This window comes from Parageobacillus galactosidasius, from assembly GCF_002217735.1.
GTDB lineage: Bacteria > Bacillota > Bacilli > Bacillales > Anoxybacillaceae > Parageobacillus_B > Parageobacillus_B toebii.
In genome coordinates this window covers 1,322,080-1,379,750 of the sequence record NZ_NDYL01000001.1, presented here as the reverse complement: position 1 = coordinate 1,379,750, position 57,671 = coordinate 1,322,080, and the positions used below count along the sequence as shown (strand labels likewise).

60 protein-coding genes, 4 pseudogenes and 1 riboswitch (2 of these 65 only partly in view) are annotated in these 57,671 nt (G+C 40.8%); of the genes and pseudogenes, 14 read left to right on the top strand and 50 right to left on the bottom strand.

Annotation, left to right across the window (positions count from 1 at the left end; translation table 11 throughout):
• A pseudogene (locus tag B9L23_RS07255) lies at positions 1-131 on the top strand (hotdog fold thioesterase) (it extends 285 nt beyond the left edge of the window).
• A 43-nt stretch (positions 132-174) separates the two neighbouring features.
• Here the strand turns inward: B9L23_RS07255 and B9L23_RS07250 are convergent.
• Positions 175-657 (bottom strand): PaaI family thioesterase, encoded by a 483-nt coding sequence (locus B9L23_RS07250; protein WP_062753616.1) that lies wholly within the window; start codon positions 655-657, stop codon positions 175-177.
• Positions 658-754: 97 nt separating this feature from the next.
• On the opposite strand from B9L23_RS07250, the gene B9L23_RS07245 reads away from it, so the two are divergent.
• A complete protein-coding gene (locus tag B9L23_RS07245; RefSeq protein WP_245842303.1) occupies positions 755-1,840 on the top strand; it encodes an AbrB family transcriptional regulator in 1,086 nt (361 codons plus the stop codon).
• Positions 1,841-1,857: 17 nt separating this feature from the next.
• Here the strand turns inward: B9L23_RS07245 and B9L23_RS07240 are convergent, their stop codons facing one another.
• Both B9L23_RS07240 and B9L23_RS07235 read right to left on the bottom strand, forming a co-directional pair.
• Positions 1,858-2,241, bottom strand: coding sequence for a VOC family protein (locus B9L23_RS07240; RefSeq protein ID WP_015863598.1), 384 nt, complete (start codon positions 2,239-2,241; stop codon positions 1,858-1,860).
• 27 nt (positions 2,242-2,268) lie between these two features.
• Entirely contained in the window at positions 2,269-2,601 is a 333-nt protein-coding gene (locus B9L23_RS07235) for a hypothetical protein (protein ID WP_015863597.1), read from the bottom strand.
• A 75-nt stretch (positions 2,602-2,676) separates the two neighbouring features.
• Positions 2,677-2,784: riboswitch (SAM riboswitch) on the bottom strand.
• Positions 2,785-3,079: 295 nt separating this feature from the next.
• On the opposite strand from B9L23_RS07235, the pseudogene B9L23_RS21650 reads away from it, so the two are divergent.
• Positions 3,080-3,181 (top strand): annotated as a pseudogene (locus B9L23_RS21650) (transposase); the annotation flags it as partial.
• Between the two features lie 313 nt (positions 3,182-3,494).
• On the opposite strand, the gene glpK reads toward B9L23_RS21650, so the two are convergent.
• From glpK to B9L23_RS07215, 4 genes are all read right to left on the bottom strand, one after another.
• Positions 3,495-4,985 (bottom strand): glycerol kinase GlpK, encoded by a 1,491-nt coding sequence (glpK, locus tag B9L23_RS07230; protein ID WP_081189014.1) that lies wholly within the window; start codon positions 4,983-4,985, stop codon positions 3,495-3,497.
• 18 nt (positions 4,986-5,003) lie between these two features.
• Positions 5,004-5,831 (bottom strand): MIP/aquaporin family protein, encoded by an 828-nt coding sequence (locus tag B9L23_RS07225; protein ID WP_089097124.1) that lies wholly within the window; start codon positions 5,829-5,831, stop codon positions 5,004-5,006.
• Between the two features lie 242 nt (positions 5,832-6,073).
• On the bottom strand, positions 6,074-6,472 hold the full coding sequence (locus tag B9L23_RS07220) for a sporulation protein (RefSeq protein ID WP_089097123.1): 399 nt from the start codon (positions 6,470-6,472) through the stop codon (positions 6,074-6,076).
• A gap of 368 nt (positions 6,473-6,840) precedes the next feature.
• Entirely contained in the window at positions 6,841-7,092 is a 252-nt protein-coding gene (locus tag B9L23_RS07215; RefSeq protein WP_015863588.1) for a hypothetical protein, read from the bottom strand.
• Between the two features lie 332 nt (positions 7,093-7,424).
• On the opposite strand from B9L23_RS07215, the gene cspD reads away from it, so the two are divergent.
• Both cspD and B9L23_RS07205 read left to right on the top strand, forming a co-directional pair.
• Positions 7,425-7,625 (top strand): cold-shock protein CspD, encoded by a 201-nt coding sequence (cspD, locus tag B9L23_RS07210; RefSeq protein ID WP_003251474.1) that lies wholly within the window; start codon positions 7,425-7,427, stop codon positions 7,623-7,625.
• Positions 7,626-7,755: 130 nt separating this feature from the next.
• Complete coding sequence (locus tag B9L23_RS07205; protein ID WP_015863586.1) at positions 7,756-8,016, top strand: DUF2564 family protein; 261 nt, start codon at positions 7,756-7,758, stop codon at positions 8,014-8,016.
• Between the two features lie 37 nt (positions 8,017-8,053).
• On the opposite strand, the gene B9L23_RS07200 is transcribed toward B9L23_RS07205, so the two are convergent.
• Positions 8,054-8,272: a zinc-finger domain-containing protein gene (locus B9L23_RS07200; protein ID WP_015863585.1), complete on the bottom strand. Its 219-nt coding sequence runs from the start codon at positions 8,270-8,272 to the stop codon at positions 8,054-8,056.
• Positions 8,273-8,280: 8 nt separating this feature from the next.
• Positions 8,281-8,946 carry a ribonuclease H family protein gene (locus B9L23_RS07195; RefSeq protein ID WP_089097122.1) on the bottom strand — a complete coding sequence of 222 codons (666 nt, stop codon included), beginning with the start codon at positions 8,944-8,946 and terminating at the stop codon, positions 8,281-8,283.
• Between the two features lie 269 nt (positions 8,947-9,215).
• Between B9L23_RS07195 and B9L23_RS07190 the strand changes: the two genes are divergently transcribed.
• On the top strand, positions 9,216-10,154 hold the full coding sequence (locus B9L23_RS07190) for a DMT family transporter (protein ID WP_081189030.1): 939 nt from the start codon (positions 9,216-9,218) through the stop codon (positions 10,152-10,154).
• 64 nt (positions 10,155-10,218) lie between these two features.
• Positions 10,219-10,356, top strand: coding sequence for a small, acid-soluble spore protein L (sspL, locus tag B9L23_RS07185; protein WP_015863582.1), 138 nt, complete (start codon positions 10,219-10,221; stop codon positions 10,354-10,356).
• 41 nt (positions 10,357-10,397) lie between these two features.
• Here the strand turns inward: sspL and acnA are convergent, their stop codons facing one another.
• Together acnA and B9L23_RS19930 are read right to left on the bottom strand one after the other, a co-directional pair.
• A complete protein-coding gene (gene acnA, locus B9L23_RS07180; RefSeq protein WP_089097121.1) occupies positions 10,398-13,124 on the bottom strand; it encodes an aconitate hydratase AcnA in 2,727 nt (908 codons plus the stop codon).
• A 392-nt stretch (positions 13,125-13,516) separates the two neighbouring features.
• Positions 13,517-13,669, bottom strand: a pseudogene (locus B9L23_RS19930) (RNA-guided endonuclease TnpB family protein); the annotation flags it as partial.
• A gap of 133 nt (positions 13,670-13,802) precedes the next feature.
• Here B9L23_RS19930 and sspO point away from each other — a divergent pair.
• On the top strand, positions 13,803-13,952 hold the full coding sequence (sspO, locus tag B9L23_RS07175) for a small acid-soluble spore protein O (protein ID WP_062677517.1): 150 nt from the start codon (positions 13,803-13,805) through the stop codon (positions 13,950-13,952).
• An 83-nt stretch (positions 13,953-14,035) separates the two neighbouring features.
• Here the strand turns inward: sspO and B9L23_RS07170 are convergent, their stop codons facing one another.
• A complete protein-coding gene (locus B9L23_RS07170) occupies positions 14,036-14,296 on the bottom strand; it encodes a hypothetical protein (protein ID WP_015863579.1) in 261 nt (86 codons plus the stop codon).
• Between the two features lie 125 nt (positions 14,297-14,421).
• Between B9L23_RS07170 and B9L23_RS07165 the strand changes: the two genes are divergently transcribed.
• Both B9L23_RS07165 and B9L23_RS07160 read left to right on the top strand, forming a co-directional pair.
• The gene (locus B9L23_RS07165; protein WP_015863578.1) at positions 14,422-14,568 is read left to right on the top strand and encodes a small acid-soluble spore protein P; all 147 of its coding nucleotides are present in this window, start codon (positions 14,422-14,424) and stop codon (positions 14,566-14,568) included.
• Between the two features lie 91 nt (positions 14,569-14,659).
• The gene (locus B9L23_RS07160) at positions 14,660-15,046 is read left to right on the top strand and encodes an Hsp20/alpha crystallin family protein (protein ID WP_062753261.1); all 387 of its coding nucleotides are present in this window, start codon (positions 14,660-14,662) and stop codon (positions 15,044-15,046) included.
• A 171-nt stretch (positions 15,047-15,217) separates the two neighbouring features.
• On the opposite strand, the gene B9L23_RS07155 is transcribed toward B9L23_RS07160, so the two are convergent.
• Positions 15,218-15,886: a cell wall hydrolase gene (locus B9L23_RS07155; RefSeq protein ID WP_081189011.1), complete on the bottom strand. Its 669-nt coding sequence runs from the start codon at positions 15,884-15,886 to the stop codon at positions 15,218-15,220.
• A 261-nt stretch (positions 15,887-16,147) separates the two neighbouring features.
• On the opposite strand from B9L23_RS07155, the gene B9L23_RS07150 reads away from it, so the two are divergent.
• Positions 16,148-16,582 (top strand): DUF2621 domain-containing protein, encoded by a 435-nt coding sequence (locus B9L23_RS07150; protein WP_015863575.1) that lies wholly within the window; start codon positions 16,148-16,150, stop codon positions 16,580-16,582.
• 50 nt (positions 16,583-16,632) lie between these two features.
• Here the strand turns inward: B9L23_RS07150 and B9L23_RS07145 are convergent, their stop codons facing one another.
• The 3 genes from B9L23_RS07145 to B9L23_RS07135 all read right to left on the bottom strand — a co-directional run bounded on the left by B9L23_RS07145 (position 16,633) and on the right by B9L23_RS07135 (position 18,288).
• Positions 16,633-17,121 (bottom strand): CcdC family protein, encoded by a 489-nt coding sequence (locus tag B9L23_RS07145; protein ID WP_375216588.1) that lies wholly within the window; start codon positions 17,119-17,121, stop codon positions 16,633-16,635.
• Between the two features lie 70 nt (positions 17,122-17,191).
• The gene (locus B9L23_RS07140) at positions 17,192-17,548 is read right to left on the bottom strand and encodes a response regulator (protein WP_015863573.1); all 357 of its coding nucleotides are present in this window, start codon (positions 17,546-17,548) and stop codon (positions 17,192-17,194) included.
• Between the two features lie 32 nt (positions 17,549-17,580).
• Positions 17,581-18,288: a cytochrome c biogenesis CcdA family protein gene (locus B9L23_RS07135; protein WP_015863572.1), complete on the bottom strand. Its 708-nt coding sequence runs from the start codon at positions 18,286-18,288 to the stop codon at positions 17,581-17,583.
• Positions 18,289-18,458: 170 nt separating this feature from the next.
• Here B9L23_RS07135 and B9L23_RS07130 point away from each other — a divergent pair, with 170 nt between their 5' ends.
• Positions 18,459-18,635 (top strand): aspartyl-phosphate phosphatase Spo0E family protein, encoded by a 177-nt coding sequence (locus B9L23_RS07130; protein WP_015863571.1) that lies wholly within the window; start codon positions 18,459-18,461, stop codon positions 18,633-18,635.
• 16 nt (positions 18,636-18,651) lie between these two features.
• On the opposite strand, the gene B9L23_RS07125 is transcribed toward B9L23_RS07130, so the two are convergent.
• The 20 genes and pseudogenes from B9L23_RS07125 to yneA form a co-directional block, all read right to left on the bottom strand.
• Complete coding sequence (locus B9L23_RS07125; RefSeq protein ID WP_081189008.1) at positions 18,652-20,436, bottom strand: ABC transporter ATP-binding protein; 1,785 nt, start codon at positions 20,434-20,436, stop codon at positions 18,652-18,654.
• Complete coding sequence (locus B9L23_RS07120) at positions 20,418-22,187, bottom strand: ABC transporter transmembrane domain-containing protein (protein WP_089097120.1); 1,770 nt, start codon at positions 22,185-22,187, stop codon at positions 20,418-20,420. Before B9L23_RS07120 ends, B9L23_RS07125 begins: the two co-directional genes overlap by 19 nt.
• A 113-nt stretch (positions 22,188-22,300) precedes the next feature.
• A pseudogene (locus B9L23_RS21500) lies at positions 22,301-22,375 on the bottom strand (YneF family protein); the annotation flags it as partial.
• 916 nt (positions 22,376-23,291) lie between these two features.
• Positions 23,292-23,825, bottom strand: a complete 534-nt coding sequence (locus tag B9L23_RS07110; protein ID WP_013400174.1) for a hypothetical protein — start codon at positions 23,823-23,825, stop codon at positions 23,292-23,294.
• 829 nt (positions 23,826-24,654) lie between these two features.
• The gene (locus tag B9L23_RS07105) at positions 24,655-24,837 is read right to left on the bottom strand and encodes a hypothetical protein (RefSeq protein WP_089097119.1); all 183 of its coding nucleotides are present in this window, start codon (positions 24,835-24,837) and stop codon (positions 24,655-24,657) included.
• 331 nt (positions 24,838-25,168) lie between these two features.
• Positions 25,169-26,338, bottom strand: a complete 1,170-nt coding sequence (locus B9L23_RS07100; protein ID WP_089097118.1) for an IS256 family transposase — start codon at positions 26,336-26,338, stop codon at positions 25,169-25,171.
• A gap of 186 nt (positions 26,339-26,524) precedes the next feature.
• A complete protein-coding gene (locus B9L23_RS07095; RefSeq protein ID WP_169712522.1) occupies positions 26,525-27,469 on the bottom strand; it encodes a site-specific integrase in 945 nt (314 codons plus the stop codon).
• Between the two features lie 560 nt (positions 27,470-28,029).
• Positions 28,030-30,015 (bottom strand): hypothetical protein, encoded by a 1,986-nt coding sequence (locus B9L23_RS07090; protein ID WP_089097116.1) that lies wholly within the window; start codon positions 30,013-30,015, stop codon positions 28,030-28,032.
• A gap of 48 nt (positions 30,016-30,063) precedes the next feature.
• Positions 30,064-30,225 carry a hypothetical protein gene (locus tag B9L23_RS20360; protein WP_169712521.1) on the bottom strand — a complete coding sequence of 54 codons (162 nt, stop codon included), beginning with the start codon at positions 30,223-30,225 and terminating at the stop codon, positions 30,064-30,066.
• Between the two features lie 115 nt (positions 30,226-30,340).
• Entirely contained in the window at positions 30,341-31,162 is an 822-nt protein-coding gene (locus B9L23_RS07085) for a hypothetical protein (RefSeq protein WP_089097115.1), read from the bottom strand.
• 511 nt (positions 31,163-31,673) lie between these two features.
• Positions 31,674-32,663: a hypothetical protein gene (locus B9L23_RS07080; RefSeq protein WP_089097114.1), complete on the bottom strand. Its 990-nt coding sequence runs from the start codon at positions 32,661-32,663 to the stop codon at positions 31,674-31,676.
• 41 nt (positions 32,664-32,704) lie between these two features.
• Complete coding sequence (locus tag B9L23_RS07075) at positions 32,705-33,595, bottom strand: DUF6414 family protein (RefSeq protein WP_042410826.1); 891 nt, start codon at positions 33,593-33,595, stop codon at positions 32,705-32,707.
• Between the two features lie 924 nt (positions 33,596-34,519).
• Positions 34,520-34,702, bottom strand: coding sequence for a hypothetical protein (locus B9L23_RS07065; RefSeq protein WP_042410822.1), 183 nt, complete (start codon positions 34,700-34,702; stop codon positions 34,520-34,522).
• A gap of 43 nt (positions 34,703-34,745) precedes the next feature.
• Positions 34,746-35,654 (bottom strand): tyrosine-type recombinase/integrase, encoded by a 909-nt coding sequence (locus tag B9L23_RS07060; protein ID WP_089097112.1) that lies wholly within the window; start codon positions 35,652-35,654, stop codon positions 34,746-34,748.
• A 181-nt stretch (positions 35,655-35,835) separates the two neighbouring features.
• Positions 35,836-36,048 carry a YneF family protein gene (locus tag B9L23_RS07055; RefSeq protein ID WP_015863568.1) on the bottom strand — a complete coding sequence of 71 codons (213 nt, stop codon included), beginning with the start codon at positions 36,046-36,048 and terminating at the stop codon, positions 35,836-35,838.
• An 87-nt stretch (positions 36,049-36,135) separates the two neighbouring features.
• Positions 36,136-36,573, bottom strand: a complete 438-nt coding sequence (sirA, locus tag B9L23_RS07050) for a sporulation inhibitor of replication protein SirA (RefSeq protein WP_015863567.1) — start codon at positions 36,571-36,573, stop codon at positions 36,136-36,138.
• 156 nt (positions 36,574-36,729) lie between these two features.
• Positions 36,730-38,736, bottom strand: coding sequence for a transketolase (tkt, locus tag B9L23_RS07045; RefSeq protein ID WP_089097111.1), 2,007 nt, complete (start codon positions 38,734-38,736; stop codon positions 36,730-36,732).
• Positions 38,737-38,863: 127 nt separating this feature from the next.
• Complete coding sequence (locus tag B9L23_RS07040) at positions 38,864-39,094, bottom strand: DUF896 domain-containing protein (RefSeq protein WP_089097110.1); 231 nt, start codon at positions 39,092-39,094, stop codon at positions 38,864-38,866.
• Positions 39,095-39,300: 206 nt separating this feature from the next.
• Positions 39,301-39,954, bottom strand: a complete 654-nt coding sequence (locus B9L23_RS07035; RefSeq protein ID WP_089097109.1) for a YneB family resolvase-like protein — start codon at positions 39,952-39,954, stop codon at positions 39,301-39,303.
• An 18-nt stretch (positions 39,955-39,972) separates the two neighbouring features.
• Positions 39,973-40,278, bottom strand: a complete 306-nt coding sequence (gene yneA / locus B9L23_RS07030; RefSeq protein ID WP_081189004.1) for a cell division suppressor protein YneA — start codon at positions 40,276-40,278, stop codon at positions 39,973-39,975.
• A 152-nt stretch (positions 40,279-40,430) separates the two neighbouring features.
• Between yneA and lexA the strand changes: the two genes are divergently transcribed.
• Positions 40,431-41,054 (top strand): transcriptional repressor LexA, encoded by a 624-nt coding sequence (lexA, locus tag B9L23_RS07025; protein ID WP_062753273.1) that lies wholly within the window; start codon positions 40,431-40,433, stop codon positions 41,052-41,054.
• A 53-nt stretch (positions 41,055-41,107) separates the two neighbouring features.
• Here the strand turns inward: lexA and glnA are convergent, their stop codons facing one another.
• From glnA to hflX, 4 genes are all read right to left on the bottom strand, one after another.
• The gene (glnA, locus tag B9L23_RS07020) at positions 41,108-42,442 is read right to left on the bottom strand and encodes a type I glutamate--ammonia ligase (RefSeq protein ID WP_081189003.1); all 1,335 of its coding nucleotides are present in this window, start codon (positions 42,440-42,442) and stop codon (positions 41,108-41,110) included.
• A gap of 43 nt (positions 42,443-42,485) precedes the next feature.
• A complete protein-coding gene (locus tag B9L23_RS07015; RefSeq protein WP_062753276.1) occupies positions 42,486-42,899 on the bottom strand; it encodes a MerR family transcriptional regulator in 414 nt (137 codons plus the stop codon).
• A gap of 74 nt (positions 42,900-42,973) precedes the next feature.
• Entirely contained in the window at positions 42,974-44,242 is a 1,269-nt protein-coding gene (locus tag B9L23_RS07010; RefSeq protein WP_081189002.1) for a methionine gamma-lyase family protein, read from the bottom strand.
• 16 nt (positions 44,243-44,258) lie between these two features.
• Entirely contained in the window at positions 44,259-45,506 is a 1,248-nt protein-coding gene (gene hflX / locus B9L23_RS07005; protein WP_089097108.1) for a GTPase HflX, read from the bottom strand.
• A gap of 181 nt (positions 45,507-45,687) precedes the next feature.
• On the opposite strand from hflX, the gene B9L23_RS07000 reads away from it, so the two are divergent.
• Entirely contained in the window at positions 45,688-46,308 is a 621-nt protein-coding gene (locus tag B9L23_RS07000) for a trimeric intracellular cation channel family protein (protein ID WP_089097107.1), read from the top strand.
• Positions 46,309-46,341: 33 nt separating this feature from the next.
• Here B9L23_RS07000 and B9L23_RS06995 read toward each other — a convergent pair whose 3' ends face one another.
• The 10 genes from B9L23_RS06995 to B9L23_RS06950 all read right to left on the bottom strand — a co-directional run.
• Positions 46,342-47,490, bottom strand: coding sequence for a thiolase family protein (locus tag B9L23_RS06995; protein WP_089097106.1), 1,149 nt, complete (start codon positions 47,488-47,490; stop codon positions 46,342-46,344).
• A gap of 18 nt (positions 47,491-47,508) precedes the next feature.
• Entirely contained in the window at positions 47,509-48,360 is an 852-nt protein-coding gene (locus B9L23_RS06990) for a 3-hydroxyacyl-CoA dehydrogenase family protein (RefSeq protein ID WP_089097105.1), read from the bottom strand.
• 55 nt (positions 48,361-48,415) lie between these two features.
• Positions 48,416-50,035, bottom strand: coding sequence for a long-chain fatty acid--CoA ligase (locus B9L23_RS06985; protein ID WP_081188997.1), 1,620 nt, complete (start codon positions 50,033-50,035; stop codon positions 48,416-48,418).
• A 6-nt stretch (positions 50,036-50,041) separates the two neighbouring features.
• On the bottom strand, positions 50,042-51,118 hold the full coding sequence (locus B9L23_RS06980; protein WP_089097104.1) for a CaiB/BaiF CoA transferase family protein: 1,077 nt from the start codon (positions 51,116-51,118) through the stop codon (positions 50,042-50,044).
• 15 nt (positions 51,119-51,133) lie between these two features.
• A complete protein-coding gene (locus tag B9L23_RS06975) occupies positions 51,134-52,279 on the bottom strand; it encodes an acyl-CoA dehydrogenase family protein (protein ID WP_081188995.1) in 1,146 nt (381 codons plus the stop codon).
• A gap of 15 nt (positions 52,280-52,294) precedes the next feature.
• Positions 52,295-53,854 (bottom strand): fatty acid--CoA ligase, encoded by a 1,560-nt coding sequence (locus B9L23_RS06970; protein WP_081188994.1) that lies wholly within the window; start codon positions 53,852-53,854, stop codon positions 52,295-52,297.
• A gap of 198 nt (positions 53,855-54,052) precedes the next feature.
• Positions 54,053-54,985, bottom strand: coding sequence for a stage V sporulation protein K (spoVK, locus tag B9L23_RS06965; RefSeq protein WP_015863549.1), 933 nt, complete (start codon positions 54,983-54,985; stop codon positions 54,053-54,055).
• A 279-nt stretch (positions 54,986-55,264) separates the two neighbouring features.
• The gene (gene hfq / locus B9L23_RS06960) at positions 55,265-55,489 is read right to left on the bottom strand and encodes an RNA chaperone Hfq (protein WP_062753294.1); all 225 of its coding nucleotides are present in this window, start codon (positions 55,487-55,489) and stop codon (positions 55,265-55,267) included.
• A 34-nt stretch (positions 55,490-55,523) separates the two neighbouring features.
• Positions 55,524-56,471, bottom strand: a complete 948-nt coding sequence (gene miaA, locus B9L23_RS06955) for a tRNA (adenosine(37)-N6)-dimethylallyltransferase MiaA (RefSeq protein WP_062678323.1) — start codon at positions 56,469-56,471, stop codon at positions 55,524-55,526.
• Positions 56,472-56,622: 151 nt separating this feature from the next.
• On the bottom strand, positions 56,623-57,671 hold the 3' portion of the coding sequence (locus B9L23_RS06950) for a methyl-accepting chemotaxis protein (RefSeq protein WP_089097103.1). 643 nt of this gene lie beyond the right edge of the window; only the last 1,049 of its 1,692 coding nucleotides appear in the window; the start codon falls outside the window, past its right edge; its stop codon occupies positions 56,623-56,625.

The following is a 57,671-nucleotide window of genomic DNA, read 5'->3' as shown; positions in this document are numbered from 1 at the left end:
GAGAAGTGGAAGTCGAAGCAAAGGTGGAAAAATTCAGGCGCACTGTTGCCTATCTGACCGCTGTCTTAACGCAAAACGGCAAAGAAGCGGCAAGCGCCGTTTCTTCGGTCATGATCATGCCAAAACGATAAAAAAGCAGGATGGCCTCCTGCTTTTTGTTTGTCAATGGGCGCGCTATTTTTGCCCAAACGTCTTCGGCATCACAACCGCCACGACTTCTCCGCGCGCGCAAAGTTCTCCATCGGCGAATACTTCCGTCTTTACTTTCCACTTTTTCGGATGAATTTCTTCGACCGTACCGATTGCCTTTAACGGAACTCCATGCTGCGTCGGTTTCAAGAACTCTACGTTCAAAGAAGCAGTTACAAACCGCGGTGGCACTTCTCCATCTCCTGGTTCGTGTCCGTTTTTGCGATGCAGCGCCAGCGCGGCGGAACCAGTTCCGTGGCAGTCGATTAATGACGCAATCAATCCGCCGTAAACAAAACCAGGAATAGCGATATGCTCGGGACGTGGCGTATAAATCGTGACCGTTTTCTCCCCTTGCCATCCGGTGCGGAAATGGTGGCCGTGCTCATTCAGCCGCCCGCATCCGTAGCACCAGGCAAATTCCTCTGGGTATTCGTCTTGAATGGCATGTTTTACTTGTTCTTCCATCATTTCTCCCTCCCCTTTCCTTTTCAGTATATCACAATGAGCACATTACTTCCTTTTTCTTTTATTTTTCTTTACAATAGTGATAGGTTTACAGAGAATGGAAAGGACTACAGCAATGAAAGTGTTAGAAACATATATCGTCGCAGGACTGACCGGTTTGCTGTTTTATCATCTCCATTCCCCAATTCCATGGATGCTCGGAGCCATTACTGGAATGCTTGTTTGGAAAACGGTCATCAAGCGCCCAGTAGCGGCGCCGAAAGCGTTGTCGAATAGTGGATTGATTGTGTTAGGCACTTATTTTGGACTGTCGTTTACAAAAGAAACGCTATTAACGATTGCGCCATATATTGTTCCGTTTCTCGTTGCCACCGTATTGCTAATTGCTATTAACATTATAAACAGCATCATGGTGACGAAATGGACACATATTGATAAAGTGACAAGTGTGTTTGCATCTGTTCCTGGCGGGCTGTCGGAAATGGTTGCCGCAAGTGAGTCGTTGAACGCGAATACTGCTTTAGTAACCATTTTCCAAACGATTCGTTTATTAACGGTCGTTTTTCTTGTGCCAACAGTCGTTGTCCATTGGTTGAACGGACACGCGTCGCCAGGAAACGCAACCGCTCAGGCGGCAGCTGTCTCTTCCGATGGTCATTACACTTGGTTTTTGTTAAGTATTTTCGGTGCGCTTCTTTTACGAAACATCATTCCGGCAGCATACGTCGTCGGGCCGCTTGCCGTAACGGCAGTTATGCATGCGGCTGGTGTGAACCTGCCGTTACTGCCTGTATGGTTGATTATTTTGGCGCAAATTAGTGTCGGAATAAACATGGGAGAACGCATTACCTTAGAAGATATTAAGCTTGGCGGAAAATTTAGCTGGGTATATTTCTTGCTTGCGTTAGTATTAATTGCTCTATCGTTCGGATTCGGCTACGTATTTGCGGAATTAACCGATCTTCCGCTGTCGACCGCGCTGTTGAGTCTTGCGCCAGGAGGACTTGTGGAAATGGTATTAACAGCGCAAACGGTCGGAGGAGATCCAGCGATTGTCAGCTCCTTGCAATTTGTACGTCTTCTTCTTGTCATTATCGTCGTGCCGAACGTGTTGAAATGGGTGTTTCGAAAATTCCCATATATCACCGAAACGCCATGGAAAAACCGCTCTGTTCGAAACTAAAACAGAGCGGTTTCGTTTTACTTAGCCGGTTCATAAAATTCGATCCATTCACCATCCGGTCCAAGGAAGAATAAATATTTCGCCCCGTTTGGCAGCGTCGTAATCTCTTCCCATACAAGCGGAACGCCGAGCGATTGAATCCGTTCTTTTTCTTGTTCAATTCCTTCAACGGTAAAGGCGACGTGATGCACTTTTCCTTCCGTCGGCAAATTCGGATTATACCCTTCGATCAATTCGACAATGACTGAGCCATCCAATCCTAAAAACGCCAATTTCATTGTACCGTTCGTATGCGTCATCTCGCTAAGTAGTTCCAATCCGACTACCTCTTGATAAAACTTTTTCGATGTTTCGATGTCTTTTACTTGAATGCCGACGTGTTCAAATTTTTTTACTGCCATTATGTTTCTCCCCTTTTTTCATTATTTTCAAGATTGTGAAAATACCGACCGCAAATATGGAGTCATATGTACGATCGAAATTCCTTTTTCCTCTAATTCACAGAAAATGCAGCGGTCAAGCGCATAAGGGCCAGCAGCTTTCCATTCTTCCACTTCCGCAAATGTCAGAAGAAGCGAAAACATCTTCCCTTGCGTATATCCGTATAGATGGAAAACATTTTGGCTGCTATCAAAATGAATCGCTGCCTGTCGGTCAAATTGCAAAAGCTGTTTTTGGACACAACGGGCGACATGGGAAGCAAACGATGCTACCGTTAAGTGCGCCGCCATATAGCTGCGAATCAAATCATTTTCGCGCAATCGACATTCCCACCTCCTTCTTTGCACATACATAAAAACCCCTTTCGCCATGAATGATGCGAAAGGGGGTAACCGTTCTTATCATCCAAAGCGAAAGACGCTTTGCGGGTTGGAGCACCTTGCGTAATACGCAGGTTGCTGTGGAGTCATAGAGCCCGATCTCTCGTCCACTCTTGATAAGACTGTATGCAGTTTGTTTTTATCTTATCATGGTGCCATTGTGATGACAATCATTTTTTTCACAAACGAGGAAGGGAGAGCAAAGGCGCTCTCCCATAGCCATCAAGTTAAGAATTTGATCTTTTTTCAGCGCCAAAAACATGGTATCCTTTCTAACGAAATCATCGTTGGAAAGGATTATTTTTTGATGGCAAAAAAGATGAAGGCATGGATAAAAACGATTCGTCAACTCTTCTCCTCTGAAGAACTGACCCGTCTGGCACGGAAAGTCGGATTCATTCAGCGGCAGCGTTCATTAACAGCGGAAAAAATAAAATTGATCAAAAGGCGAGGATATGGGTATCGAAATATCCAGCGTTTTACTTTGCGTGTCCGTCTAGAGACCTCTATCACATTTTAACGTAAAAATCAAGTACATCTTTTGGTGATGAACCTGATTTTTGTTATTTATGCATAATTTTTTCTTATTTCTAATTGATTATTTAGCACATAGTTTTATTTAATAAGAAAATGGATACATGACTTTTATCATAAAATAATAACATAATATTTCCAATAGAATATATTATTTGCCACTTGTCGTCATTATTCTATTTTTTCGACTTTTTTAGACGAAATTTTTGAAGCGTGATATATAATAAGATTGGAGTTGCTTTTGCATGCAGAAAAACAAAGAAAAAGGGGGCTCTTTTTCATCGGAGAGCCCCTTCTGTTTACTTAAACGCCATCGCGGCTTTCACTGCTTTTTTCCATCCTGCATAAAGCGCTTCTTGTTTCTCTTTTGCCATTTGCGGTTCGAATTGGCGTTCTAATTGCCATTGTGAGGCGATTTCTTTCCGGTCTTTCCAATAGCCGACGGCAAGCCCAGCTAAGTATGCCGCGCCTAGGGCTGTTGTTTCATTGATGACTGGACGCTCTACTGGCACGCCGAGCATATCGCTTTGGAACTGCATTAAAAAGTTGTTTTTCACCGCTCCGCCGTCGACGCGCAGCGTTTTCAAGCCAATGCCTGAATCCGCTTCCATTGCTGTTAATACATCTTTTGTTTGATATGCAAGCGACTCTAGTGTTGCGCGAATGAAATGTTCTTTTGTCGTACCGCGCGTCAAACCAAATACCGCACCGCGTACATCGCTATCCCAATACGGTGTTCCGAGACCGACAAATGCCGGTACAACATAAACGCCATCCGTTGAATCGACTTTTTCCGCATATGCTTCACTGTCTGACGCCTGCTTGATCATTCGAAGCCCATCACGAAGCCACTGAATCGCTGAGCCAGCAACGAAAATGCTTCCTTCCAACGCATATTCGACTTTTCCGTCGATTCCCCATGCGATCGTTGTTAACAAACCATGTTTCGATTGTACTGCTTTTTCCCCTGTATTCATCAACATAAAGCAGCCAGTGCCATATGTGTTTTTCGCCATTCCTTCCTCAAAGCACGCTTGGCCAAACAACGCTGCTTGTTGGTCGCCGGCCGCTCCAGCGATTGGCACTTCGACACCAAAGAAATGATGTGGTATCGTTTTAGCGTACACTTCCGAGGATGGGCGCACTTTTGGAAGCATTGATTTTGGAATGCCTAAAATATTTAGAATCTCATCATCCCATTGTAATGTATGAATATTAAATAAAAGCGTCCGTGAAGCGTTTGAATAATCCGTCACATGTGCGCGTCCGCCGGAAAGTTTCCAAATGAGCCATGTGTCGATCGTACCGAACAATAAATCTCCTTTTTCCGCTTTCTCTCTCGCTCCATCGACGTTGTCTAAAATCCATTTTACTTTTGTTCCGGAAAAATAAGGGTCAATTAATAACCCTGTTTTCTTGCGGAATAAGTCATCATATCCTTGTTGTTTGAGTTGTTCGCAAATATCGGCCGTTTGTCGAGATTGCCAAACAATGGCATTATAAATTGGCAGCCCCGTATGTTTATCCCATACGACTGTCGTTTCCCGCTGGTTCGTAATGCCGATGGCTGCTACTTGCTCCGGCTGCACCGATGCTTCTGACAAGACGGTAGCAATTACCGCCAAAATCGAGCCCCAAATCTCATTAGCGTTATGTTCGACCCATCCTGGCTTTGGAAAATATTGTTTAAATTCCCGTTGCGCGATATGAACAATTTCGCCATTTTTGTTAAACAAAATCGCCCGTGAGCTTGTTGTTCCTTGATCCAGTGACAAAATGTATCGTTCCATCACCAATTCCTCCCCTAATTACATGAATGCATTTTTTGCTTTATTATAGCTATTCGATGTTTTTCCTTGGCTGATGAATGTCAGTGCGAGTACTACTATTATAGCAATAAGCACATACCAAAATGCCGCTGTCATTTTTCCTAGAAAGACAGCTTTGTAAAATAAACCGCCAAACGAACCGCCAAGAATCGGTCCGACAACCGGAACCCATGCGTAAGGCCAATTGGATGATCCTTTTTTTGGTATCGGAAGCAAAAAGTGAACGATACGCGGCCCCAAATCCCGCGCCGGGTTAATGGCATATCCTGTCGTTCCGCCAAGGGAAAGACCAATGGCGACAATAAGAAACCCGACGATAAATGGATTTAGCCCATCGGCAAATTTATTGGCGCCAATGGCTAAAATGCCAAGCACTAATACAAACGTGCCAATTATTTCGCTGATTAAGTTTGCGAAATAGTTTGGAACAGCAGGACTTGTTGCAAATACGCCAAGTTTTGCGCCAGGGTCGTCCGTTTCTTTCCAATGAGGCAAATAATGAAGATATACAATGACAGCGCCAATCATTGCACCAAGCATTTGTGCGGCAATGTATTTTGGCACATCTGCCCATGGAAAATCCCCGTTAAACGCTAATGCAAGCGTTAGCGCTGGATTTAAATGAGCGCCGCTAAATTGTCCAACCGCATATGCCGCTACCGCTACAGCCAGCCCCCATCCCATTGTAATAACGATCCATCCGGAATTTTGCGCAAATGATTTTTTTAAGTTTACTCCTGCGCAGACCCCGCCGCCAAAAATAATAAGTAAGGCAGTTCCAACAAGTTCTGCAACAAACGCGGTCATTCTTCTTCCCCCTTGTCACATAACTTTTGTAACTGCTTCCCTGCTTTATCCCTCCGGAGGCAAAACACCATCTTTTTTGAAAGCAGTTACATTTTCCAGCGGAAAACACAAAAACCCACACATTTTCCCTCTGAAAAAAGGGAATATGTGTGGGTCTCCAACATCTCCGCCACCATTATTAACTTACTTATAAAGTTAATAGAAAATGTAAGCGTTGTCAATAGATTTTTTACAACTTTTATTTATCTCGGCAAAATTTGAATATAGTCAAAATCTAGCGTATCCACTCCATCCTCAATATCCAAGCGGGTGATAAACCGATACGAAATTCCAGGCTGTGAAGGAGGAAGCGAATCTGGTATCTGGTACGTAAACGGTATCTGCTTCCTTTGTCCTGCCTCGATCTGAAACGCTCCTGCAACCGGAATCGTCGCGATGACATTATCGATTTCTTTCCCATCGCGCAGCGTTTTTTGGATAAATTCTACATCCAGTTTTTCAATTTTTTGTTCCACCGTGCCGCCGAGAATATGAAGAACCCCCTCAATGCACTCTCCTGGCTGAAATGTGGTTTTATTTAAAATCAAATCGACATACGCCGATCCGACTCCGATTCTTGACATCATTTTACGCAATAACATATGCTACACCTCTTATCTCTTGTTCTTTTTGTTCATCCTATAGTACGATGCAGATTTGAATGTTGTTTCATCATTTGCCTATTATAAAGATAAACAGACCTATGCCTTATGGAAGCAAAGGTCTGTTACGTCTATCCCTGAACCTCTGCGCGACTAAAGTCGGCAGATTCTGACGTACTAAAGAGTTTTTCCAACACCTGCGTGCAGTCCGATAAGTATCCTGGGCAAACACCTTACTAGGGTTATGCGCCCTGTCGGCTCGGTTCAACACCATATCTGGACTTTCATGACTATATGCTTTTGCAGAGAAACCCTATTTTGATACCGCTTACAATTAAGTTATAGCATCGTGTCCTGTTTGTCAACTATTATTCATATACATTTTCGTTTTCAATGATATAGTCGATACGAATGACTGGAATATCGTTTCTTTCCACTTCTGCGACAATTAAGCCAATGCGGTCATTATAAATGCAAAACGTTTCTTGCCCTTTTTTAAACGCCGTTTCACCATAAGAAAGAACCATGTTGTAAATTTTGTTATCGGAAAAATAACGCCGACTGACCCGATTTCCTAAACGAACGATCACTTCTTTACCAGCGATTTTTCCGCGGTACATCCCATTCATCCCCCTTTACGCTCCTACTATTCCAATGTATGGTATATTTCTTCCATTCATTCTTACTTTTTTGCTTTCTAACCAAACTATTTCGAGACGCGAGCGGAAAATCCCTGTTTTTTTAACATTTTATAATTTTTTTCTGAATTTCGCCTTCTTTTTCTTGACGATGCCCTTACATTAGTGTATAGTAGAGTCATCATATAACAGAATATATTTCAAGCATTCATCATGTTTGCTCACCTTAGATTGCTGTGAAGTATATTCCGTTATTTGATAAAAAATCTTTAAGTTAGCCTAAGGGCTAAAGGTATTAGGAGGAATTCAGTATTATGCAACGCGGTAAAGTTAAATGGTTTAACAATGAGAAAGGTTACGGTTTTATCGAAGTAGAAGGCGGTTCTGACGTATTCGTTCACTTCACAGCGATCCAAGGTGAAGGGTTCAAAACTTTGGAAGAAGGTCAAGAAGTTTCTTTCGAAATCGTTCAAGGAAACCGTGGACCTCAAGCTGCTAACGTTGTGAAATTATAAGGCGTTCGTTGACATAAACGAAAGAACGTAAGTGAAACAAAAAAGGCCGGCAACACGCTGGTCTTTTTTGTTTTTTATGCGCATATTCCTTCCTATTTGACAAACACTATCCGCTAGGAGGTGTTTGCAAATGGAACGTGACATTCATTCTGGCTATAACGATTTAAAACAAGTAGAAATGTTTGTGGAAACAGCGGAAAAAATGGTAGGTCAAGCAACGATGAGCTTGGATAGAGACATGCTCGAAGGCGCCAAACAAGCGATTGCCAACGCCCACGATCAGCTTTCGCGCGCACGCCGGCAAGCAACTGGCGTTGATGAAGAATTTTTATCACATTATGAACAAAAACTTGCTAAGGCGGAACACCAATTAAATGAGGCATTACGATAAGGAGAAAAAAGGGCTTCCTGCTGTGTGAAGCCCTTTGTTATTTTGATGAACGAGGAGGAGTTGCCATCAACATGGCACCGTACTGCCGCATTTTCTCGCCGACCGTGCATTGGTTAATGCAAAATGATTGCGCATATGTTTTGCCGTATTCTTTTCGAAACGTGCTTTTTAAAAAACAGCCGTCACAATACATTTGCTGTAATTCATTTAGTTTATCTAATATTTCCTTTCGTTTGTTCACTTTTTTCTCTCTCATTTCATTGCCTACCCTTTCTCTGTAAGTTCCATCATGCTAGTAATCATTTGGCCTTCCATCGCTTGACGGGCAAGCTGGTCGGCCTCTTTATTTTGCTTGCGTGAAATCGGCTCGTAAATTGGCTGAATTCCTAATTCGTTGATCTTTTCTTCAATACGGTCCAGCCATGCGTTATGGTCATCTTCAAAACACGGCCAATCGCCGGACAATTGCTTCAAGACGACGTGTGAATCGCCTCGGAAAATAACCGGCAAATGATGAACACCGAGCTCCTCGAGCATTTGCATTAAAAACCAAAACGCGGCGTATTCCGCTTCGTTATTCGACTTCAGTTCATCAAGCTGGCGGTTGGCACGAAGACGATATTGTTCATTGTTTTGCTTATAATAAATCACCACTCCGGCTCCGCCCTGCAATGTTTCGTTATCAAAGCCGCCGTCAAAGTAAGCGATGACATCATGCGGTTCCGTTTCTACTTCTTTTAATAGCTTGTTCAGTTCTTTTTTCGACCATGTAACATGATTTTGGTCAATAAAGCATAATTCCTTTACACGACCTGTTTTTTCAAAATCCTCAGCTAATCGGAGTGCTTCCGCAGCAGGCAAAAAATCAGAAGTAAGCACCAATTCTTGTTTTTTCGGCGTAATATATGTCCATTGGATCATAACGTCCAAGCCCTCGTCACCCTTCCGTAATCGATTCCGTGTACAGTCCATATTTTTATTATACAATATAGCGAAAAAAACATGTGAAGCGATAACTTTTCTTATTACCTATTATTATGCAGCTTTTGTTATCACATCAACGTTTTCTGTACATGTTTCATTATTTTTATGCTGTTGTATATTTTTTCATTGATTTATGATACACTACCGTTCGACTATAATTTATTAAAAGTGAAGCGGAAATGATGCAACAAAATGAACAAAACGGGGGGATTGGATTGAAAAAACAGTGGATAGCGGATTTTAGCCTTCTTGCCGTCACGTTCGTCTGGGGGGCAACATTTGTCATCGTGCAAAACGCGATTTCTTTTCTTGAGCCTCTTTCTTTTAACGCGATTCGCTTTATTTTGGCGGGATTATTTTTATTTTTATGGCTCATCATTTTTCATCGTTCGCTTTTTCGTCATTATACCTTGCCGCTTGCCCGCGCCGGTATATGGATGGGGTTTTGGCTGTTTAGCGGCTATGCATTTCAAACGGTCGGCTTACTATACACAACCTCGTCAAAAGCGGGATTTATTACCGGACTTAGCGTCGTACTCGTGCCGTTATTTTCTTTTCTCTTTCTAAAACAAAAACCATCCGTCAATGCGTCCATTGGTGCGGTGTTGGCGGCAGTCGGCCTTTATTTTTTAACCATCGGCGATGGCAAATGGATGTTAAACCGCGGAGACGTATTTGTCTTTTTTTGCGCGATTTCGTTTGCGATGCACATCATTACTACAGGAAAATATTCGGCGCGTTATTCCACCATGTTATTAACAATGACGCAAATTTTCACCGTTGCGGTGATGTGTACGATTTTTGCCTTTCTTTTTGAAGACGAAACGCAAATGTGGAATGTGGCGATTTTACAAAAACGTGAAGTATGGACAGCCCTTCTCATTACGTCATTGCTTGCGACAACGGCAGCGTTTTTAATTCAAACCAACTTTCAAAAATATACGACAGCTACCCGCGTCGCTCTTATTTTTGCGATGGAGCCTGTATTTGCCGCGCTGACCGCATACATATGGGCGAAAGAACAGCTAACGGCTTCCGCAATTATCGGCTGCATCGGCATTTTGTGCGGAATGATTTTCGCGGAGCTTCCCATTACCGCTCGAAAAATGGCGGCGTGCAAAACGGAGGCTAACTCACTAAGACAAACGAAGTGATTTTCTTTTTTTGTTTCATATTTTTGTGCAATAAAGGTGATACTATGCCACGGAGGTGAGCGCGATGACAAAGAATGGCGGCAAAAACCGCGGGACAAAAGCTCCTGGCGTGAATCCACAAGGGTTCGGTCAAGATGCGGCATTTACTCCGGATCCAAAAAGCCAACTAGAAAATGCAGCAAAAAAATCGAATACAAAATAAAAAAAGCAGGCTCTTGGCAAGTAAGAGCCTGCTTCGTTATTTTATTTTACTTTTTTTGTTTTTGCGAGTTTTTCACGCAACACCATCGGTAAAATTCCGCCATGGCGATAGTAGTCGATTTCGACTTCACTATCAAAGCGAACGATTACTTCGAATTCTTTTGTTTCTCCTGTATCTGGATTTGTTGCCGTTACTTTGATCAAATCACGCGGTTTGACGTTTTCGTCAATATGCACTTCGAACACTTCTTTGCCCGTTAAACCTAGCGTTTCTGCGTTTTCCCCTTCTTTGAATTGAAGCGGCAATACGCCCATCAATACAAGGTTTGAACGGTGAATGCGCTCGAAGCTTTCCGCGATGACTGTCTTAATGCCAAGCAAGAATGTTCCTTTTGCTGCCCAGTCACGGGAGCTTCCCATTCCGTAATCTTTGCCGGCAATAACGACAAGCCCTGTGCCGTCTTGTTTGTATTTCATGCACGCATCATAAATCGTCATGACTTCGCCTGTCGGCCAGTAAGTCGTATAACCGCCTTCTGTGCCAGGAGCAATTTGGTTGCGAATGCGAATGTTCGCAAACGTACCGCGCATCATGACTTCATGGTTGCCACGGCGAGATCCGTAAGAGTTGAAATCTTTTGGTTCGACACCTTTAGAGATGAGATATTGGCCAGCTGGCGTGTTTTTACCGATCGCTCCGGCCGGCGAAATATGGTCGGTTGTGACAGAATCGCCGAATTTTCCGATGACGCGCAAGCCTTTAAGTGGTTCGACTTTGCGAACATCCGGAGATAATCCTTCAAAGAACGGCGGATTTTGAATGTAAGTCGAGTTTTCATCCCATTGATAAAGCGGTTCGTCTGTCGTTTCGATTTCATTCCAACGCGGATTTCCGTCGAACACGCGCTCATATTCTTTGCGGAACAATTCCGGTACGACCGTTTGCTTAACGATTTCTTTAATTTCTTCCGTCGAAGGCCAAATGTCGTTAAAGTAAACGTCATTGCCGTCTTTATCTTTGCCGATAGGATCTTTTAACAAGTCAATGTCTACCGTACCTGCTAGCGCATATGTGACAACAAGCGGCGGCGATGCCAAGTAGTTGCCTTTGACTAGCGGATGAATGCGGCCTTCAAAGTTACGGTTACCGGAAAGTACGCTTGTCACAAGCAAGTCGTTTTCCGCAATCGCTTTTTCAAGCTCTGGCGCAAGCGGTCCGGAGTTGCCAATACATGTCGTGCATCCGTAACCAACGATATTAAAGCCGATTTTTTCAAGGTATGGAAGCAATCCGGAATCCCGCAAGTAACCAGTTACGACTTTCGAACCTGGCGCAAGCGATGTTTTCACATATTTCGGAACTTGCAATCCTTTTTCCACCGCTTTTTTCGCTACTAAACCAGCAGCGATTAATACGTACGGGTTCGACGTATTCGTACAGCTTGTAATCGCTGCAATCACAACGGCGCCTGTTTTCATTTTTACTTCTTCGCCGTTTAACGTCACCGTAATTTCTTTATTGAGATCCGCTTCTGTTAAACCGAAGCCTTGGTTTCCTTGCGGAGCTTTTACCGCTTCACGGAACGCTTCTTTCATTTTCGAAAGCGGAATCAAGTCTTGCGGACGTTTCGGTCCAGAAAGATTTGCTTCGATTTCGGATAGGTTAATTTCTACAACATCCGTAAATATTGGCTCTGGAGCATCCGGTGTGTAGAATAAACCGTTTGCTTTACAGTATGCTTCAACCACTTGTACATGGTGCTCATCGCGGCCAGTTAAGCGCAAATAATCAAGCGCTTCCGCATCGACTGGGAAGAAACCGCATGTTGCACCGTATTCTGGAGCCATGTTTGCAATGGTTGCACGGTCTGCAAGCGGCAATGTTGCCACACCTGGTCCGAAGAATTCAACGAATTTGCCGACAACACCTTTTTTACGAAGCACTTGCGTTACTTTTAAAGCAAGGTCTGTTGCTGTTGTGCCATTTGGCAATTTTCCAGTCAAACGGACACCGATTACTTCTGGTACAGGGAAGTATGAAGGCTGTCCGAGCATGCCAGCTTCTGCTTCAATTCCGCCGACTCCCCAGCCGAGAACACCAAGACCGTTAATCATCGTTGTATGGGAGTCCGTACCAACTAGAGTGTCTGGAAATGCTTCGTATTCACCGTTTTCCCCTTCTACGGTATGAACGACATTCGCTAAGTACTCTAAGTTGACTTGATGGACAATTCCAGTTGCCGGAGGAACAACGCGATAATTATTAAACGCTTTCTGCGCCCATTTTAAAAATTTGTAGCGCTCTGCGTTGCGCTGGAATTCCAAGTTCATGTTATATTCAAGCGCATCGTCCGTTCCGGCCCTGTCAACTTGCACAGAGTGGTCGATAACGAGATCAACCGGAATTTCCGGATTGATTTCATATGGGTCTCCGCCCATATCCGCCATCGCTTTCCGCATCGATGCCAAGTCAACGACTGCTGGTACACCCGTAAAGTCTTGTAAAATGACGCGCGACGGCTTAAATGGGACATCGATGTCTTTCATCTCCGGTGTTCCCCATTTTGCAAGGTTTTCGACGTGCTCTTTTGTGATCACACGTCCGTCTACTTGTCGAAGTACCGATTCTAGCAATACTTTAATTGAATACGGTAAACGGGAGATGTTACCGATCCCAGCTTCTTCAAGTGCTTGTAAACGGTAATAATTATATTTTTTACCGTTCACTTCAAATGAAGAACGTGCGTTGAAAACGTCTTGTTTTGCCATATGTATTACCCCCTCAATTCAATACTATACTATTTTTTCGAAGCAAAGTCGAAAAAATAGCACGAATTCTCCCAACACCCGTAAAATTTGGTACGCTTTTATCTTATTATAAAGAAAGGTAAGTTGTAAATAGAATTTCGAAGGTTTCGTAATTTATGGCTGTTTTATGATGCCTCTTCTTAAAAACAAGAATAAACTTGTTGATCCGTTACAAACTAGTAGCGGAGGTCAACTACCCAACGGCTAAAGCCGTGGGCTTGCAGCTAGCCTAATTGGCTGCCGCGTTCGGCTGGTTGACAGCAGCCCTGCGGATGTTTTCCGCAGCCACGTTGTCGGCAGGGGCAGCGTACCCACAAGCTCGACAACAAAACTGATCCCTTGACGGTCTGTCAAAGCCGCTGGATTTTCGTTTTGGAAAAGGTTCTGGAGCGAAAAGCAATCTCGCTAATATAGTTGCATGCTTGGTTAAACCGTTTCATTGTTTCCAGCAGCGCATGAAACTGTTCAAGAGTTGGCACTAATTTAATCTTGAGAGTGCAGAGCATTCTTGATTCACCTACCTTTCTAAATCCAGTATACTTATATTGAACGAAAAATTCAATATATACTGAAAATATAAACCCCGCCTTCCTCCACAGCTAAAGCAGTGGGCTTCCGGCGGATGTTCTCGTGAATAAAATGGCAAAGCGGAAAGCGAACCATGTTATCCCTGGAATGAACGCGGCAAGCGCTCAAGGAAAAGGCGCCGGCTACAACGAAGAATTTTCGAATGAACCGCTAACAGAAGCACAGCGGCAAAACAATAAAAAACGAAAAAAGAATCAATAACAACGGTTCGTCCGTTTCGGCATCCCGGACTACCGTAAACGTTCGTAAAAATAAAATGGGAATGTCCTGTCGCGACATTCCCTTTATTGAATTTCATTCACTTCATCGACAATCGCTTGCAAATCGTTGCGAAACTTTTCCAATTGAACGCGCTGTTTTTCTGAAGCTACTTCCATCGCATTATTAATTTGTTCAAACGCTTCGTTTACTTCTTTCTTTAAATGACTTAATTGATGGCCATAATCGGCTTGGTCGCGCACTAAATGATCATACCATTCCTTCGCTTCCATTGTTCCTTTTTGTGCCGCTTGAAATGCTTCCTGTTTATTTTTATGATAAGCCATCGTTACTTCCTCCTTTTATAAATACGGCCATGCATTTATTATCTTTTCAAACATGCCATAAATTATACCGCGAATAAATGAAAGACAATGATGCATGCTAATGAACAAAAGGAGGATAACCAAACATGACAAATAAAAATACAAGCACAGATATGCGAAAAAACGCTCCAAAAGGAGACAATCCGGGGCAGCCAGAGCCGCTAAGCGGATCCAAAAAGGTTAAAAACCGCAACCATACGCGGCAAAAACATAATTCCAGCCATGATATGTAATTAACTATTTTCCGCTCCCACCGCGAACATTTCCCGCGATCATGCATACGATAAACAACAGTGATACTACGAATGCGGGGGAGCTATCCAAGTGCACAAAAATCAAAAGGAAGAGCAAAGCGAACTGCGGCAATGGCTGGAATTGTTATGCAACGACCCTTATGCATCCATATTAGATGAAACAATTTTTCACGTCGATGTGTTGGAGACGGCAGAAGACTATATTATCGAGGCCGAGCTTTCGCATTGTCAAAAAGAAAACATTGTCGTACTATGCGAAAACCATTCGCTGACGATTCAAATACAGAAAAATGGGGTAACGGAAAAACAGCGGAATATTTTACTGCCATTCTCGCTTCTGGACAAAAATATTTCCGCCCATTTTTCACCGCCAATCTTAGAAGTTCGGATTAGTAAAGTTGCTCTACAAAATCACTCACCTCAAAATCATATCACAGTAATAGATATAAATGAGTAGGCTCTTATAAGAAGGGCTTTTTTGTTTACATAATATTTTTATTGAATTGTCCATTCTTTTAATTTTCATAGATAAAATCGAGCCGTTCCGTTCCACACTCTCCTCTATGAAAGAGATAAGCTCGTTGTTACAAAAAAATGAGGATATTCCCAATCTAGGGAATATCCTCATTTATTTTGCAAATACATGATTTCCGATACGAATCGTTACCGGTCTTGATAACATCCATTTATCTTTCGTAATTTTAGGGTTATAGAAGTATAGCGAACCGCGGCGGTCGTTCGGGAATAGCGATAGTGCTTGATCGACCGCAGCATAATCTTGTTTCGTCGGCTGAATGCGCGTTAGTTTTCCTGTTTTTACAGGAACAAACGCATAACCCGATTTTGTTTTTTGGTAAATGACACCTTTAATGCTCTTTGGAAAAGCAGGATGTTTCACGCGATTTAAAATAACGAGCGCAACTTCCACTTTCCCGGCAAATGGCTCGCTAAAACCGGTTTCCGCATGGACAAGCTGTGCCATTAGTTTTCGTTCTTCTGCACAAATAGAAAATTTCGGCTTTTGGGAAGCAGGTTTCTCTGCTTGCTTCGCCGCTTGAGTTTTTACAAGCTGCGGCACTTTGATTGTTTCGCCGACAATAAGAACATCGCTTTTTCGATGATTTAATGATTTTAATGCAGAAGTGGTTGTTTTATATGTTTTCGCAATCTTGTAAAGCGAGTCGCCTTTCTTCACCTTATAGTATGTATAAGTTGTTGCCGCATCTGTTGAATAAGAGGTAAAGCCGACGACCATACAGCAAACTACCGCGAGTGTTGCAAGAGTTTTTTTCATCATTATTCTATCCTCCTCATAGTTGCCTTTTGGTTTGTCGTCTGCTTGTAATAGATTAGCATGTTTATAGATACATATCACTGGTTTCTATTTCCATTTGACTGCTATAACAATAGTCCAGCTATTGACACATAAAGGATTGCGGCATTTCTTTACATTTGCATTACATTTCCGTAACAATGTGATAAAAACATGCTTATCTTGCCAAAAACCGCTTTTTTCGCAATAATGGTTGATAGATTGGAATTCGTTGAGGTGGGAATGATGCTAAAAGGTTGGTTTCTTTGGTTTATATTGTTTTGGAGCGTTTTTTTGCTTGTCACCATGTCGATCGGTGGTTTTTTTATGTTTCGCAAATTTTTAAAACGGCTGCCAAAAGAAGATGGGAAATCGGAACTAGATTGGCAGGAATATTATATTGAGCAGACACGGCATTTATGGGGAGAAGAAGAAAAGGCGCTTTTAGAGGAATTAGTAAAACCGGTTCCTGAATTGTTTCGCGATGTCGCTCGGCAAAAAATTGCTGGAAAAATCGGGGAACTCGCGCTTCAAGAAAACGCTTCTCGAATTACAAAAGATTTAATTATTCGCGGTTACATTATAGCAACCCCAAAACGCGACCATAAATTTTTAATAAAAACATTAAAAGAAAAACAAATTAATATCGCTCCTTATGAACATTTGCTGCAAAGCAAATAAGCTGATTGCAAGAAAAAAGCGGGACGCATCTCCCGCTTTTTTCTCTTATTTTATGTTATTAAAATGGGCGGTTGGTGTTTTAAACGCCGTTCTAATTTTTTATACGTAGTATACATTGCAACACGCCACGGCACAATCATTGAAAAAGCAAGCAAATAAAACATCCCGCTTAATTGGCGATAGTCAATGGTTCTTCCTAAGTATGTTTTTAAGCCAAGACGAATGACAATCAAACCGACTAAAATGAAGATAAACGCTTTCGAGCGCTTTAAGTAAATTTTTCCATTTATGATTTCAAATTTCGACGTTTTTATTAAGAAGATGGAAAAAAATGCTCCTAAAACAACCGCCTCAATCAGTTCTCCTTTCGTTACGCGAAATACTGGGTCGATAAACATCAAAGCCCCTGTGCTCATAAATATTGGAGGTAAAATAATTTTTTTGGCGTTTGTCGGTTTATTCGATGCTTTCATCCTCACAAACAAAACGAGCAATGCCATGAATACTGCAACGATCGAACTTACGATAGCCAAACACATCATCCTCTTCATTCAAGTGTATGATAATGTATTATAACAAAAAGCAACAAATCTTGCATATGCATATTGCTTATAATAAACGCTCCACCGCTTCGATCACGCGGCTTTCTTCAAACGGCTTCACAATAAAATCAGCCGCTCCTGCTTCGATCGCCTCTACAACCATGCGCCGTTGCCCCATTGCTGAACACATAATAATTTTCGCATTTGCATCTTCTTGTTTGATCGCACGCACAGCTTCGATCCCATTCATCACAGGCATCGTAATATCCATCATGACGATATCCGGTTTTAATCTCTGATACAGTTCCACTGCCTCTTTCCCGTTTTCCGCTTCTCCAATAATTTCATGGTTCGCTTTTTTCAAAATGGTGGATAACGTCATTCTCATAAATTTTGCATCATCAACAATGAGAATTTTTGCCATGACTCCTTTACTCCCCTTAATAACAAACTAATTTAAAAGCCGGTGAATCCTCCAAAAATACTTGTCGTATACGTAATAATTTTTGTCATCCAGTCAAAAAAGAGAACAACACCCATTGCAATCATCACATAACCGCCGATTTTCATCATTTTTTCACTGTGGCGACGGATCCATTGCAGCTTTCCGATAAAAAACGAAAGAATAAAAAACGGAACGGCAAACCCCAACGAATAAGCAAGCATATATAGCATTCCAGAACTTGGGTTTGTCGCCGCCAGTGCAATGACCGACACTAAAATCGGGCCAGTGCACGGAGTCCAACCAGCCGCAAAAGCCATGCCAATGATGATCGAGCCGATGTAGCCAGAAGGCCGCTCTTGAAACGAAAAACGACGATCTTTCATTAAAAAAGCCGGGTTCCATATTCCAACAATCACAAGGCCAAAAATAATAATGAGAAGCGCACCGATTTGCCGTATAAAATCTTGGTATTCACTAAACCATTTCCCAATAAGCGACGTTCCGAATCCAATCGAAATGAATATAAGAGAAAAACCGAGCAAGAAAAATAATGTATGCAATAAACTTCGCCGCTGCATCAACGCGTTCTCCGTCTTCAGCTCACTCACCGATATGCCGGTGATATACGATAAAAACGCCGGGTATAAAGGCAGACAACACGGAGAAATAAACGATAAAAAGCCGGCACCAAATGCTAAAAATAGATTGACATCGGCCATTTTTTTCAACTCCTACTTGATTTTTTATTTTTATTGTAGCAAAAATATCATTATTAGTAACCTATGAACAACCATGCTTTTTTCTTTTTCAATTTTGCTCTTTTGAATTTATTGGTAAAATAGTATACAATACACCTGTAAAAATTTTAAAAGAAAGGACTTGTTCCTCTGTGCCGAACAAAGACATTTTAATTTTAATTGAAAAAAAGCGGATGGAATTGATTGAAGCAGTCGCAAAAAACGGATTGAACTCAACCGTGACGATTCAAGTGAGCCGGGAGCTTGATTCACTTTTAAACACGTATAACAAACAAAACTATAAGCAAAAAAGCGCTCCTCGTCCATAGCGTGAGAAGCGCTTTTTTACGCATATTCTTCGACATCTATTAGTCCGTTTTGCAATAAATACATTTTATAATATAACCCTTTTTGTGCTAGCAACTCTTGATGTGTTCCCCTCTCCACAATTTCCCCGCGATGAAGGACGAGAATTTGGTCAGCATCTTGAATCGTGGAAAGACGGTGGGCAATCGCAATCGTCGTTCGACCTTTCCGCATTTTTGCGAGCGCTTCTTGGATCGCTTCTTCTGTTTCTGTATCGATATTGGCAGTCGCTTCATCCAACACGAGTATTTTTGGATTTGCCGCAATGGTTCGGGCAAACGAAATTAACTGCCGCTGCCCACTAGAAAAAGTAGATCCTCTTTCTACTACTTGGTGATCGTATTTGTCCGGAAGTTTTTCAATAAACGAGTCCGCCTGCACGAAACGAGCAGCGCTTTTCACCTGTTCATCCGTTAAAGATTGGTTGTACATGCGAATGTTGTCTTTAATGGTTCCATAAAACAAAAATGGATCTTGTAGAACGAGGCCGATATTTTTACGGAGCTCTTCCTTCGTGTAATCGCGAATCGATACACCATCAATGAGAATATCACCGCGGTCAAATTCGTAAAACCGCATTAACAAATTAATAATCGAGCTTTTTCCGCTGCCGGTATGACCAACAAGCGCAACGGTCTCACCTGGTTTGGCGGCAAACGAAATATGCTTGAGCACATCCCGTTTTCCGTCATACGAAAAACTAACATCGCGAAACTCAATCTTACCTTCTGTAATCGATGCTTTCGATTTTTCCGCGTTCTTCGGCGCCAACTCTTCATGATCAAGAAGCGCAAATACGCGTGAAGCGGAAACGATTGCCTGCTGATATAGGGAAAGACGCATCATCATTTGCGTCACTGGTTCAAAAAAACGCTCCAAATAGTTGACAAACGCATACAACACCCCGATCTCCACCGGGCTTTCCATCGCGGAAATTCCAAAAAAGCTAAGAACAACCATAATCGATACGATGTAAACGAAATCGATCGCAGGACGCAATAACAAACCGTCGATTTTAATATTTTTCATGCCTGCGGCGTAATGTTTGTCGTTAATTTGCGAGAATTCTTCGCGAAGCCGTTTTTGCTGGCGAAACACTTGAATAACTGCCATCCCTTGCAACGATTCGTTTAGTTTCGCATTTAATTCGCTGAGACGTTCACGCATGTCTTTATAAAAAATCGAGCTGTAATGACGATATAATTTCATAATCCAAATAATAACCGGAAAGATAAATAAACAATATACGGCTAGTTGTACGTTTAACGCAAACATCGCAATAAATACGCCAATCACAAATACGCCATTTTGAATAAAAGCGGCAAGTACACTAACAAACATGTCTTTGATCGCTTCCGTATCGTTCGTCACGCGTGACACAATGCTTCCGCCTGGCGTCTGATCAAAATAGCGCATCCCGAGCTCGTGCACTTTCGTAAACACGTCCATCCTTAGCGCCTGGATAACCTTTAACGCCAGTTCTTGAAATTTAACGAGTTGAAAGTAGGAAATGATCGTTTTAAGGAGCAAAACACCGATATATGCTGCCGAAAGCCAAAATAGTGGCTCAAAATCAAGGCGCTGCGGTGTTAAATAATCGTCGATAAATATTTTCACTAAATACGGTCCGATGAGTTCTCCGGCCGTTGCCAGCACAAGCAATATAAAGGCAAGCATGGTATCTTGTTTGTATAATTTCATGTACGATAACAATCTCCATAAAACTTGCCGTTGTTCTTTTGGTGTTAACGATTTATTTTCCATACTTGCCCTCCCTGTTCCACTAATGACTCAAGCTGTTGCCGTTCATACATATTGCGGTACCAGCCGCCTTCTCTCATTAGTTCTTCGTGTGTTCCCATTTGCGCGATGCACCCTTCTTCTAACACAAGAATTAAATCAGCGTGCTGAATCGCGCTAAGCCGATGTGCGGTAATAATCGTCGTTTTTCCAGCGCGATTTTCTTTTAAAGCTGTCAAAATCCGCTCTTCTGTTTTAGCATCCACCGCTGATAACGAATCATCTAAAATAAGCACTTCCGGATTTAAAAGTAAAGCACGAGCGATCGAAATGCGCTGCTTTTGTCCGCCGGAAAGCGAAACTCCTCTTTCCCCAACAATCGTTTCATAGCCGTCGGCAAACTGTTCGATATCCTCGTGAATATTCGCTAATTTTGCCGCTTTTATCACATCTTCTTCACTCGCTTCCGGGCAGGCAAACGCAATATTTTCCCGCACCGTAGCAGAAAACAAAAAATGGTCTTGCGGTACATAGCCAATCGACGAACGAAGCGCATGTAATGTATATTCGCTAATTTCGTGATCTCCGAAACGAATTTCCCCATCGTATTGATCAAACTCGCGAATCAATAGCTTAAGCAGCGTCGTCTTTCCTGCCCCGGTCTTTCCGACGATGCCAAGCGTCTGACCACGCCGTAAGTGAAAGCGAATATTCCGTAAAACAGGTTTTTCTTCATTCGGATACGTAAATTGTTGAATATCGTAAACAATATCCCCTGTTGGAGGGGCAGCAATCGCATTTTCCGCCTCTTGAATTTCCTCTTTCTCGTCAAGCAGCGCTCGGACACGGTCATACGATGCCCGCCCGCGCTCGACAATGTTAAACAGCCAACCAAACGCCAACATCGGCCAAATTAACAAACCGAGATACGTCGTAAACGATACGAGCTTGCCGATGGTTAATTCACCGGCAAGGACCATTTTTGCGCCGAACGTAACGGCTAAGAAAAACGAAATGCCAACGATCAATGAAATCGTCGGGTCAAATAGAGCATCGATTCTCGCAACCGCCATGTTTTTCGAAACGACATCTTCCGACTGCTTGCGAAATGATTCAATGTCGTCCTGCTCATAGCCAAACGCTTTGATTACACGAATTCCACTTATGCTTTCTTGTACTTTATCGTTTAAGGAAGAAAATGCTTCCTGCGCCTTTAAAAACCGCTGATGCAGAAGCGTGCCATAGCGGCTTGTCGCAATCGCCATAATCGGCATCGGCAATAAACTAATGATCGTTAATTTCCAACTTATCGTAAATGCCATCGTCGCCAGCACGAAACTGCCTAACGCCAATGAATCGACAAGCGTCAATATCCCGATTCCAGCTGTTTGTTGAATTGCTTGTAAATCGTTTGTCGCATGTGCCATTAAATCACCGATACGTTTCCGTTGGTAAAAAGACGGCGACATTTTCGTAAAATGGGCATACAGCTCATTGCGAAGCTGCCGCGATAACTTCACAGCCGAACCAAAAATTAAAATGCGCCACCAATAACGCAATACATATAGGACGATGGCAACAACAAGCAAAGTAACCATCCAGCGAATGAGAATTGCTTTTGTAATCGTTCCTTCTTTTATATGATCAATCATAATTCCGATGACTTTCGGCGGAATCGTTTCGAAAAAAGCAACGATCAAAAGTACAATAATTCCTGTTATATATGCTTTTTTCTCCTGACGAAAAAACCAAAATAAATCACGAAATACCGTCATCGAACCTCTCCCATCGTCACGTAAAATGCGCTATATTATTGTAGCAAAAATAAAAAAATTTTGGAAGTTTATTTAAAATAAAAAGACACTCCGTTCCGAGTGCCTGTCCGTGTTTATTTTAGCTGATTGTTCATCATTTTCATCATTTGATTAATTTTTTTCTGGGATGGCGTCATCCCCATTGAAACAAAACGTTAATATATCAATGTTTTTAAGTATTTTTTAATCATCCTATTCGTTTAAGAAAAATATATCAAAATTCATTCGTTTTGTCTATGAGAATGTATTAAAACATTGAAAAATCCGGTTTCACATTCTCGCTATCGTATCGCAAAAATCAGTATCGTGTTTGCGGAATAGCTCCAACCGTATAGACAAGTAAAAAAATTTCTATATCCCCCACTATCTAAATAAAATCTCTGTTTTAAATAGTCGGCTTATATCATCAATTCTTCGCTGAATTTTGCTTTATTTTTAGGCTCTACCCTAAAATAACTGTGGATAACTTTTGCTGTTATTTCATTCATCGATGTGCCAATTTTTATTGGCATGGTTGTCTGTTAAAGATAAATGTTGATTTCTGAAGCCTTTCCAAAATATTGTTATAATGAGGCTTTTTCTAAAAGATTGTTGCTAATAACCCAACAAATGTTTACCAATTTTTTCAAAAATAATGGTATAATAAATCTGGGAGTGATGATTATGTTAAGGTCAATATTGGTAATCATAACGATACCCTTAGTAGTCATTCATTTCGCCATTCTATACTTTTGGGTTTTCGATTGGCGGAAATTGGTTACACAAGTAGGCTTAATAAGTTGGATTGGCTCAATTATATTGGGTGTTCTCGTCTATTTTGCTTATCGAAAGTTCATTAAAAACCAGAAATTTACTGTCGTCAGTAGAAAAGTATTATTCAGTTCGACTTTAATGACCATCGTTTTAGGTGTTCTTGCGTTAGTCATTGAAGCAATTACAAGCTCAATGCCTTAGAAGGGGATTGATTTACGCACTCCTTCTAATTGTTTCAACAGTTGTAAAATTTACTTTTTTATAAGTATTATCAAGAAGCAATTCTTTAACTCGTTCTTCGAAAGTCATTTTTTATTGTACATTCTCATCATCTAATCGTATTTCGAATACTCTATCTTTATGATCTAACCAAAACTCTAATGTTGCATGCTGTTTTCGATCTACATAGCCGATAATCTCAACTCCTTGCTCAGATCGTTTGTAATAATTTTTTCCGTAAGCTCGGAGAATATCATCTTTCTTACTCCCAATCGTGATACCTTTTGCGGTATGGAGCTTACTTTCTTTTTTCTGAGATTCTTCGAATCCAATAATAAGACGCACAATTTCTCCTTTGCGGGAACCTTTTATAATTGTTCCTATTTCTAAGTCAGGAAGAGGACGGTAATAATTGTACAAATTATTGTCCTGACTTAATTCTCTCTGTTCTCCGTATAACTTCAAAAATGACGCATCATAAATATTGTCGTGTAATCGCAAACCGCCGAATGACTCGTTAGAAAGATCAGTCGATTTCGTATTTTGAAAGTATTGAGAACGAGAACAACTTGTAAGAATAGAGAACATTATTATAGTGATTAGACATAGTATAATGTTTGCTTTCATATAATCTTCCCCACTTAAACGGTCACTCAATGTATTAAAGTTTGTCATGTATATCATACCATGCTTCAATTAGAAAAATAATACAAATTAAATATTTTCCTCTAATGTCACAATGAGTAAAATCTAATCGTGTCGGAAAAAGTCAATGTCTGTTCACGAAATAGCTCGAACCATTTACACCATTACTTAAAATATGGAATTTGTAAATACCCCCCACTCTAAATAAAATTCCTGTTTTAAATAATCCGCTTTATCATCAATTTTGAGCCTAATTTTTCATTGTGTAGAATGAAAAACTCAAAGAGAAATGATTTAGCGTACTATTACATTGTCCGCGTGCTTTGAAATAAAAAAATTCAATAAACATATTGAAAAAATAAAAAGGATAGCACTAATTTATTGCTACCCTTGTTGCTTCTTTAATTCTGCATATATTGTAAAACGTGGAACACGTGTCAATTTTACAATATCATTGACGCTCATTCTGTTCGTCAGGAGTATGTAAGCCGCTATTATAGCGGTTTATTTATAATGCAATCGCTGAAATGGGTTTTGTAGTGTAAAAATAGGTGTGTAAAGTTTTTTTACGCGATAATGTTTTTACTCCCTCATTCATTTCATCATTTTTAATCATATCTCTTATTCCACTCTGGTTCTAATACAACAGTTAACATTGACTCAATTGCTTTTCGTGTATGCTTATCTTGAACTTCTAAATAGTAAACATCTAGAACATACCTATAACTTCCAAAGAAATCATGCCATTTCTTTGCTCGTTTTTGTTGATATTCCTTATAAAATTCATTGTAATGATCTCTTAATCTTGTTTCTAAATATATACATATACTCCTTTTAATCCCTTTACTGTTTTACTTATTTTACGTTTTACTTCTGATTTTCTGCCAGTGGGCTGACTTTCCTTTGTGTGATCTACAGTCATTTTACTCCATTTATCATTTTCTAACGGTAAAAATCCATGTTGCTTTAAAAACTCTTCAAAATGCTTTTTCATTGTAATCACCTCCAATATAATCTTACAAATCATAATGGTATTTAGAGTGTATTTTATACTTCTCTATAAAATCACGTTTTTATATTGTCGACTTTCAACATCAATTTTGAGCCGAATTTTTCTAAATAAATATTGAAAAACTCAAAGAGAAATGATTTCCTCGTACTATTGCGGTACCGTCAAGAATTTTGTGTAATATAAATGGGGTAGGGTTTCTCTGAAATGGATTTGAATTGATAGGGGACTGATTTTCTCCACACAGGAGACTGAATATTCAGTCTCCTGTGTGGAAAGGGAGAATCCCTCTATTTTGTTTATTTACAGTATTTGGTTAACAATAACGTTCTTCAAACATTCGCTCGAGGGCTTCATGCGCTTCGGCAAATCCTCGCAACTTTCGCCCTGCCCATTTCTCATTAAAATCTTGAATGGTCAAATACACGACTTTTTCCGCAGCTTCTAAACTGCTCAAACTGTTCATCGGCTTTAGACGTTTCCGAATCTCCTTAATCGTTCGTTCGATGGCATTCGTTGTATAAATCACACTTCGAATACTGCTTGGATAATCCATAAATGTTAGGAGGACATCCAACTCATTGGCCCAAGATTGAACTTCTCTCGGGTATTTACCAGACCATTTCGACTCAAACTGTTGAAACATTTGTAACGCCATCTCCTTATTCGGCGCGCGATAAATCAGCTTGAGATCCTCGGCCACTTCGAATTGGTCTTTTTTCCGAACACGGCTGAGCGTGTTGCGGACTTTGTGACCGACACAACGCTGCACATCGGCTTTCGGATAAACCGCCTTAAAGGCTTCCTCCAGCCCCGGTAGTCCATCGAATACGCCCAGAAGCACTTCCTTGACGCCTCTTTTGTAGAGCTGTTGGAGAATCTCCCGCCATCCATAGGCGCTTTCTTGTCCTCCCACGAAGAAATCCAGAATTTCTCGATACCCTTCTTCATTCACTCCTAACACCACATAAATAACTTCTTTCTCTACCGTATCCCGGCGAAGTTTCACGTACAAGCCGTCCAAATATAAGACAGAATAACGTTTGGATAGTGGACGATGGTGCCATTTCTCGATGTCTTCTTTCACGACATCGGTAATACGGCTGATCGTCGCTGGAGAATAAGCATTTCCTAGAATTCGTTCGATAAACTTGCCAATTTCCCGTGTACTCATGCCACTTTGATACATCCTAATGATGGCTTCCTCCAGCCAGCCCGTGTGGCGTTGATAAGGGGCAAACAACTGTGTTTGAAATTCCCCGTTTCGGTCTCTTGGCACCAAAAGACCCTCAATCCGGCCATATTGCGTATCTAGATTTCGTTGATAGTAGCCGTTTCTCATATTGGATGTGTCCGCCTGTTCGATTTCGAGGAAATGTTTGATTTCTTCCCGCATAATCAGCTCTAATTTTTCCTTCACAAACTGACGAATGACACTTTCCAGTTGATTTGCCCAGTCGACATTCGGTATACTTCTTTTAGACATAGGTAGGGTACTCCTTTCTCTAAGATTTTTGGTCCAATCAGAGAATACCCTACCTTTTTTCTTTTGGTCTAGCAAAATGCTTTACACAAAATTTTATACATCATCACTATTGCATTATCAACGTACTTTGAAATAAAAAATTCAATAAACATATTGAAAAAATAAAAGGATAGCGCTGATTTATTGCTACCCTAGATTTCTTAAAATGCTACTTGCATTATTTTTGTATCTGTTGCCTTCTTGGACATATCGGTCAACCATACTTCTTGTTTTATGACCTGTTTGCTTCATGATAGATGTATCATTCATTCCTTCTTGTGCCGCTGATGTTGCTAATCCACTTCTCAATGAATGTCCTGCATAATCGTTTGGATTTAGCCCTGCTAACTCCGCATATTTCTTTACAACTCTAGCGACTGTTTTATCCTTTGTACGGTCTTTTATATTTCCGTGTCGATCAATCGTTCTAAAAATTGCACCTTCTTTAATTCCTGCCGCTTCAATCCAATCCTTTAATGCTCTTACTGGGCAATATTCTGAATCAATCCGTACAACTGATTTCATGATGACCTCATTTGTTTTCTTTTGCTTAATCGCAATATCCATTCCTTGAGAAGTAAATGTAATGTCCTCTAAATCAACCGCAACCAATTCCGATCTGCGAGAAGCTAATGCAAAACCAACGAGCAATAATGCTTTATCACGTTTACCGATTAACTTTGTCGTATCAATGACATCAATCATTTTCTTAATATCATCAAGAATAATGGCTTTTTTCGCTTCTTGTTTCGTTCCCTTCTGTTTTGCTATTCCCTGCATGAGTTTTAGAACATAATAATGTCTAGTCGGATTCAATGCACCTTTTATTTCGTGTGCTTGACTAATGCTCGAAAGTTTTCTGCGAATCGTACTGTATTTGTATTGCTTTGATAACTCATTCAAATAAAGCAAAATCGTTTCAACCTTTGCCGGCATGGATTGAACATTATTCCGTAAGCACCAATCCTCAAAATGTTTCCAATCCGTTTGATATGCTTTTTTTGTATTGTCGCTTTTGGATTGCTCAATTAAATTTTTTACTTCTTCAAGTGAAGTTTGAAGCGATAAATTATTATGAATCACTTCTAACATTTTATCCCTCATTTCCGTTTCTAGTGTCCGATAACTATATATTATCGGACGTTAGAAATTATGTAAATATGAGTAATAAAATAGAAATAATGTATTCAAATGTAAAATATGTAACGATAAAAATAGTCAAGCAAGATAAATATATTCACCGTTTGACTGGAGCAATCCAGTCATTTTTTCTGCAATCGCACCCGCTATCGTAAAACCATTGAGAAATAAGCATTTTCTATACTTCTACCGCTGTACCTAATTAAAAAATCGACTTCAAACCATCGAAAAGCCTTGAGAAATAAGCGTTTTACGATGATCAATAACGACAACATAATAGCATTAAAAAAATCCTTGAGATTCCTGCATTTTTAATATTTCTCGATTACTTCTCGACAATCGTCTCGATAACATACCCATTCGGCTCGATGTAATCAAAAATCATTATCAATTAGATAAATAAAAATGGACTAGCGTTTGCTAGCCCATAAATATATTATTAGAGAGAAAGTGTCCGACTTTTATAACTAACTTAATCATTCAATATTGAAAAAGTGACTCAATTTTTCTATTTATTTAGAGAGAGATTGTCCCACTTTCTTTTTTCTAAATGTTCCAAATGCCAAAGATGGGACAAGTTCAATCTTTTTATATCCATTAGAATATTCATATACTATGAGATTCATAGATTCGGCTACTTCTATCATGATTTTTTTTCGTTCTTCATCTCTCCAGTGTCGATTGAACCATTTCTTAAATCTTGAACCAAACTTTCCAAGCGATAATTGACTCTCGAAAGGCTCTTTTTCTAATACTGTTTTCGCATGTTCAAATCTCTCTATACATTCATTTTTGAATTTAATATTTCTAAATAAATCAAAAGAAATGATTTCTTCAAGTCCATATAGTTTTGCTAATTCCTCTTTCCAACCTTCCCGATTCGTGTAAATAAGAACATAAGACTTTTGATTATCATTTAACAATCTGATATTAATTCTATGTATTATTTGCGAAAAGTCCATTAACATTAATTGCCGATAAATCTCTTGTACGTCATCATCCGTAAACCATTGGATTGAATTTGTACCGTTGTTGTTTTCATGCTGTAATGAAACATCTTTTTCAACTCCATATATAGCAATAGCGTACATTTTGTAGTATGTTGGATGTCGTAAAGGTAAAGCAAGTAGACCAATACCATTGTAGTTGATTAAATCATTTTGACCTGTCGTATTAAGTAGATTCAGTGCCATTGATTCATATTCCATCTTGGTAGTATTGCTAAAATATTTCTTGTACTGTTCCTCTGTAATAACTCCATTTTTGACATATGTTGTTATATCTGCTTTCGTTGGAAGTGCGATTATATTTAGGTCTTTAGTTCTCTCTCTAATCTCTAAAAAATCACTAGCTATGCTTTCATGTGTTTCGATATTTTTTCGTTTTGTTTTTGAAGTATTAATGATACGGAACAAAATTCGTAATCGTTCTTTGTAATTATGATAATTCGGAAGCTCAATCAATTCATATCCACCATGTTCATAGATTTTCCTAACAATATCCGCTGTTCCATCTAACACAAGGATATTTCCAAAATGTCTATATTCAATCCATTTCGAGCAAAGTATAACTGTTTTCTTTTCATCACGATTCACGACACCAACCGAATCATTTTCAAGCATCTTTAAAAACCATTGGTATCTGTTTTGATATTTGTATTCAACCTTCTCCTTTTTGAGACGACCTAAAACATGATACAGGAGTTCTCGTTGTTCATCTTTTAAATGTCTAATTAACTTTTTCGTTGGAAGTGACGTATATTCTGATTCGTGCTTAAACGATTCTGCCATTTCCATTGAGATTAAATAATTAATCAGTACCCGAACCCTTTCACAATCAAACTTTGTTAATTCTTCATCATTGGTCACCTTTACCATTTCATCATACCAATCCAAACAATTGTCATTCTTTCCTATATCGAACGATTCAGCATTAATAAATATCGGCATCTCATCAATAATAATTGTTCTTTGCATCGGCTCTATCCATCCAATGTTAGGCTTCCAATATGAAAAAAATGAAAAGTCTCCATATCCAATTGCCATGTCCCGAAAACGTTGTTGAGTGATACCTACAATTTTAAAATTTTTTATTATATTTTTAAGATCATCATTAAAATTATCTGAATCAATAAGAAGTAATTCATTTTTAACAAATGGCTGAACTTCTTTTCTAAATGAATCCATGTTTTTTTTATTGTTAAAAACAAATAATAAGGGAACATTGTTCTTATGTGCCACTTTTGCTATTATCCTTGCCGCTGTGCTCTTACCATGTCCCATCACCGAATTTACCACTTTCGCTATGTATGGGTGATTATCTTTCACGTTCTGTTCCTCATTTTGTTTTTTCTCTTCATATAGTTGGACACTTTCATTTATAAAATCAATCATCACGTTATATACATCAATAAATGATTGTTCATGAATATTATGATAGTGATCTTTATTAGAAAAAAATTTTTCAACCTCACTGATTCGATTAATCCTTTCTAACATATAAAAATCCCTCCTGCTTAATTATTGATTAAGTGCTTATAAAACCGTTCATCGTTCATTTAAGATTTTTTCTAACATCTCCGTTTTCTCATAGAGCCAAAACCGTTTCCCACTATTTGCAATAGCGGTTGTTATGTATTCAATTCCGTACTTATCAATTTTTCGCTTCAATGCTAAGTCATAGCAAAAGAAATATTTTGATTTATCCATATCATCACCCTTTTGCTTATTAATTAGAGAAGCGGAAGCGGTTTCCGCTTCTCATTCATTCATTAACTAGCTAGAAAATCGAATTATGTACTAATCAAAATAAATTTATGTAATTTCAAGCCGACCATCTAAACTTTAATCGTTTATCGTTTTTTCTCAATCTACATTTACTGAGTTTACTAAATACAAGCTCTCTACGATATTCTCTCATTATGTAATCTAATGAATGAATTTCAAATTCAAATTCATGAAAAGAAATACGCCCCCTATCAATGTTATTTTTAATCTTTTTCCAACTGTATTTGTGATTTGTTTCTGATTCAAGCCATTTTTTTGCCTTGTCAATGTACGCAAAATGTCTTTCATTTACTAACTCATTTTCTTTATAGAGTCTAATTCGTATTGGTGTAACCTTTTTTCCATCTTCTCTATTCAACCAATCACTGAGACATTGAACAGTACCGACTTGGTAGCCAATGCCTAAATGAGCAAACACTCTATCTAGTTCGGGCTTTTCATTCTCATCTCCTGTAATCAGATAGATTCGTCTCTGTTCCTTCCAAACATCCCAAAGGTTATCCCAAAACGATATTCCTGTATTTCTTTTCGTTAAAATATCCTTCATAAACTCATACGGATCATCCCAAGCACAATCTACATTTTGATATATCCCTATACCATACTTGCATGAATGGATTCTGCTTCGACAAGATTTATATAAATCAATAGCATCTTCAATTTCTTCGTATTTAATCAGACCTTCTTTATATGCTCGATGTCCTGCTTCGATAGCTTCCTTTTCACTATTAGCTTTAACTCTAGCTTTATGACATTCCTTGCATACCTTATATAACGAACCGTTAGGATATACATAAAATTCTGCCACTGTTTTGCTTCTGTTACATTTGATACAAATTTTTAATTCATTTTTACTCATATAACCATCCTTTCATTAGTTTTTTATCCCCTAAACTTCACCGACCAACAACAACCGCTCCACCGCTACACTTTTTACACATCTCTCACCTCCTTTAAATTCAGAAAACACTAATGTAAGTTTTTGGTATTTCCCATATAACGTATGTTATCATGGCAATACATTTAATAATTTACGTACTATTTAATATATTTTATATAAAAATGTTCGTAATTTAATTATTTAACCTTGCTTTTAAGTAAAAAATAAGAATGTAATTACCATAAAAACCGAATAAACGAATATTGTAAAATTATAATAACCAACCTCATAATTTTTTTCAATACCTTTTTAATTTTTCAAAAAATAAAAAAGACCTGCTCATTTGAGCAAGTCTAATCGGTTTTTTGTCTATTTCCATTAAGTTCCTTTTTTACTGTTTTTGTATATAATTATAGTTCTTTGTATAAAACAATATTTTAGTTAGATTTAACTTTGTATATAAATTTTTTAACAGTAATACATCTTTAAATTAATATTTTTTTCTTCGAGCATTTTGCTTTGCTAATTTCCGCTTATTTCTCGATTTCCTTCTTTCGCTTTTTCTGTATTTTTCAATTTCTTTTTGTGCAAGAATTATTGTTTCTTCTTTTAAATTATCTACTGATCTAATTATATAATCCATAAGCAAAATAACTTTAAGAGCTACAGTCTGCTTCCCAAAATTTGTATCTGCCCCATGCAAGATGGCATTTCTACTTACATCAGACTTTATACTAGCTCCATGTTCAAAACTAGCCAATATCTTTTCAGAGTAATATTTATGAATAGCATCATCAAATGATAACGAAGAATTGTAATCTCGATTTTTTAGTAAAAGATAATCTAGTAATATCGAAATAATAGCACCATTTACATATCCTTTAATCCTAAAACCATCAACTATTATTCCCTCAAATTGAGATAACAGAGATGGGACGACTAAATCATACATTCCTTGATTATATGCCATAATAGAATTTCGCAGTAAAGGAAGTCTCTTTTTAATATGTTCTATATCTTCCCACTCTAAAGAAATATTATTTAACATTTGACTATCATAGAATGAAAGCATAAATTCATCTATATACTTCTCTACATGCTCTTTTCCATTATCTCTATAATCTCGTACTATATACCTTAATTTTCTTATGTCAATTGACTCGTGTGGAGGATATCCTAATTCAACTATAGCAACTTTAAAAGTTTTAATATCCTCTTCCGTTTCCTTAATACCATCAGCTATTTTTTTTAAACTTTTTGCAATTTCTGTTATATATGGATTAATTATTTTTGAAAACAATTTCTGTTGTTCAATTATAGATTGAGGAATAATTTTTCTTATATATGTATATGGAGGATTAATTATTTTTGAAAACATTTTCTGCTGTTCAATTATAGATTGAGGAAAAGGTCTAATCATATTTTGTAACATCCTTTGAGTTTGGTTCAATTGATTGAAAAAATCTTTATTAAAAAACATATTTTATTACCCCTTATAAAACTATAATTTCATTTAAATGGTTATGAATATATTGCAATCGGAATAACTAGTAAGGCAGGTTCATTAATTCTTGTTATTATCTCTGGTAATTCTAATTGTTCATCTACTTGATCATTAAATGAAGTGAACATTTCTTCTAAAGCATTTTGTTTGAATAATTTAAAACCTGTATTTCTAAACAAATTTATACTATCAGTTTGATCTAATACTACTTTTACCACTTTTCCCACTACAGTATAGTTTCCATCTATAATTTCATTCATACTTCTATTAAAGAAAAAATCAATATATACAGGTAATACTGCCTTTATTGTTTCATGAGAAGTTTTTATTGTACTAATTAAATCAATCATATCATGTTGAGTTAAACTTTCTCTCATGCCTTTAATTTGTTTTAATATATTTTGATTTTCTTTTTGAGCTTTGCTTTTCTTTTTACTTTCACTTTCAAATCTTATTGCCATAACTCCTATTTGTTCTAACGACTCTAAGAGCGAAACTAAAGGATTTTGTTCTAATGTACTATTAAATCTTACAAACTCTCCTGACTTTAAATTAATTAAATCGCTTTTATTGTTAATGTCTTTAACAAGGTTTTTCTCTTCTAAATAAGAAAGTAATTTTACAAAAAGAGACGTTGGAGTGTGAACTTTTTCTTCTGACTTTGAAGAGGATTCTGTTTGTGTTTTTTCTTTTCTTGCATTTATCTTTGATTTAACTCCAAATAATCCAAATGCATTACTTATTCCAATTTCAGCACTACCATCTACTCCATTCTTTTTTCCTTCTTGATTAGAGATATTTAATTTAGTTACTTGAGAAAAACCATCATCAATTACAGCTAACAAATCAAACACTATTTTTTGATTTAGATAAATAGTTATTGGTAAAATTTCTTTTGTTTCTGACATATCTTATCCCCTTTTCTATTTTAAATACTGATAAAAGGATTCTTTCATTTTAACACCGATGTCGCTAATTTTACTGCTTTACCACCATCAAAAAACTTCCCTTATTGTAAATCATCTAAATCGACAACATCTACTTTTCCAATTCTGTTGGTATCTGTAAACTTCATTAATGCTCTTACCCCATATTTTTGATCAGGTATAATTTTTGTAATTATACCTCTTCTATCTCGGTGTTTCTTCTTTAATTTACTAAGCGGCTTAACCACCATTTCTTTACCAATTTTGATCTCCACAGTTCTAATATATCAGAAACTCTAACTCTTTCAATAACATCATCGTTGCTATAAATTTTAATACTTGATACTCTCATAATCATAACTCCCTCTATAAAATAACGATTTTCTCGTTTTTTCTTTGAATTTCTTCGATTTTCATGAACATAGACGTTTTGTAGACATCAGAAATAAGGATAGATATTGAATATTTATAAATTTTTGGATAGATACGGTTATAATTCATATCAGGTCCTCCTTGGTTTATTAGTTAGGGGTCAAGTCCTTGACACCCTGTATCATACCAAGGGGACTTTTTTTGTTTCAAACCTCATTTTTCCTCATTACAGGAATGCTCCTTTTACTATTTAAATAAAATCATTAATTATTTAATGTTCCATCAAAATTTGACTTTTGTTTTACACACCATCATTAACAATCTGCAAGTACTTAGCATCAAGTTTCTTCTATACAATGCTCCAATTGAATTTTATGCTCTCGCTTTATATTCCGAATCATCTGTTAAATGAATCATTTGTAAGTGAAATTTTACCATTTAAAAAATAATAATAAAAGTAATACATATGAATAATTTTGTGAATTTAGATTTGTCATTAGGAGTGGATATTTGTGGTATCCACTCCTGATTTTTTTACTGTGCAAAATTTAATACTTCAAATGCTTGCTCGTATTGCTGTTTGATTTCAAGAAGTGATGAAGAAATATACCCTTTTGATTGCAATTGGCGAATTTCATTATCAATTGATTTAATTTGCATTGTGAGGGCTGTTTTCAATGTAGCCAGTTCTTGCTCTGTGAGTTTCACCGTTTTCATTTCATCACTACCCTTCCAATACGTGATTTTGCATCCCTCCCGCTTAAATTTTTATGTTCATTAGCGGGCTCGATGGCATAGCTTTTTCAATAAGTTGAAAATCCTCAAGCGATTGCAAATATCTTTGTGTTGTAGAAATATCCGAGTGACCAAGCAGTTTCGAAAGTGTATATATGTCTATCCCATTCAAAATACATTGAACGGCAAAAAAATGGCGAAACGTATGTGGACTGACTCTTTTATCTCGAATCCCTGCACGTTCTCCTGCTTCTTTCACGATATTTCCTAGCCCGACATGTGAAATTTGATCGCCTTTGTACGAAAGAAAGTAGTATTTTTCATTCACGTTTTTGTCTTTGAAATATTCTTTTCGTATCCGCTCGTATCGAATCAAAATTTTTTTCAATGCAGGGCTGATGAATATATATCGCTCTTTATTGCCTTTGCCATTGACAAGGATTGTATTTTCTTTGACGTTTTTTGCTTCGAGACCTCTTATTTCAAATGCACGTAATCCAGTATCTGCAAGCATCGCTATGATCGCTTTATTTCTTGCTTCAAAATAGTTTTTATAACTAAACGAATGAATCATCTTTGTAACTTCTTCTGTCGTGAAACCCTTCAGTATTTTTTTCGGTACGCGCGGTAATTCAACTTTTTTCGCTATATTTTCTTTGATATATTCCTCTTTTTCACACCAAGAAAAAAACGCTCGAATCATTTTCATCATAGATACAATTGATTGCGGTTTTAAGCCCGATTTCTGCTTGTATCGCATGTACGCTTTAATATCGTGTGTAGTGATACTTTCTAGTTCAACAATTCCACGCTTTTCAGTGATGAACCGCTTAAACTGTTTCAACTCTTGGCGCTTGTTAATGATTGTTTTTCTTGTGAATCCTTTTGAAATGCAAAAATAGTCATATTCTTCTAAAATGTCCTCAAGCAACAAAAAAATCATCCCCTTTCGTTGATTAATCTTTCAACGAATAGGATGATTTTTTAGAAAGATTCACCTTTTAACAATGAAATCAAAACGGAGAAAAATTCACTATTCAACACTTTTTTGATTTCATTATTTGTGGTGATTCTGTTTCAAATATATGAAAACCCTTATCAAATCAACGTTTCATTTATTTTAGCTGATTGTTCATCATTTTCATCATTTGATTAATTTTTTTCTGGGATGGTGTCATCCCCATTTGCATCATCATCATCCGAATCATTTGTTCATTAATTGGCGGGTTTTTCTTTAAATAGTTCATCATCGTTTTACGGGCAATGAAAAATCCTAGCGCTGTTCCTGCAATAAGCGCTAGAACACCAACGAGAATCGTTGTCCACATACTATTACTTCCTCCTTCGTGTTGTCTATCTAACAGTGTACTAAACCATGTGGTATTATACAATATTTCCTTACAAAAATCTTTTATTTACGCAAATTTTCTTCCGTCCATCAACGGAGTCAGCCAACCATAGTCGTCAAAATCGGCGCCGACCGCTAAAAAAGAAGGGGAAATTTGCGCAAGCGCGCGGCAAATATCGTCAGCGATCGATGAACTGTCGGTGACGAGAAGCAGGCGGCGCTTTTGCACGATAAGCAGCGCTTCATCCCCGATTTCATTTTTCAATATAAACATATTTCGCTCTAAATTTTTGCCGACGCTGCCGGCAAAATATTGTTTCAATCCTAATTCCAATCGGGAAAACGATAACCGTTCGGTAATAAATTCGACTTGTTTTCGGCAAATGCTTTTCAACGGCGCTTTCGCGCATTGATGCTCACGCAATAGTCCGACAATCTTTTCCGTACGATCGCGATAATAGCTTGCCACTTCTTCATTTAGCAAATAAATCCAATAGCGTACCATTTCCCATCCCCCGTTCCTTCTATTCGTTTATTTCTATTATAAGAAAACAAAAGGGAAAAATATGTCTATTAACGGAAAATTTTTTTGCTAACATTGTCGATTTTTCACATAACAAAAGCTGTCTTCACCAAAAAAGGCGAAGACAGCTTTTTCTTGTTATTTGCCAAGCAATGCTTTTACTCGTTTGACCACATTTTCTACTGTAAATCCGTACTCTTCCATGATTTTTTCTCCTGGTGCGGAAGCTCCGAAGCGGTCGATGGCTAAAATATCGCCTTCATCACCGACATAACGCTCCCAGCCGAGCGAAGCTGCCATTTCAATCGCTAAACGTTTTTTCACTGTACGCGGAAGCACTTGTTGTTTATACTCATCCGGTTGTTTTTCAAAACGATCCCATGATGGCATGCTGATGACAGAAACGTGAATGCCTTCTTCCGCTAATGCTTGTTGTGCTTTCACCGCAAGGCTTACCTCAGATCCAGACGCAAGCAATAATGCTTCTGGATTGCCGTTTTTCGCCTCAGATAGGACATAAGCACCTTTTTTCACGCCTTCGTATGCCCGTTCTGCCGTATTCGGCAATGTTGGGACATTTTGCCGCGTTAACACTAATGCGGTCGGTTGATCGGTTGACTCTACGGCTAAACGCCATGCAGCCGCCGTTTCATTCGCATCAGCCGGGCGAATGACTGATAAATTCGGCATCGCGCGCAGCGATGGCAAATGCTCGATCGGCTCATGCGTCGGCCCGTCTTCGCCAACAGCGATGCTGTCATGCGTAAGAACGTACGTCACTGGCAAGCCCATTAATGCAGCGAGGCGGATGGCAGGACGCAAATAATCAGAGAAAACAAAGAACGTACCGCCGAATACTTTTAAACCGCCATGTAATGCCATTCCGTTCATTGCTGCGCCCATCGCAAATTCACGCACGCCAAACCAAATGTTTCGCCCTTCATAGCTTTCTGGCGTAAAGTTTCCGGCGCCTTTAATTAATGTTTTATTGGAACTTGCAAGGTCAGCTGAACCGCCGATCAATTGCGGAACCGCTTTAGCAATTGCGTTTAGCACTTCTCCAGAAGATGCGCGCGTTGCCAGGCTTTTTCCTTCTTCATATACCGGAAGAGCTTTTTCCCATCCTTCTGGAAGTTCTCCGTTCATCGCTAATTTCAATTGTTTCGCCAAATCCGGATACGCTTTTTCGTATTGGGCAAATAGTTCATTCCATTCCGCTTCTTTTTTCTCTCCCGCTTCTTTTACTACTTGACGGAAGTGATCATATACTTCTTGCGGAACGTAAAAATCTTCTTCAAATGTCCATTTATACGCTTCTTTCGTAAGTTTTAACTCTTCCGCCCCAAGCGGAGCGCCGTGTACGTTAGATGTTCCAGCTTTATTTGGCGAACCGTAGCCAATGGTCGTTTTCACTTCAATCAATGTCGGACGAGTCGTGTCCGCTTTCGCTTCTTCAATGGCTTTAGCGATTTCCTCAATATTATTTCCATCTTCTACGCGCAAATATTGCCAGCCGTATGCTTTAAATCGTTGTTCTACACTTTCAGAAAAGGAAAGGTTTAATTCTCCGTCAAGCGAAATATCGTTCGAGTCATAAAGAACGATAAGGCGGCCGAGTTTTAAATGTCCAGCTAATGACGCTGCTTCAGATGCAACCCCTTCCATTAAGTCGCCATCTCCGCAAATCGCATATGTGTAGTGGTTTATAATTTCAAAATTTTCCCGGTTATATGTAGCTGCTAAATGGCGCTCTGCCATTGCCATACCAACGGCCATCGCAATCCCCTGGCCGAGCGGACCAGTCGTTGCTTCTACCCCTGGTGTATGACCATATTCTGGATGTCCTGGCGTTTTGCTGCCCCATTGACGGAATTGTTTAATATCTTCCATGGAAACATCGTAACCGCTTAAATGAAGCAGGCTGTATAACAGCATCGATCCATGCCCTGCGGATAACACGAATCTGTCGCGGTTAAACCATTTCGGATTGCTTGGATTGTGATTCATAAATTTCGTCCAAAGTGTATATGCCATCGGTGCCGCTCCCATCGGCATTCCTGGATGACCCGATTTCGCTTTCTCGATGGCATCAATCGACAATGTTCGAATCGTCGTAATCGCTAATTCTTCGATTGTGTGCGTCATGTTTTTCATCCTTTCATCAACGTAGTGTCAATTCTATCATATAGAAAATGAAAGGAAATGTACAACTTATTTCTTTAGTTAATATAAAAGAAAGCATCTTTATGTTTAAGATGCTTTCTTTTGCCTTTTAATGAAACCGGCTTTTTTGACTTTCTTTTAATTTTTTTGGTGTCACATCATTGCCATTGGGATCGATAACCGTTACGGAATGCAACATATCCTCCATCGCTTTGCGAAACACTTGGATGTATTCGCGGCGAAGCTGCTGCTGTTCAAGCGCTTCTTCCTTTGTTAAACCAGATGATTTCGCCTTTTTGGCCAACTCGTTAATTCGTGCCATTTTTTGCTTTGATAACATGTTTGCCTCCACCTATTATTGTATTGTTACGCTCTCATCTTATAGGACATAAATAGAAATCGCAACTATCTTGCTTCATCACACGCTTGGGCATATTTTGATAAGACGTTCAAAATCCATGAATGCAAAAAGATCCGCCGCAAACGAAGAACGGATGCATCTTTATATAAAAAAGCAACGAAAAAGATTGTTTATTAACGATGCTTTCATATGGACGATGAATGAGAATCCACATATTCTCGATAGCGGCGGTGAACGGTCGCTTTCGAAACATCGTAACCAAACCCGCGCAATGTCGCAGCAATTTCCGCAAACGTCAAACCGTTATGGCGCAGGCGGACGATTTCTTCAACAGGGAGATCGATTCGCTCCCTCCCAGCATTTTCGCCAATGTGCTTTAAATTTTGCTCAGGCCGGTACCCCTGCTCAATCGCCCGCCTCATTCCGCGCTTAATTTTTAAATTATGTATTTTCCGCTGATACTCTTCGACGATGCTAAGAATGTTTAATACCATCGAATCCGCCTCTGATAGATGCATTTCACCGTTATGGGTGATCGTATATATTTTTACTCCCTCTTTTTGAATGCAGTGGAGAAGTGCGATTCTTGCATGGCCGCGTCCCAATCTTGTTTCATCTTGAATAAGAAGCGCATCAATCCGCTGCTCTTTCAATGTGGAAAGCAAGTCAAACACACCGTCTCTGTCTACTTCATAGCCGCTTGCTTGTTCCATAATGACTTTCACTACTTCAAAGCCGTGCTTTTCTGCAAGAAGCTCCAGTTCTTCTCTTTGGCGTTCCAGCGATGTCTCCTGCTCTCCTTTATCTGTGCTGACACGACAGTAAATAACCGCTTTCACTTTAACCACTCCATGATTTTATTTGCTGACGACTAACGATTTGTCTTCTTTTGATTTTAACACAGGAATAACGATTTTTTCACCGGCGACAATTCGCTGGCTTGACAAATGATTGACATCGATCACCCAGTTAATAAATTCCGTTGTCGAAAGTTGATGTTGTTCTTCATATTCCTTTGCCAGCTTCCATAGCGTGTCTCCCGATGCGACCGTAATTTCCATATATTTGTCTTTTTCGAGCGGTTTGTTCGCATATAAAAATCCCCCAATTACCATCAATAAGAGCGCCGAAAAAATAATATAATGCACAAACATGCGTTTCATGTTATCCCACCCCTTAAGAATATTTGTTCGGTTTTATCCTCATTATAATGAAGAACATTTGTTTGTGTCAATATAAATTTCGAACTTATGTTTGTTTTTTTAATGCCTGCATGCTATAATGTAAACAAATGATGTGGTAAGAGGTGTGTAGGATGACGAAACTATCAAAGCGGCAACAGCAAATTTTGGATTTTATTAAAAAAGAGGTAAAAACAAAAGGCTACCCTCCTTCTGTCCGCGAAATCGGCGAGGCGGTCGGACTTGCTTCCAGCTCCACCGTACACGGGCATTTAGCACGGCTCGAAAGCAAAGGATATATTCGCCGCGATCCAACAAAGCCGCGAGCTATTGAAATTTTGGATGCAGATTTTTCTGCTTCCAATCAAACAGACGATGTCATCTCCGTGCCGATCATTGGCAAAGTGACAGCCGGTCAGCCGATTACAGCCATTGAAAACATTGAAGATTATTTTCCGCTGCCGAAGCGGCTCGTTTCATCGGGAGATCACGTTTTTATGCTTGAAGTGATGGGAGACAGCATGATTGAAGCAGGTATTTTAGATGGAGATTATGTGATTGTGCGCCAACAGCAATCCGCGGATAACGGAGATATCGTTGTGGCAATGACAGAAGACAATGAGGCGACGGTAAAGCGGTTTTTTAAAGAGAAAGATCATATTCGCCTGCAGCCGGAAAACTCTAATTTAGAACCAATTATCGTCCGCGATTGTACGATTCTCGGCAAAGTAATCGGCGTCTATCGCGTCATTCACTAAGCATTTATACAAACAAAGGCTATCTCGCATGAAGCGAGATAGCCTTTTGCCTTTTAATAGAGTTCCATATATTGATCGCGTTCCCATTGATGAACAGCAGTTCGGAACATATCCCATTCGATTTCTTTCGCTTCGACGAAATGTTCGAATAAATGTTTTCCGAGCGCTTGAACGATTACTTCGTCCGATTTTAAGTTTTCGAGCGCTTCCGCCAATGTCGCTGGCAAGTCAACAATTCCTTCTTCTAGGCGTTCTTCTTTTGTCATCACGTAAATGTTGCGGTCCACTGGAGCCGGAGGAGTTAATTTGTTTTTAATTCCGTCTAGTCCAGCTGCTAACAATACTGCCATTGCTAAATAAGGGTTGGCCGATGGATCCACGTTGCGCACCTCAATGCGCGTGCTCATTCCACGTGAAGATGGAATACGGATCAGCGGGCTGCGGTTGCGAGCGGACCATGCAACATAACATGGCGCTTCATATCCAGGAACAAGACGTTTGTATGAGTTCACCGTTGGGTTTGTCACCGCCGTAAAGTTTGGCGCATGTTTCAGCACACCGGCAATAAATTGACGCGCCGTATCGCTTAATTGCAAGTCGCCATTTGGATCGAAAAACGCGTTTTCATTATTTCTAAATAAAGATAAATTGCAGTGCATTCCAGAACCGTTAATGCCGAAGATCGGTTTCGGCATAAATGTTGCATGAAGACCGTGTTTGCGTGCAATGGTTTTGACAACAAGCTTAAATGTTTGAATATCGTCGCACGCTTTTACCGCATCGGCGTATTTAAAGTCAATTTCGTGCTGGCCAGGCGCCACTTCATGGTGCGAAGCTTCAATTTCAAATCCCATTTCTTCTAATTCAAGAACGATATCACGACGACAGTTTTCTCCTAAATCGGTTGGCGCCAAGTCAAAATAACCGCCTTGGTCGTTCAATTCAAGGGTGGGACGCCCATTTTCATCGAGTTTAAACAGGAAGAATTCTGGCTCTGCACCTAGATTGAAAGCGGTAAATCCGAGCGCTTCCATCTCTTTTAACATCCGCTTTAAGTTATAGCGCGGACACCCTTCAAACGGAGTACCATCAGCCTTATAGATGTCACAAATAAAGCGGGCTACTTTTCCTTTTTCCGCCGTCCATGGGAAAATAACGAACGTATCTAAATCAGGATATAAGTACATATCCGATTCTTCGATACGGACAAATCCTTCGATCGATGAACCGTCGAACATCATTTTGTTGTCTAGTGCTTTTTCTAGCTGGCTGATTGGAATTTCTACGTTTTTGACGGTGCCAAGAATATCGGTAAATTGCAGACGGATATACTTGACGTTTTCTTCTTTGACGATGCGCATAATATCTTCTCTTGTGTACTTTGCCATTTCTAAACTCCTCCCCGGCTCCCAATTTTATGAAGAACGATTATTAATGAAAGAAGCGAGCGAGATCTCCTTGGCGTAGTGATGCACGATGAAATCGGCCTGCTTGCATGAGTTCCGTTCGCAAAATTTCACGCAATTCCTCATCGGATAATCTTTGGTTCACCATTTTTTCCATTTTTTCCACTTTTTCTGTTTGTTCTTTATTCTTATCCGATTGTCGCGCTGCAAAAATTTGCTTGATGCCAGCCAAGTTTACTCCTTGATCAATCAGGTCTTTAATTTCAAGAAGGCGATCGATATCGTTTAGTGAAAATAAACGGCGATTCCCTTCTGTACGCGCTGGAGAAACAAGGCCATGCTCCTCGTAATAACGGATTTGACGAGCAGACAATTCTGTTAATTGCATCACTATCCCAATCGGAAACAATGGCATGGAACGACGAATGTTGCTATTCATGCCAATTCCTCCTCGCTTATGATAATTTATTTTACATCACGTTAGAATACATGTCAATGAAATGTTAGATTTCCTTACAAAGAAAGTAATTGTTTTTCCATTAACTGATCAATCGCCGTACAAATAGCGATTTTCACATGAGAGTACGTTAATCCTCCTTGTACATAAGCAACATATGGAGGCCGAATCGGACCGTCCGCAGTTAATTCAATGCTCGCTCCTTGAATAAACGTTCCTGCCGCCATAATGACGTCGTCTTCATAGCCGGGCATATAGCTTGGGTACGGAGTAAAATGTGCGTTTACCGGAGAGGAAAATTGTATCGCTTGGCAAAACGCGATCATTTGTTCCGGATCCTCAAATTGTACTGACTGAACTAAATCCGTCCGCTTCGCATCCCAAGACGGCTGCGTGTTTAAACCAATTCGCTCAAGCATCGCCGCTGTAAAAACCGCTCCTTTTAACGCTTGGCCAACGATATGAGGAGCTAAGAAAAACCCTTGATACATTTCATGTAAGCTATATAAAGTAGGGCCTGCTTCGGCGCCGATGCCCGGAGAGGTCATGCGATACGAGCATGCCTGCACATATTGTTTTTTTCCAACGATATATCCTCCCGTTTTCGCAAGTCCTCCGCCGGGATTTTTAATCAGCGATCCCGCCATTAAGTCTGCACCAACGTGGCATGGTTCTTTTTCTTCGACAAATTCGCCATAACAATTGTCGACGAAGACAACGACATCCGGCTTGATCGCTTTTACAAACGAGATCATTTCGCTTATTTCTTCAATCGTAAATGATGGCCGCGTAGCATATCCTCTCGAACGCTGAATGCCGATCATTTTTGTCCGCTCATTAATCGCGTTTTTGACGGCATCAAAGTCAACGCGGCCTTCTGTTGTCAGCGGCACGCTTTGATAATGAATATGAAATTCCTTTAATGAGCCGACACCGCTGCCGCGAATGCCAACAATTTCTTCTAACGTATCATATGGGTTTCCGGTAATATAAAGCAGCTCATCACCTGGCCTGAGAATGCCGAATAAAGCAATGGAAATCGCATGTGTTCCTGAAATAATTTGCGGACGGACAATCCCCGCTTCAGCTCCGAATACGTCCGCATATATTTGTTCGAGCGTATCGCGGCCGATGTCATCATATCCATACCCTGTTGATGGAATGAAATGGCTGTCACTCACTTTATGACGCCGAAAACTTTCTAATACCCGATATTGATTGATATCGATCCGTTCATCAATTTCTTTGTGGATTGGTGCAATTTGTGCTTCGATTTCTTTCACAAGTGCAGCGATTTTTTCTCCATGTCGTAACTGTGTGAACATATGATGACCCTTTCTATTATTGATATTGTTGCAATTGTCCATATAACGGATGTTTTGGCATTATATAGCCTTTACATTCATACATACCGCTTTCTTCATTATAATGCAACTCACGTAAAATCGTTTCCGCTTTTAACTGAGCAAGCAGTCTCCCCTCATTGCTCGGAATCGATACATGATAATGAACCATTTGCTTCATCATCGTCTCTTCAATAAATTGCCGCAGCCTGTGTAAATCGTGCGCGTCAAAAGCGCTGATGATGATTGCATCTGTTTTTGTACTTGGCACAAAGTTACGATGGGCAATATCCCGTTTGTTGTAGATGGTAACGATCGGAATGGCCGAGACACCCAGCTCATCAAGCAATTCGTAAACCGTCTGTTCATGATTGTAATAATCTGGATTCGATGAATCAACAATGTGCAAAATTAAGTCTGCTTCTTTTACCTCCTCGAGCGTGGAACGAAACGCCGCTACTAACGTTGTCGGCAAATCTTGAATAAAGCCGACCGTATCCGTTAAGAGCGCGGTATAGCCGCTTGGAAGTGTTATTTTTCTCGTCAGCGGGTCGAGGGTGGCAAACAATAAATTTTCTTCGAATGAATCCGCATCAGTCAAGCGATTAAACAGCGTCGATTTTCCCGCGTTCGTATAACCGACAAGGGAAATTTGAAAAACGCGATTTTTTTTGCGGCGTTCCCGGTATCGCTCGCGATGCTCGGCAACCATTTTCAATTGTGTTTTAATTTCATTGATGCGCCGATAAATGTGCCGGCGGTCCGTTTCTAACTTTGTTTCCCCCGGCCCTCTTGTTCCGATCCCGCCGCCAAGGCGAGACAACTCCGTTCCTTGTCCGCTTAAACGCGGCAATAAATATTGCAATTGCGCAAGCTCTACTTGCAGTTTTCCTTCTTTGGAACGTGCGCGTTGCGCGAATATATCTAAAATAAGCTGTGTCCGGTCAATAATGCGTACGGATAGCTGCCTTGACAAGTTGCGGTTTTGACTCGGTGATAATTCATCATTAAAAATAACGACATCTGTCTCTAATTGTTCGACAAGGTGAGCAAGTTCTTCTACTTTTCCTTTTCCGATATATGTCGCTGGATGGATCGCTTCCCGCTTTTGCGTAACGGTCATGATGACTTCGCCGTTTGCGGTATGCACTAGCGACGCTAATTCTTCCATGGAATAAAAAAACCGTTCATCATCGATATGGGGAAGTTGACATCCGACTAAAATCACTTTTTCACGTTCGTTCAATGTAGCACCTTCTTTCCATCAGCGTAACTCAACCTGCATCCATCATAACAAATCTTGCCGCAAATCGCTATTATAACGAGCATACAGCTTGTCATCATATCGAATGTAGTTTGAAGGATTGATTTTCCATTTATATCACCGTACAATGTTACCGTACAACGAGAATGAAAGGGATGCACGTATGACATGGGAAGTGTTAAGCATCATTGGCACGATTGCCTTTGCGATTAGCGGCGCGATTGTCGCGATGGAAGAAGAGTATGATTTACTTGGCGTCTATATTCTTGGCATCGTTACCGCATTTGGCGGCGGCGCCATTCGCAATTTGCTAATCGGTGTCCCGGTATCGGCGTTATGGGAGCAAGGAACGTTGTTTCTTATCGCGTTATTGGCCATGACCATTGTTTATTTATTTCCGCAAAAAACATTGACACATTGGAAACGATGGGGAAATTTTTTTGATGCGCTCGGCCTTTCGGCGTTTGCGATTCAAGGAGCGCTTTATGCTGTAAAAATGAATCATCCGTTAAGCGCGGTGATTGTTGCCGCGGTGCTCACAGGCAGCGGCGGCGGCATTGTCCGCGACATCCTTGCCGGCAGAAAACCGCTAGTGCTCCGCTCGGAGATTTACGCGGCATGGGCGATTGTCGCCGGCATAGCGGTCGGAACAAAACTTGCCTCCACCCCTGTCGAGCTTTATATATTGTTCGTTGTTGTCACGTTTTTAAGAATTTTATCGTACACGTATAATTGGAAACTTCCGCACCGTTCATTGCGGAATCAATCGATGGATCAGTCATGAAAAGAACCGGCGCATTCATAGCGCCGGTTTTTGTTACAATCGTTCGATAATCGTTGCCGTAGCCATCCCGTGACCGATGCAAATCGTCAGCAATCCATATTTGCCATTTCGCCGCTCGAGTTCGTAAACAAGCGATGTCATTAATTTCGCTCCGGTCGCTCCTAACGGGTGGCCGAGCGCGATGGCGCCGCCGTTTACGTTCACTTTGGAAAGCGGAGCGCCAATTTCTTTTTGCCACGCTAATACAACAGGGGCAAACGCTTCGTTAATTTCGATTAAGTCGATATCATCAATCGTTAACCCCGCTTTTTGAAGCACCTTTTTTGTTGCTGGAATAACGCCGTCAAGCATATATGTCGGATCGGAGCCGACGACTGTTTGCGCGATGATCTTCGCTTTTGGCGTTACGCCAAGCTTCCATGCTGTTTCTCTTTCCATCAACAGCACCGCAGCTGCCCCGTCGCTCATTTGGCTCGCATTGCCTGCTGTAATTTTTCCATTTTCACGAAAGACAGGCTGCAGTGAAGCGAGCGCTTCTGGCGATGTATCCCGACGCGGCCCTTCATCTTTTGTTACCATTATGGCGTTCCCTTCTTTATCCAAACCTTCCACAGGCACGATTTCTTGATCAAATATTCCTTGTTCTTGCGCCCGAATCGCGCGTTGATGGCTTTCGTATGCATATGCGTCCAGCTGCTCGCGCGTCAGCCCGTACTTTTCGGCGATTAATTCCGCGGAAATGCCTTGATGAACAAATTCATATTTTTCATGCAGCGACGGCGGAATCGTTTTTTCGTTTCCATCGCTTAAAATCGGCACCTTCGTCATGCTTTCGACGCCGGCAGCAATCGTAATATCCATATCGCCAGAGCGAATTTCTTGGGCAGCAAAATGAATTGCCTGCTGCCCTGACCCGCACATCCGATTGATTTGCACGGCTGGCACTTCGATTGGAAATCCCGCCTCCAGCGCAGCAAGCCGCCCAATATTGTATCCTTGCTCTGCAATGGGCGTGACACATCCCATCACAATATCTTCGACAAGCCGTTTTTCGATTCCAGCTCTTTTTACGACTTCATTGAGCACCGTTGACGCTAAATGAACGGGATGTGCGTTGCGGAACACGCCGTTTCGCTTGCCGACTGGCGTGCGCACGGCTTCGACAATGACAACTTCTCTCATCGCCTTTCCTCCTTTCGTCTATTCGTTGTACGTATAAAATCCTTTTCCTGTTTTTCTTCCTAAATGTCCTGCTTCCACCAGCTTGCGCAAAATTTGCGGCGCCCGGAAACGGTCTCCGTAAGCTTCGGTTAAATTTTCGCTAACAAACAGCATTGTGTCTAATCCGACCATATCGGCTAGCTCCAACGGCCCCATCGGATAGTTCAATCCAAGACGAACCGCTTTATCAATATCCTCGGCGGATGCGACTCCTTCTTCATACATGCGGATGCACTCGATCATATGTGCGGCAATCGCTCTTGTCGTGAAAAACCCTTGTCGGTCTTTGACAATAACCGTTTCTTTGCCGATTTCTTCGGACAACTGTTGAATAACTGCTACCGTCTCTTCGGATGTCGTCTCTCCTTTAACGATTTCAATCAGCTTCATAACAGGGGCTGGATTAAACCAATGCATGCCGATCACTTTATCCGGTCTTGTCGTCGCCGCGGCAATTGCTGTCACGCTTAATTCTGATGTGTTCGTTGCTAAGATGGCCTCCCGTTTCGTATAACGGTCTAACTTCTGAAATACGTCTTTCTTTAACGATAAATCTTCCGGCACCGCTTCAATGACGACATCCGCCCCCTCTACCACTTCTTGCAAATCAGTGCCAGTGCGAATGCGCTGCAACGTTTGCTGCGCATCTTGTTCGGTTAATTTTCCCGCTTTTACAAACCGGGACAAGCTTTTTTGAATCAAAGCAATCCCTTTCTCAAGGGCCGCTTCGGAAATATCGTATAAACGGACGCTTTTTTTCGCCATCGCTACCGACTGGGCAATGCCGCTTCCCATTAATCCAGCACCAACCACTGCAATCGTCTTTGCCATAACGTCTCCTCCATTCAAAGTTCAAGTCTATCGCTCGTTTATGGCACATCATTTGTTATTGAGAATTCTTACTAGAATAATAGTTTTGCAGCTCCTCACGCAGCTTCCGTTTTAAAAATTTTCCGACGCTCGTTTTTGGTATTTCTTTCATAAAGACAATGTCATCCGGCAGCCACCATTTTGTAAACTGCGGCCGCAAAAAGTCATAAAGCTCTTCTTTCGTCACCGTTTTTCCTTCTTTTAAAACGACACATGCAATCGGGCGTTCTTGCCATTTCGGATGCGGCACAGCGACAACTGCCGCTTCAAACACCGCTTCATGCGCCATTAACGCATTTTCTAAATCAACGGAAGAAATCCACTCTCCACCGCTTTTAATCACATCTTTCGTGCGGTCCACAATTTTGACAAACCCTTCTTCATCGACATTGACGACATCCCCTGTATGCAGCCATCCGTCACGGAACGCCTCTCTTGTCCGGTCGTCATTATAATATTCCGCCGCAATCCACGGACCGCGCAAACATAGCTCGCCCATTTCTTTTCCGTCCCAGCGCACCTCCCCGTCCTTGCCAATCACTTTCATTTCCAAACCCGGGACAAGAATTCCTTGTTTTGCGCGCAATTCTAATTGCTCCTCATAAGATAAGTCTTGCTGATAGCTTTTTAGACGCGATACTAGAACGAGCGGGCTTGTTTCTGTCATGCCATAGGCGTGGATAAACGGGATATTGTATTTTTCTTCAAACGCGCGGATCACTCCTTTTGGCGCCGCCGAACCGCCGCATACGATCCGCGTTAAACTGCTTACATCATAGTTTCCTTTTTCTAATTCTTGCAACAAACCGAGCCAAATAGTCGGCACTCCCGCAGTCACGGTCACTTTTTCTGTTTCAATTAATTCTGCCAATACTTTCGGCGTAAATGCCGGTCCAGGCATAACTAATGTAGTACCAAACCATGTCGCTGCAAATGGAATGCCCCATGCATTGACATGGAACATCGGTACGACCGGCATCGCTACGTCTTTTTCCGATAATCCTAGTGTATCTGCTAATCCAAGCGCCATGCTGTGCAGTACCGTGCTGCGATGCGTATACACAACCCCTTTTGGATTTCCAGTTGTTGCTGATGTATAACACATTCCAGCCGGCTCGTATTCATCTAGATCTTTTTTAAACGGAAATTTCGGATCTCCTTGTTCCAATAATTTTTCATAATGGTAAACAGGAGAAAGCGTTGTTTCTGGAAGTTCCGCTTCATCCGTCATAATGATAAAAGCACGTACGTTTGGAATATTGTCTTTCACTGCTTCAATCGCTGGAAGCAAATCATCGTCGATTAACAATACACGGTCGTCAGCATGATTAATAATATAGGCAATATGCTGCGGCGACAGACGGATATTAATCGTATGCAGCACCGCGCCGATTCCTGGTATCGCAAAATACGCTTCCAGATGACGATGATGATTCCAGGCAAACGTCCCGACGCGGTCGCCGACGGAAACACCCAAACTTGTCAATACGCTGGCAAGCCTTCTTGTCCGCTCACCGATTTCTTTATATGTATGGCGGACAATGCCACGTTTCATGCGGGAAACGACTTGTTTAGCCGGAAAGAACATTTCCGCTCTTTCTAACATCATCGAAATGTTTAATGGCACTTTCATCATTATGCATCACTCCCTCTTTCGCAATTGGTCTCCATGTTCATTCAGTGACGGCGCCTTTTTTCGTTTTTGTAATAATGTTTCGTCATAACGGGTCGCAACTTCTATGCGCCGGCCGGCAATATGAATCATCTTCCGGTAGCTGTCTCTTGCAAATAACGATTTCGCTTCATCTGTTTCCAACACAGGAGCAAGGCAGCAATCTACCGTTTGGCTAAATTCGATCCATTCTTGAAGCGTTTTCGTTTGAAATAAGCGCACAATTTCTAGAAAAATTGGATTTTCTTCTTTTGCGGGCGAATAATGATACGAGATCCATTCTGGCTTTTCGACAGCATGGCAAAAGTTTTCCCAAAATTTTTTCTCAAGCGCCGCAAGGCTCACATATCGCCCATCTTTCGTTTCATACAAGTGGTAACAAACGATCGTGCCGGCAAGCACATCGATGCCGTTTTTTCTCCCTGTATCATGCTCGATGACAAAATGATTCGTCATCATCGAAAGCAATCCATCGACTAACGAAAGGTCAATATACGTTCCTTTTCCGGTTCGTTCACGGTGATATAACGCGGCGACGATTTGTTCGACAGCATGGATGCTCCCGATCAAATCGGCAAGCGTAATCGCCGGATGAACAGGGCGCCCTTCTTTATCTTTTAGCTGCGCCAACACGCCGGTAATCGCCATATAATTTAAATCGTGGCTTCCAAGTAAACTATACTTGCTCTGTTGACCGAAGCCGCTAATCGAACAGTAAATGATCGTTTCGTTGATTGCAGAGACATCTTCATAACTTAAACCAAGCCGTTTCATCACTCCCGGACGGAAGCTTTCGATGATGACATCGGCCTTTTGGATCAGCTGTTTTGCCGTCTGTAAATCTTTTTCGTTTTTTAAGTCAAGGGCGATGCTTTTTTTGCCTGCATTGTTTGCGCGAAACACACACTCCTCCGAAAGTGAACGCATCATATCTCCCGTTTTCGGTTCAATTTTGATGACTTCTGCTCCTAAATCAGCCAAACGCAGGCTGGCGAATGGACCAGGAAGGTAGTGGGAAAAATCGATGACCGTTACTCCGTCTAACACATCGTCACCTTCTTTCTATAAATCTAAGGTTCTTGCAATAATCGTTTTCATCATTTCATTCGTCCCAGCGTAAATCGCGCTGACCGGAATATCTCGGTAGCGTCTGGCAATCTCGTATTCTTCCATATACCCATAGCCGCCATGCAACTGCATGCTTTCTGCAGCGATTCGTTTCGCCATTTCCGTAATCCACCATTTCGCCATCGAAACATGTGTCACCACATTCTTCCCTTGCATATGCTCTTCAATGACACGGTCGACAAACGTCCGGCCAATGGCAATTTCCGTTGCCATTTCGGCAAGTCGGAATTGGACGGTTTGAAACTCGCTAATTCGTTTTCCAAATGCGGACCGCTGCTTTACGTACTGCTTTGTCAATTCAAACATTACTTCCGCTGCCGTTTGCGCGGCAATCGCCACAACAAGCCGCTCTTGCTGCAGCTTTTCCATTAAGTAATAGAATCCTTTTCCCTCTTCTCCAAGCAAGTTTTCTTTTGGCACTTTTGCGTCATTAAAAAACAATTCTGCCGTATCTTGTGCGTGCAGCCCGACTTTGTCAAGCTTTCGTCCGCGCGTAAATCCTGGGGTATCGCGCTCAACAACAAGAAGGCTGATACCTTTATGCGGTGGTTTGGCATTTGGATTCGTTTTGCAGGCAACGACGACTAAATCGGCATGAATGCCGTTTGTAATAAACGTTTTTTGACCGTTGACAATATAGTAATCCCCATCTTTGATTGCCGTTGTGGAAATCCCAGCCAAATCCGACCCCGCTCCCGGCTCGGTCATCGCGATCGCGGTAATGATTTCACCGGATACGCATTTCGGAAGCCACTTTCGTTTTTGTTCTTCCGTACCGTAAGAAGCAAGATACGGAACGACAATATCATTATGCAAGCCGATGCCGACCATGCTCGCCCCAACTTTTTCTAACTCCTCGTTGATCACTACCGAATACGCAAAATCAGCGTTGAAACCGCCGTATTCCTCATCAACCCACGGGCAGAGAAATCCGTTTTCTCCCATTTTCGTCCAAAACGAACGGGGAATGATTCCTTTCTTTTCCCATTCGGAATAGTATGGATATGCTTCTTTTTCTAAAAACTTGCGAAACGCATCACGGAAAATGTGATGTTCTTCGCGTAAATATGCGGCTGTCATCACATCCCCTCGCTTTCAGCTTTTGGCAGCGTTTTTCACTTGCTCGCGGAGCAAAAACTTTTGGATTTTCCCGCTTGCGTTTCTCGGCAGTGCATCGACAAAATAATATGCGCGCGGCCGCTTGTAAGGAGCAAGACGATCGCTAGTTTTGCAAAATTGCTCCAAGTCCTCCTCCGTCACATTCGGATCTTTCTTTACAACAAACGCAACAACTTTTTCTCCCCATATTTCATCCGGCTCACCGACAACAGCAACATCCAGCACGCCAGGGTGTTCGTATAGCACATCTTCGACTTCACGCGGGTAAACGTTTTCCCCGCCGCTGATAACCATGTCATCGACACGGTCCGCGACATACAAATACCCCTCTTCATCCATATATCCTAAATCGCCGGAATGATACCAGCCTTTATACATCGCCTTTGCAGTCGCTTCCTCCCGATTGTAATAGCCGACCATCATACACGGCCCTCTCATAATAATTTCGCCGACTTCTCCCGGCGGAAGCACGTCATCCGGGTCGGACGGGCCATCTTCCCGCGGCTTGACGATACGAACTTCATGATTTAGGCAGGCGCGCCCGGCAGAACCGGCTTTTGTCAACTGTTCATCTTCGAGCAAAAACGTCACCGCCGGCCCCATTTCCGTCATGCCGTACGCTTGAATAAGATCAATGCCCAACCGTTCTTTACATTCCTTGACAAGAACAGGAGCCATTGGGGCGGCGCCGTACAATCCGAGGCGAAGCGATGATAAATCGTAAGCTCTAAGATTCTCTTGCAAAAGCATATTCCACATCGTCGGTGCGGCGAACAACAACGTAATTTTTTCTTGTTCAATCGTTTTTAATACTAACTTCGGATCAAAATGATGAAGAATGATATTCGCGGCACCCGCGTGAACGCGCGGCAAAAAGCAGCAATGCAGCTCCGCGCAATGAAACATCGGTGCGCTGACAAGCCCACGGTCCGTATCGCGAATGCGCATGACGGCATTACAAATCATGCTTTGTTCAATCATATCGCGATGGCGGTGCAGCACTCCTTTTGGTCTGCCGGTTGTTCCGCTTGTATACATCATCGCGTAAATGTCACTTTCGAACACTTCAATCGATGGAGCTGTTGTTTGCGCATTGCTGACCAGAGCGTGGTAGTTGGCGGCATAAGACGGCGTATCATCGTCGATGTACCAAAACAAAATGTGCGGGAACTCATGATGAATGCTTGCAATTTGCGGTTCGACCGCTTTTTCAAACAACACGACTTTCGGCGTCGCATCTTCTAAAATGTAAGCGATTTCTTTTGACTTCAAACGAAAATTAATCGGGTTGAAAATCGCGCCAATTTTCGCGCAGGCAAAAAATGCAGTGCCAAGCTCCAATGTGTTGAATAAAACGGTCGATACACGGTCCCCTTTTTGAACACCAGCTTCTAAAAGCGCGTTCGCAAGACGATGCACTTCTTTTTCCCACTGTTCGTACGTATAGCGTCGTCCCTTCGCCATATCGACAACCGCTTCTTTTTTCGGAAATTTCCTCACCGTCTGGGCAAACACTTCTCCAATCGTCATGTACAAGCGCCATACCCCCTTTATCGTTCTAAAGTATCTTTATTATCTTACTGAATTAATAGTAAGAATATACATAATGAAATAAATATACTAACTATTCAGAAAATTAATGATCCACTTGCCTTACTTATTTCTATTCTACATATTATAAAAAACTCCTTCATTTTGCATAAAAAAAGAAAGGGGAGATACTCCCTTTCTTGCTTACGAACCAACTATAAGATCCCGATCGCGGATCAGCATTAGTTCCTTTTTATCATATCGCCCTTCACGCAACAGGCGCACCGCCTGTTTGCGAATTGCTTTTTCAATCAAGTTGCGCACGTAGCGCCCGTTGCTGAATTTTCCGCGATGTTTATCCTCCAACACTTCTTCGATATGATAATATAGTTTTCGTTCCGCTTCCGGTGTAAATTCGTATTCCCGTTCATGCAACATCTGTTTTGCGATTTTCACTAGTTCGTCGACCGTATAATCAGGGAATTCGATGGTCAATGGAAAGCGGGAAGGCAAACCTGGATTTAATGATAAAAAATAGTCCATCTCTTTCGGATACCCTGCTAAAATGACCACTAAATCATCACAATAATCTTCCATTCCCTTTACAAGAGTGTCGATTGCCTCTTTTCCGAAATCTTTTTCTCCGCCGCGGGCAAGCGAGTACGCTTCATCGATAAACAAAATGCCGCCGCGCGCCTTTTTAATTAAATCTCTCGTCTTGTTTGCTGTATGTCCGATATATTCTCCGACTAAATCGGCCCGTTCTGCCTCAATAAAATGCCCTTTCGAAAGAACGTTCATTTCAAAAAACAGTTTTCCCAATAAACGTGCTACCGTCGTTTTTCCTGTGCCGGGATTTCCTTTAAAAATCATATGAAGCGCTTGTTTATTCGATTTTAACCCATTTTCTTTGCGAACTTTGTTAATATATAGCCACGCATAAATTTCTTTAATGATTTTTTTTACATGATCAAGGCCGATAAGTTGATCAAGTTCTTTTTGAATATCTTTTAATATGTGATGTTCTTCATAATTAATAAAATCATTCCGATCTTCTTTGACTAGATGATTAATATTTTTCGAATTGAGCACAATATTAATTTGACCTTTTGCCTTGTTCATTGTTAATTCAGACAATGGAGCGTCACCTCACTTCACCATTTTCATGGCTACCTTTTTTGTCGCCTTGTTCTTTATCAGTATACGTTCATCATCACCAATTCGTGACAATCGCCCAAATGAAAGAAACCAAACGACAACATCTACTAACGATTGTCTATTTTTGCGATTTCCGAAGAAATAAAAGTTTGTATATTTTATTCAGCACGGTCGATTTTTACGCGTAAAAAAGTGCCCGTCTAAAAAGGCGGGCACTTCGCTGTTCGCGTTGTTATCCAAAAATTTTAGACACGCCGATTATTCTGTTTCAAACTGAACGTTTTTTTCCGGCGCGAACGTAGAAATCGCATGCTTATAAATAAGCTGCTGCTTTCCTTGGACTTCCAACAAAACGGTAAAATTGTCAAACCCTTTGATGTAACCCTTTAGCTGATAGCCATTTAGCAAAAATACGGTGACTTGTGTTCCATCTTTGCGCAACTGATTTAAAAACTGGTCTTGAATGTTAATGGAATTTTTCATGAGACGTCCTCCTCTTTTTCTCTCTACCTAATTTTTATATATTCGCTTCTAATTGAAGCTTTCCTGCTATGTACTGAAAAATTTCCTCCGCTTTCTCATCAAACTTTGCTGCATCCGTCATATCAAACCATTGAACAGGCATTTGATTGCGAAACCATGTCAGCTGGCGTTTCGCATAGCGGCGTGAATTTTGTTTTAGCCGCTCAATCGCTTCTTCTAAGGAAACGCGCCCATCAAAATAGTCATACAGCTCTTTATAACCAATCGCTTGGACGGATTGGCAATCGCGAATGCCACGGTCGTATAATGCTTTCGCTTCTTCCAGAAGCCCTTCGGCAATCATTTGATCTACCCGTTCATTAATACGACGATATAACTGTTCGCGTTTCATCGTTAGCCCGATAATTGCCACATCATAAAGAAGTTTTTTCGTTTGCCCGCGCTGCCATTCCGTCATCGTCTTGCCTGTGCAATGATATATTTCTAGTGCGCGGATGACGCGGCGAATGTTGCGCGGATGAATTCGCGCCGCGCTTTCCGGATCAATGGCACTAAGCATCTCATAAAGAACCATTTCTCCTTTGTCCTCGGCGATCTGTCGCAAATGACGACGATACGCTTCATCGGAAGGGGCGTCCGAAAAACGGTAATCATAAATGACGGATTGAATGTAAAGCCCTGTACCACCAACAATCATCGGCAGACGCCCACGCCCGGAAATTTCGTGAATAAGCGAGCGGGCAATTTGTTGAAATTCGACAACGGAAAACGATTCCCACGGTTCTTTAATGTCAAGCAAATGATGCGGAATCCCTTCCATTTCCTCCGGTTTAATTTTTGCTGTTCCGATATCCATTCCTTTATAAATTTGCATCGAATCCCCGCTGATGATTTCCCCATTTAACCGCTTGGCTAAAGCGATGCTTAGTTTTGTTTTTCCTACAGCGGTCGGTCCAATGATGACGACAAGCTTCTCTCCCATTTGCAATTCCACTACTTTCTTCCATCAGTAATATATACATTTATTTATTATATCCAAATGGACAAAAGATTTACATATAGAAAAAATTTAATGTGTTAGTCGGTCCGGTAAAACGTTTCAAAAATAAAACGAACGTCGTTATGGACGTTCATTACATGTTGAATCGTTTTAAAAGTGATTTTACGTCTTCCGCCATTTTCGATAAGGAAGCGGCAGAAGCAGAAATTTCCTCCATGGAAGCGAGTTGTTCTTCTGTTGCGGCGGATACTTCTTGGGTTCCAGACGCGGCAGATTCAGCAATTTGCGTCACTAGCTGCATCGATTGCACTACTTGTTCCGCAGCGGCTGACATTTGTTGAACAGAAGCGGAAACATCTTGAATGTGTGCCGCGACTTCGTGGACAGCTGTTTGAATTTGTTGAAATGCTTCACCAGAAGTGCGGATGGCTCCAGTACCAGTTTCTACTTCTTTCAGTACTGTCTCCATCGATCGAACCGCCTCATTTGTTTCCTCTTGAATCGTCGCGATTAATGAAGCAATTTGTTGCGCCGACTGTGCGGATTGTTCCGCCAATTTCCGAACTTCATCAGCCACCACAGCAAATCCTCGTCCATGTTCGCCCGCCCGTGCCGCTTCAATCGCCGCGTTCAACGCTAAAAGATTCGTCTGTTCCGCAATTCCGCTAATCACTTCGATAATTTTTCCGATTTGCTCGGATCGGTTTCCTAATCCTTTCACAATCCCGGCAAGGCGTTCAACGGTGTCATTTACTGTATTCATTTGCGCAACAGCTGTTTGAATCGTTTTTCCGCCTTCTGATGCTCTTTCCGACGTTTGCATCGCAATTTTCGACACGTTTTGGGCACGCTCGGAAATTTGCTGAATTCCTTCAGACATTTGATCGATCGTTTCCGATGTTTCTTCTACGCTCTGCACTTGCTTTTCCACACCTGCAGCAACATTTTGAATCGTTAATGCAATTTGTTCCGTCGCCTTGCTCGTCTGTTCCGCACTTGCCGTCAATTGTTCGGAAGACGCTGCGACTTGTTCAGCACTCATCGCTACTTTTTCTAGCACATCGCGTAAATTTTCCGCCATTTGGTTAAACGCCGCTGCGAGCTCCCCGATTTCATCGCGGTTGCGAATTATAACTTTCTCCCCAGTCAAATCACCATCGGCGATTCGTTTTGCCGCTTTAG

Bases quoted from the DNA above. Each gene is read 5' to 3' on its own strand.
- acnA (WP_089097121.1), bottom strand. From the start codon at position 13,124: ATGGCAAAACAAGACGTTTTCAACGCACGTTCTTCATTTGAAGTGAAC.
- B9L23_RS07075 (WP_042410826.1), bottom strand. From the start codon at position 33,595: ATGTCAGAAACAAAAGAAATTTTACCAATAACTATTTATCTAAATCAA.
- B9L23_RS07090 (WP_089097116.1), bottom strand. From the start codon at position 30,015: ATGTTAGAAAGGATTAATCGAATCAGTGAGGTTGAAAAATTTTTTTCT.
- B9L23_RS07140 (WP_015863573.1), bottom strand. From the start codon at position 17,548: ATGGCAAAAATTCTCATTGTTGATGATGCAAAATTTATGAGAATGACG.
- lexA (WP_062753273.1), top strand. From the start codon at position 40,431: ATGACGAAACTATCAAAGCGGCAACAGCAAATTTTGGATTTTATTAAA.
- B9L23_RS07170 (WP_015863579.1), bottom strand. From the start codon at position 14,296: ATGGCTTATCATAAAAATAAACAGGAAGCATTTCAAGCGGCACAAAAA.
- B9L23_RS07065 (WP_042410822.1), bottom strand. From the start codon at position 34,702: ATGAAAACGGTGAAACTCACAGAGCAAGAACTGGCTACATTGAAAACA.
- B9L23_RS07205 (WP_015863586.1), top strand. From the start codon at position 7,756: ATGGAACGTGACATTCATTCTGGCTATAACGATTTAAAACAAGTAGAA.
- B9L23_RS07165 (WP_015863578.1), top strand. From the start codon at position 14,422: ATGACAAATAAAAATACAAGCACAGATATGCGAAAAAACGCTCCAAAA.
- B9L23_RS07010 (WP_081189002.1), bottom strand. From the start codon at position 44,242: ATGTTCACACAGTTACGACATGGAGAAAAAATCGCTGCACTTGTGAAA.
- yneA (WP_081189004.1), bottom strand. From the start codon at position 40,278: ATGAAACGCATGTTTGTGCATTATATTATTTTTTCGGCGCTCTTATTG.
- B9L23_RS07220 (WP_089097123.1), bottom strand. From the start codon at position 6,472: ATGTTATTGCGTAAAATGATGTCAAGAATCGGAGTCGGATCGGCGTAT.
- B9L23_RS07100 (WP_089097118.1), bottom strand. From the start codon at position 26,338: ATGTCTAAAAGAAGTATACCGAATGTCGACTGGGCAAATCAACTGGAA.
- B9L23_RS07095 (WP_169712522.1), bottom strand. From the start codon at position 27,469: ATGTTAGAAGTGATTCATAATAATTTATCGCTTCAAACTTCACTTGAA.
- glnA (WP_081189003.1), bottom strand. From the start codon at position 42,442: ATGGCAAAGTACACAAGAGAAGATATTATGCGCATCGTCAAAGAAGAA.
- B9L23_RS07250 (WP_062753616.1), bottom strand. From the start codon at position 657: ATGGAAGAACAAGTAAAACATGCCATTCAAGACGAATACCCAGAGGAA.
- B9L23_RS20360 (WP_169712521.1), bottom strand. From the start codon at position 30,225: ATGGATAAATCAAAATATTTCTTTTGCTATGACTTAGCATTGAAGCGA.
- B9L23_RS07245 (WP_245842303.1), top strand. From the start codon at position 755: ATGGAAAGGACTACAGCAATGAAAGTGTTAGAAACATATATCGTCGCA.
- B9L23_RS07200 (WP_015863585.1), bottom strand. From the start codon at position 8,272: ATGAGAGAGAAAAAAGTGAACAAACGAAAGGAAATATTAGATAAACTA.
- B9L23_RS07240 (WP_015863598.1), bottom strand. From the start codon at position 2,241: ATGGCAGTAAAAAAATTTGAACACGTCGGCATTCAAGTAAAAGACATC.
- B9L23_RS07135 (WP_015863572.1), bottom strand. From the start codon at position 18,288: ATGGCCGATGTCAATCTATTTTTAGCATTTGGTGCCGGCTTTTTATCG.
- sirA (WP_015863567.1), bottom strand. From the start codon at position 36,573: ATGGTACGCTATTGGATTTATTTGCTAAATGAAGAAGTGGCAAGCTAT.
- B9L23_RS06990 (WP_089097105.1), bottom strand. From the start codon at position 48,360: ATGGCAAAGACGATTGCAGTGGTTGGTGCTGGATTAATGGGAAGCGGC.
- B9L23_RS07150 (WP_015863575.1), top strand. From the start codon at position 16,148: ATGCTAAAAGGTTGGTTTCTTTGGTTTATATTGTTTTGGAGCGTTTTT.
- B9L23_RS07105 (WP_089097119.1), bottom strand. From the start codon at position 24,837: ATGAAAAAGCATTTTGAAGAGTTTTTAAAGCAACATGGATTTTTACCG.
- tkt (WP_089097111.1), bottom strand. From the start codon at position 38,736: ATGACGCACACAATCGAAGAATTAGCGATTACGACGATTCGAACATTG.
- B9L23_RS07040 (WP_089097110.1), bottom strand. From the start codon at position 39,094: ATGTTATCAAAGCAAAAAATGGCACGAATTAACGAGTTGGCCAAAAAG.
- B9L23_RS07225 (WP_089097124.1), bottom strand. From the start codon at position 5,831: ATGACCGCGTTTGTTGCAGAACTTGTTGGAACTGCCTTACTTATTATT.
- B9L23_RS07155 (WP_081189011.1), bottom strand. From the start codon at position 15,886: ATGATGAAAAAAACTCTTGCAACACTCGCGGTAGTTTGCTGTATGGTC.
- B9L23_RS07215 (WP_015863588.1), bottom strand. From the start codon at position 7,092: ATGTACCGCGGAAAAATCGCTGGTAAAGAAGTGATCGTTCGTTTAGGA.
- B9L23_RS06995 (WP_089097106.1), bottom strand. From the start codon at position 47,490: ATGAGAGAAGTTGTCATTGTCGAAGCCGTGCGCACGCCAGTCGGCAAG.
- B9L23_RS07145 (WP_375216588.1), bottom strand. From the start codon at position 17,121: ATGTGTTTGGCTATCGTAAGTTCGATCGTTGCAGTATTCATGGCATTG.
- cspD (WP_003251474.1), top strand. From the start codon at position 7,425: ATGCAACGCGGTAAAGTTAAATGGTTTAACAATGAGAAAGGTTACGGT.
- sspO (WP_062677517.1), top strand. From the start codon at position 13,803: ATGGCAAAGCGGAAAGCGAACCATGTTATCCCTGGAATGAACGCGGCA.
- B9L23_RS07085 (WP_089097115.1), bottom strand. From the start codon at position 31,162: ATGAGTAAAAATGAATTAAAAATTTGTATCAAATGTAACAGAAGCAAA.
- B9L23_RS07015 (WP_062753276.1), bottom strand. From the start codon at position 42,899: ATGAATAGCAACATTCGTCGTTCCATGCCATTGTTTCCGATTGGGATA.
- hfq (WP_062753294.1), bottom strand. From the start codon at position 55,489: ATGAAAAATTCCATTAACATTCAAGACCAGTTTTTAAATCAGTTGCGC.
- B9L23_RS07110 (WP_013400174.1), bottom strand. From the start codon at position 23,825: ATGAAAGCAAACATTATACTATGTCTAATCACTATAATAATGTTCTCT.
- miaA (WP_062678323.1), bottom strand. From the start codon at position 56,471: ATGGGAGAGAAGCTTGTCGTCATCATTGGACCGACCGCTGTAGGAAAA.
- B9L23_RS07120 (WP_089097120.1), bottom strand. From the start codon at position 22,187: ATGACGGTATTTCGTGATTTATTTTGGTTTTTTCGTCAGGAGAAAAAA.
- B9L23_RS06975 (WP_081188995.1), bottom strand. From the start codon at position 52,279: ATGACAGCCGCATATTTACGCGAAGAACATCACATTTTCCGTGATGCG.
- sspL (WP_015863582.1), top strand. From the start codon at position 10,219: ATGACAAAGAATGGCGGCAAAAACCGCGGGACAAAAGCTCCTGGCGTG.
- B9L23_RS07125 (WP_081189008.1), bottom strand. From the start codon at position 20,436: ATGGAAAATAAATCGTTAACACCAAAAGAACAACGGCAAGTTTTATGG.
- B9L23_RS07055 (WP_015863568.1), bottom strand. From the start codon at position 36,048: ATGTGGACAACGATTCTCGTTGGTGTTCTAGCGCTTATTGCAGGAACA.
- B9L23_RS06985 (WP_081188997.1), bottom strand. From the start codon at position 50,035: ATGATGAAAGTGCCATTAAACATTTCGATGATGTTAGAAAGAGCGGAA.
- glpK (WP_081189014.1), bottom strand. From the start codon at position 4,985: ATGGAACGATACATTTTGTCACTGGATCAAGGAACAACAAGCTCACGG.
- B9L23_RS07080 (WP_089097114.1), bottom strand. From the start codon at position 32,663: ATGTTTTTTAATAAAGATTTTTTCAATCAATTGAACCAAACTCAAAGG.
- B9L23_RS07000 (WP_089097107.1), top strand. From the start codon at position 45,688: ATGACATGGGAAGTGTTAAGCATCATTGGCACGATTGCCTTTGCGATT.